Source organism: Mycobacterium alsense (genome assembly GCF_002086635.1).
In the GTDB taxonomy this organism is placed as follows: Bacteria; Actinomycetota; Actinomycetes; order Mycobacteriales; family Mycobacteriaceae; genus Mycobacterium; species Mycobacterium alsense.
In genome coordinates this window covers 1-57671 of record NZ_MVHD01000020.1, presented here as the reverse complement: position 1 = coordinate 57671, position 57671 = coordinate 1, and the positions used below count along the sequence as shown (strand labels likewise).

Annotated in this window: 45 protein-coding genes (1 of these 45 running past the window's edge); 22 read left to right on the top strand and 23 right to left on the bottom strand. The window is 69.5% G+C overall.

Annotation, left to right across the window (positions count from 1 at the left end):
• The 4 genes in view from dprE1 to BST11_RS13590 are tightly spaced (at most 11 nt apart) and all read left to right on the top strand, a layout consistent with a single transcriptional unit that may run on beyond the window.
• Window positions 1-787, top strand: partial view of a decaprenylphosphoryl-beta-D-ribose oxidase gene (dprE1, locus tag BST11_RS13605; RefSeq protein WP_083138482.1) — the 3' portion only. 569 nt of this gene lie to the left of the window's left edge; only the last 787 of its 1356 coding nucleotides appear in the window; its start codon lies off the left edge, out of view; the stop codon is at window positions 785-787.
• Between the two features lie 11 nt (window positions 788-798).
• A complete protein-coding gene (dprE2, locus tag BST11_RS13600) occupies window positions 799-1563 on the top strand; it encodes a decaprenylphospho-beta-D-erythro-pentofuranosid-2-ulose 2-reductase (RefSeq protein WP_083138481.1) in 765 nt (254 codons plus the stop codon).
• A 2-nt stretch (window positions 1564-1565) separates the two neighbouring features.
• On the top strand, window positions 1566-3458 hold the full coding sequence (locus BST11_RS13595; RefSeq protein WP_083138480.1) for a galactan 5-O-arabinofuranosyltransferase: 1893 nt from the start codon (window positions 1566-1568) through the stop codon (window positions 3456-3458).
• Between the two features lie 10 nt (window positions 3459-3468).
• Window positions 3469-6735, top strand: coding sequence for an arabinosyltransferase domain-containing protein (locus tag BST11_RS13590; protein ID WP_083138479.1), 3267 nt, complete (start codon window positions 3469-3471; stop codon window positions 6733-6735).
• Between the two features lie 60 nt (window positions 6736-6795).
• Here the strand turns inward: BST11_RS13590 and BST11_RS13585 are convergent, their stop codons facing one another.
• A complete protein-coding gene (locus tag BST11_RS13585; RefSeq protein ID WP_083138478.1) occupies window positions 6796-7131 on the bottom strand; it encodes a hypothetical protein in 336 nt (111 codons plus the stop codon).
• Window positions 7132-7170: 39 nt separating this feature from the next.
• Window positions 7171-7461 (bottom strand): hypothetical protein, encoded by a 291-nt coding sequence (locus BST11_RS13580; protein ID WP_083138477.1) that lies wholly within the window; start codon window positions 7459-7461, stop codon window positions 7171-7173.
• 100 nt (window positions 7462-7561) lie between these two features.
• Between BST11_RS13580 and BST11_RS13575 the strand changes: the two genes are divergently transcribed.
• The 3 genes from BST11_RS13575 to BST11_RS13565 are packed head-to-tail and all read left to right on the top strand — an operon-like array spanning window position 7562 to window position 9011.
• The gene (locus BST11_RS13575; protein ID WP_083138476.1) at window positions 7562-7912 is read left to right on the top strand and encodes an ArsR/SmtB family transcription factor; all 351 of its coding nucleotides are present in this window, start codon (window positions 7562-7564) and stop codon (window positions 7910-7912) included.
• Window positions 7909-8391, top strand: a complete 483-nt coding sequence (locus tag BST11_RS13570) for an SRPBCC family protein (protein ID WP_083138475.1) — start codon at window positions 7909-7911, stop codon at window positions 8389-8391. The genes BST11_RS13575 and BST11_RS13570 overlap by 4 nt, the downstream gene beginning before the upstream one ends.
• Window positions 8388-9011 (top strand): maleylpyruvate isomerase family mycothiol-dependent enzyme, encoded by a 624-nt coding sequence (locus BST11_RS13565; protein ID WP_083138474.1) that lies wholly within the window; start codon window positions 8388-8390, stop codon window positions 9009-9011. The genes BST11_RS13570 and BST11_RS13565 overlap by 4 nt, the downstream gene beginning before the upstream one ends.
• Window positions 9012-9016: 5 nt before the next feature.
• Here BST11_RS13565 and BST11_RS13560 read toward each other — a convergent pair whose 3' ends face one another.
• Window positions 9017-10162, bottom strand: coding sequence for a BTAD domain-containing putative transcriptional regulator (locus BST11_RS13560; protein WP_083138473.1), 1146 nt, complete (start codon window positions 10160-10162; stop codon window positions 9017-9019).
• 277 nt (window positions 10163-10439) lie between these two features.
• On the opposite strand from BST11_RS13560, the gene BST11_RS13555 reads away from it, so the two are divergent.
• The 3 genes from BST11_RS13555 (at window position 10440) to BST11_RS13545 (ending at window position 17658) form a co-directional block, all read left to right on the top strand.
• A complete protein-coding gene (locus BST11_RS13555; RefSeq protein WP_083138472.1) occupies window positions 10440-13739 on the top strand; it encodes an arabinosyltransferase domain-containing protein in 3300 nt (1099 codons plus the stop codon).
• Complete coding sequence (locus BST11_RS13550; protein ID WP_083138471.1) at window positions 13736-16981, top strand: arabinosyltransferase domain-containing protein; 3246 nt, start codon at window positions 13736-13738, stop codon at window positions 16979-16981. The genes BST11_RS13555 and BST11_RS13550 overlap by 4 nt, the downstream gene beginning before the upstream one ends.
• Window positions 16982-17151: 170 nt before the next feature.
• Window positions 17152-17658: a hypothetical protein gene (locus tag BST11_RS13545; protein WP_083138470.1), complete on the top strand. Its 507-nt coding sequence runs from the start codon at window positions 17152-17154 to the stop codon at window positions 17656-17658.
• 6 nt (window positions 17659-17664) lie between these two features.
• On the opposite strand, the gene BST11_RS13540 is transcribed toward BST11_RS13545, so the two are convergent.
• The gene (locus tag BST11_RS13540; RefSeq protein WP_083138497.1) at window positions 17665-17898 is read right to left on the bottom strand and encodes a DUF1918 domain-containing protein; all 234 of its coding nucleotides are present in this window, start codon (window positions 17896-17898) and stop codon (window positions 17665-17667) included.
• A gap of 163 nt (window positions 17899-18061) precedes the next feature.
• On the opposite strand from BST11_RS13540, the gene BST11_RS13535 reads away from it, so the two are divergent.
• The 3 genes from BST11_RS13535 to BST11_RS13525 all read left to right on the top strand — a co-directional run bounded on the left by BST11_RS13535 (window position 18062) and on the right by BST11_RS13525 (window position 21346).
• Window positions 18062-18529, top strand: a complete 468-nt coding sequence (locus tag BST11_RS13535) for a hypothetical protein (protein ID WP_083138469.1) — start codon at window positions 18062-18064, stop codon at window positions 18527-18529.
• A gap of 61 nt (window positions 18530-18590) precedes the next feature.
• Entirely contained in the window at window positions 18591-20345 is a 1755-nt protein-coding gene (locus BST11_RS13530) for an acyl-CoA dehydrogenase family protein (RefSeq protein WP_083138468.1), read from the top strand.
• A gap of 134 nt (window positions 20346-20479) precedes the next feature.
• Complete coding sequence (locus BST11_RS13525; protein WP_083138467.1) at window positions 20480-21346, top strand: cyclopropane mycolic acid synthase family methyltransferase; 867 nt, start codon at window positions 20480-20482, stop codon at window positions 21344-21346.
• Window positions 21347-21382: 36 nt separating this feature from the next.
• Here BST11_RS13525 and BST11_RS13520 read toward each other — a convergent pair whose 3' ends face one another.
• The 11 genes from BST11_RS13520 to glf all read right to left on the bottom strand — a co-directional run bounded on the left by BST11_RS13520 (window position 21383) and on the right by glf (window position 40639).
• The gene (locus BST11_RS13520) at window positions 21383-22957 is read right to left on the bottom strand and encodes an acyl-CoA carboxylase subunit beta (protein ID WP_142276340.1); all 1575 of its coding nucleotides are present in this window, start codon (window positions 22955-22957) and stop codon (window positions 21383-21385) included.
• Window positions 22958-22976: 19 nt separating this feature from the next.
• Window positions 22977-28349 carry a polyketide synthase Pks13 gene (pks13, locus tag BST11_RS13515; RefSeq protein WP_083138465.1) on the bottom strand — a complete coding sequence of 1791 codons (5373 nt, stop codon included), beginning with the start codon at window positions 28347-28349 and terminating at the stop codon, window positions 22977-22979.
• Between the two features lie 10 nt (window positions 28350-28359).
• Window positions 28360-30258 (bottom strand): long-chain-fatty-acid--AMP ligase FadD32, encoded by a 1899-nt coding sequence (gene fadD32 / locus BST11_RS13510; protein WP_083138464.1) that lies wholly within the window; start codon window positions 30256-30258, stop codon window positions 28360-28362.
• Between the two features lie 285 nt (window positions 30259-30543).
• A complete protein-coding gene (gene culp6 / locus BST11_RS13505; protein WP_083138463.1) occupies window positions 30544-31554 on the bottom strand; it encodes a carboxylesterase Culp6 in 1011 nt (336 codons plus the stop codon).
• Between the two features lie 120 nt (window positions 31555-31674).
• Window positions 31675-32583, bottom strand: coding sequence for an esterase family protein (locus tag BST11_RS13500; protein WP_083138462.1), 909 nt, complete (start codon window positions 32581-32583; stop codon window positions 31675-31677).
• A gap of 131 nt (window positions 32584-32714) precedes the next feature.
• A complete protein-coding gene (ag85A, locus tag BST11_RS13495) occupies window positions 32715-33752 on the bottom strand; it encodes a diacylglycerol acyltransferase/mycolyltransferase Ag85A (protein WP_083138461.1) in 1038 nt (345 codons plus the stop codon).
• Window positions 33753-34091: 339 nt separating this feature from the next.
• The gene (aftB, locus tag BST11_RS13490; protein WP_276032551.1) at window positions 34092-36077 is read right to left on the bottom strand and encodes a terminal beta-(1->2)-arabinofuranosyltransferase; all 1986 of its coding nucleotides are present in this window, start codon (window positions 36075-36077) and stop codon (window positions 34092-34094) included.
• Complete coding sequence (locus BST11_RS13485) at window positions 36064-36978, bottom strand: decaprenyl-phosphate phosphoribosyltransferase (RefSeq protein WP_083138459.1); 915 nt, start codon at window positions 36976-36978, stop codon at window positions 36064-36066. Before BST11_RS13485 ends, aftB begins: the two co-directional genes overlap by 14 nt.
• Window positions 36971-37516: a phosphatase PAP2 family protein gene (locus tag BST11_RS13480; protein WP_083138458.1), complete on the bottom strand. Its 546-nt coding sequence runs from the start codon at window positions 37514-37516 to the stop codon at window positions 36971-36973. The genes BST11_RS13485 and BST11_RS13480 overlap by 8 nt, the downstream gene beginning before the upstream one ends.
• Window positions 37509-39404 (bottom strand): glycosyltransferase, encoded by a 1896-nt coding sequence (locus BST11_RS13475; protein WP_083138457.1) that lies wholly within the window; start codon window positions 39402-39404, stop codon window positions 37509-37511. Before BST11_RS13475 ends, BST11_RS13480 begins: the two co-directional genes overlap by 8 nt.
• The gene (gene glf / locus BST11_RS13470; protein ID WP_083138456.1) at window positions 39401-40639 is read right to left on the bottom strand and encodes a UDP-galactopyranose mutase; all 1239 of its coding nucleotides are present in this window, start codon (window positions 40637-40639) and stop codon (window positions 39401-39403) included. Before glf ends, BST11_RS13475 begins: the two co-directional genes overlap by 4 nt.
• A gap of 289 nt (window positions 40640-40928) precedes the next feature.
• Here glf and BST11_RS13465 point away from each other — a divergent pair, with 289 nt between their 5' ends.
• The 4 genes from BST11_RS13465 (at window position 40929) to BST11_RS27150 (ending at window position 45572) form a co-directional block, all read left to right on the top strand.
• Window positions 40929-42026, top strand: coding sequence for a PirG (locus BST11_RS13465; protein WP_211284710.1), 1098 nt, complete (start codon window positions 40929-40931; stop codon window positions 42024-42026).
• A gap of 167 nt (window positions 42027-42193) precedes the next feature.
• Complete coding sequence (locus tag BST11_RS13460; protein WP_211284709.1) at window positions 42194-43846, top strand: LGFP repeat-containing protein; 1653 nt, start codon at window positions 42194-42196, stop codon at window positions 43844-43846.
• Between the two features lie 98 nt (window positions 43847-43944).
• On the top strand, window positions 43945-44790 hold the full coding sequence (locus BST11_RS29285; protein WP_142276338.1) for a PE domain-containing protein: 846 nt from the start codon (window positions 43945-43947) through the stop codon (window positions 44788-44790).
• A complete protein-coding gene (locus tag BST11_RS27150) occupies window positions 44709-45572 on the top strand; it encodes a hypothetical protein (protein WP_158086790.1) in 864 nt (287 codons plus the stop codon). Before BST11_RS29285 ends, BST11_RS27150 begins: the two co-directional genes overlap by 82 nt.
• Here the strand turns inward: BST11_RS27150 and BST11_RS13450 are convergent.
• The 4 genes from BST11_RS13450 to BST11_RS13435 are packed head-to-tail and all read right to left on the bottom strand — an operon-like array spanning window position 45556 to window position 48766.
• Window positions 45556-46392, bottom strand: coding sequence for a Cof-type HAD-IIB family hydrolase (locus tag BST11_RS13450; RefSeq protein WP_083138453.1), 837 nt, complete (start codon window positions 46390-46392; stop codon window positions 45556-45558). The genes BST11_RS27150 and BST11_RS13450 overlap by 17 nt on opposite strands.
• Before the next feature lie 32 nt (window positions 46393-46424).
• Window positions 46425-47210, bottom strand: a complete 786-nt coding sequence (locus tag BST11_RS13445; protein WP_083138452.1) for a lysophospholipid acyltransferase family protein — start codon at window positions 47208-47210, stop codon at window positions 46425-46427.
• 14 nt (window positions 47211-47224) lie between these two features.
• A complete protein-coding gene (locus BST11_RS13440; RefSeq protein ID WP_083138451.1) occupies window positions 47225-47992 on the bottom strand; it encodes a lysophospholipid acyltransferase family protein in 768 nt (255 codons plus the stop codon).
• 3 nt (window positions 47993-47995) lie between these two features.
• Window positions 47996-48766 (bottom strand): lysophospholipid acyltransferase family protein, encoded by a 771-nt coding sequence (locus BST11_RS13435; protein ID WP_083138450.1) that lies wholly within the window; start codon window positions 48764-48766, stop codon window positions 47996-47998.
• Between the two features lie 145 nt (window positions 48767-48911).
• On the opposite strand from BST11_RS13435, the gene BST11_RS13430 reads away from it, so the two are divergent.
• Together BST11_RS13430 and BST11_RS13425 are read left to right on the top strand one after the other, a co-directional pair.
• Window positions 48912-50462 carry an MBL fold metallo-hydrolase gene (locus BST11_RS13430; RefSeq protein ID WP_083138449.1) on the top strand — a complete coding sequence of 517 codons (1551 nt, stop codon included), beginning with the start codon at window positions 48912-48914 and terminating at the stop codon, window positions 50460-50462.
• The gene (locus BST11_RS13425) at window positions 50459-50791 is read left to right on the top strand and encodes a hypothetical protein (RefSeq protein ID WP_083138448.1); all 333 of its coding nucleotides are present in this window, start codon (window positions 50459-50461) and stop codon (window positions 50789-50791) included. Before BST11_RS13430 ends, BST11_RS13425 begins: the two co-directional genes overlap by 4 nt.
• Here BST11_RS13425 and BST11_RS13420 read toward each other — a convergent pair.
• Window positions 50788-52377, bottom strand: coding sequence for a phytoene desaturase family protein (locus BST11_RS13420; RefSeq protein WP_083138447.1), 1590 nt, complete (start codon window positions 52375-52377; stop codon window positions 50788-50790). The two genes, BST11_RS13425 and BST11_RS13420, sit on opposite strands and share 4 nt — an antisense overlap.
• A gap of 46 nt (window positions 52378-52423) precedes the next feature.
• A complete protein-coding gene (locus tag BST11_RS13415; protein ID WP_083138446.1) occupies window positions 52424-53059 on the bottom strand; it encodes a TetR/AcrR family transcriptional regulator in 636 nt (211 codons plus the stop codon).
• Window positions 53060-53129: 70 nt separating this feature from the next.
• On the opposite strand from BST11_RS13415, the gene BST11_RS13410 reads away from it, so the two are divergent.
• Complete coding sequence (locus tag BST11_RS13410; protein WP_083138445.1) at window positions 53130-53621, top strand: DUF2834 domain-containing protein; 492 nt, start codon at window positions 53130-53132, stop codon at window positions 53619-53621.
• Here BST11_RS13410 and BST11_RS13405 read toward each other — a convergent pair.
• Complete coding sequence (locus tag BST11_RS13405) at window positions 53618-54184, bottom strand: class I SAM-dependent methyltransferase (RefSeq protein WP_083138444.1); 567 nt, start codon at window positions 54182-54184, stop codon at window positions 53618-53620. The genes BST11_RS13410 and BST11_RS13405 overlap by 4 nt on opposite strands.
• 56 nt (window positions 54185-54240) lie before the next feature.
• On the opposite strand from BST11_RS13405, the gene BST11_RS13400 reads away from it, so the two are divergent.
• Window positions 54241-55038 (top strand): AraC family transcriptional regulator, encoded by a 798-nt coding sequence (locus tag BST11_RS13400; protein WP_083138443.1) that lies wholly within the window; start codon window positions 54241-54243, stop codon window positions 55036-55038.
• Here the strand turns inward: BST11_RS13400 and serS are convergent.
• Complete coding sequence (serS, locus tag BST11_RS13395) at window positions 54977-56236, bottom strand: serine--tRNA ligase (protein WP_083138442.1); 1260 nt, start codon at window positions 56234-56236, stop codon at window positions 54977-54979. The two genes, BST11_RS13400 and serS, sit on opposite strands and share 62 nt — an antisense overlap.
• A gap of 110 nt (window positions 56237-56346) precedes the next feature.
• Between serS and BST11_RS13390 the strand changes: the two genes are divergently transcribed.
• On the top strand, window positions 56347-57671 hold a 1325-nt coding region (locus BST11_RS13390), incomplete at its 3' end, for a septum formation family protein (RefSeq protein ID WP_083138441.1).

The following is a 57671-nucleotide window of genomic DNA, read 5'->3' as shown; positions in this document are numbered from 1 at the left end:
CGCCGACGGCGACGTCACCGCCGGCCTGGACGAAACCATCGCCTTGCACAGCGACGGCAGTGAAGCCAACTACACGTATTCCAGCGCCTGGTTCGACGCGATCAGCGCCCCGCCCAAGCTGGGGCGCGCGGCGATCTCGCGCGGCCGGCTGGCCACGGTCGACGAGCTACCGGCCAAGCTGCGCCGCAGTCCGTTGAAATTCGATGCGCCACAACTACTTACCTTCCCCGATATCTTCCCCAACGGGTTGGCCAACAAGTACACGTTCGTGCCCATCGGGGAATTGTGGTACCGCAAATCCGGCACTTACCGCGGCAAGATCCAGAATCTGACGCAGTTCTACCACCCGCTGGACATGTTCGGTGAGTGGAACCGCGCGTTTGGGTCCGCCGGTTTCGGCCAGTACCAGTTCGTGGTGCCCACCACCGCCGTCGACGAATTCAAGGGCATCATCCGCGACATCCAGAAATCGGGGCACTACTCGTTTCTCAATGTGTTCAAACTTTTCGGCCCGGGCAACCGTGCGCCGCTGAGCTTTCCGATCCCGGGCTGGAACGTCTGTGTCGACTTCCCGATCAAGCCCGGGCTCAACGAGTTTCTCAACGAACTCGACCGCCGGGTGCTCGAATTCGGGGGGCGGGTCTATACCGCCAAGGATTCTCGCACCACCCCCGACACCTTTCACGCCATGTATCCGCGGATCGACGAGTGGATCGCGGTGCGCCGCAAGGTCGACCCGTCGCGGGTGTTCGCCTCCGACATGGCCCGACGTTTGGAGCTGTTGTAGATGGTGCGCCAATGGTTTTAGATGCCGTGGGAAACCCTCAGACCATCCTGCTGCTCGGGGGCACCTCCGAGATCGGGTTGGCCATCTGCGAGCGGTACCTGCAAAATGCCCGCGCCCGGATCATCCTGGCGGCCATGCCCGACGACCCGGGCCGCGACGGCGCGGTGGCCCAGATGAGGGCCGCGGGCGCCCGATCGGTGGAATTGATCGACTTCGAAGCCACCGACACCGACAGCCATCCGAAGATGATCGAGCAGGCCTTTGGAAACGGCGACGTCGACGTGGCGATCGTGGCGTTCGGTTTGCTCGGGGACGCCGAGGAGCTGTGGCAAGACCAGCGCAAGGCCGTGCGGATCGCCGAAATCAACTACACCGCAGCGGTTTCGGTGGGCGTGTTGCTCGGCGAGAAGATGCGCGCGCAGGGGTTTGGTCAGATCATCGCGATGAGCACGGTGGCCGGCGAACGGGTGCGACGGTCCAACTTCGTCTACGGCTCCACCAAGGCCGGCCTGGACGGTTTCTACCTGGGCTTGTCGGAGGCGTTGCGCGACCACGGGGTCCGCGTCCTGGTGATCCGGCCCGGCCAGGTGCGGACCCGGATGAGCGCGCACATCAAGGAAGCCCCGCTGACTGTCGACAAGGAGTACGTTGCCAACCTCGCGGTGACCGCGGCCGCAAAAGGTAAGGAATTGGTTTGGGCGCCAGCAGCATTCCGTTACGTGATGATGGTGTTGCGACACATCCCGCGGAGCATCTTCCGCAAGCTGCCAATCTGAGTATGCGTAACGCGCTGGCCACCCTGGGCCAGATGGCTTTGGCGGTCCTCGTCGCCGTCGTCGTCGCCGTGGTGTCGCTGATCGCGATCTCGCGCGTGCAGTGGCCGGCCTTCCCGTCCTCCAACCAGCTGCACGCGCTGACCACCGTCGGGCAGGTCGGCTGCCTGGCCGGGCTGGTCGCCGTCGGCTGGTTGTGGCGGCGCGGCTATCGGGTGCCGGCCCAGGTGGGCGGGCTCGCGTTCGTCTCCGCCTTCACCGTCGTGACGCTGGGCATGCCGTTGGGGGCGACCCGGCTGTACCTGTTCGGGATCTCCGTCGACCAGCAGTTCCGCACCGAATACCTCACCCGCCTCGCCGACAGCCCGGCGCTGCAGGACATGACCTACCTCGGGCTGCCGCCGTTCTACCCGCCGGGCTGGTTCTGGATCGGCGGCCGCGCCGCGGCGTTGACGGGGGCGCCGGCCTGGGAGATCTACAAGCCGTGGGCGATCACCTCGATCACCATCGCGGTCGCCGCCGCGCTCGTGCTGTGGTGGCGGCTGATCCGCTTCGAGTACGCGCTGGTCGTCACGGCCGCGACCGCCGCGGTGACGCTGGCCTACGGCTCGCCGGAGCCCTACTCCGCGATGATCACCGTGCTGCTGCCACCGGTGCTGGTGCTGGCGTGGTCGGGGCTGCGCGCGGGCGCCGCGCCGCGGCCGAGGGCCGGCTGGGCGGCGGTGATCGGCGCCGGGCTGTTCCTCGGCTGGACGGCCACCTGGTACACGCTGCTGTGCGCGTTCAGCGCGTTCACCGTGGTGCTGATGGCGCTGCTGGTGGCCGCCGCCCGGTGGCGGCGACGCGGCGCCAGGGCCGCGCTGGACCCGCTGCGCCGGCTGGCGGTCGCCGGCGTCATCGCGGTGGCTGTCGCGGCCGTCACCTGGCTGCCGTTCCTGCTGCGCGTGGCCGGCAACCCGGTCAGCAACAGCGGCAGCGCCCAGCACTACCTGCCGGCCGACGGCGCCGTGCTGACCTTCCCGATGCTGCAGTTCTCGCTGCTGGGAGCGATCTGCCTGCTGGGCACGCTGTGGCTCGTGGTGCGCGCGGGGTCGTCCGTGCGCGCGGGCGCCCTTGCCATCGGGGTGCTGTCCATCTACCTGTGGTCACTGCTGTCGATGCTGGCCACGCTGGCGCGCGTGACGCTGCTGTCGTTCCGGCTGCAGCCGACGCTGAGCGTGCTGCTGGTCGCCGCGGGCGCGTTCGGCTTCCTCGAGGGCCTGCAGGCGTTGGCGCGCAAAAACTGGGGTGGCAGCCGCGCGGTCCCGCCGGTGGCCGCGGCGATCGGCCTGGCCGCCGCGATCGCGTTCAGCCAGGACATCCCCGACGTGCTGCGGCCGGACCTGACCATCGCCTACACCGACACCGACGGCTACGGCCAGCGCGGCGACCGCCGGCCGCCGAGTTCGGAGAAGTTCTACTCCGACATCGACGCCGCCATCCGCAAGACCACCGGCAAGCCGCGGGACGAGATCGTGGTGATGACCGCCGACTACAGCTTCCTGTCCTATTACCCCTACTGGGGATTCCAGGGCCTGACGTCGCACTACGCCAACCCGCTGGCGCAGTTCGACCTGCGGGCCGCGCAGATCGAGAAGTGGTCCAAGCTCAAGACCGCCGACGAGTTCATCCGCGCGCTGGACGCCTCGCCGTGGCCGCCGCCGACGGTGTTCCTCATGCGCCGCGGCGCCAACGGTAACTACACGCTGCGGCTGGCCCAGGACGTGTACCCCAACCAGCCCAACGTCCGCCGCTACACGGTCGACCTGCCGGCGGCCCTGTTCGCCGACCCGCGCTTCGTCGTCGACAGCGTCGGCCCGTTCGTGCTGGCCATCCGCAAGCCGGCGGCCCAGCGGTGACGGGCGGCTGATGGCCACCGAAACCTCGGCTGACTTGGTCGAAGAACTACCATCTACCCCCGTGGACGACGCGGGAGGAAACCACCGGATCGCACGGGTGGTTGCCACCGTCGCCGGTCTCCTGGGGGCGCTGCTGGCGATCGCCACCCCCCTGCTGCCGGTCGATCAGACCACCGCCCAGCTGAACTGGCCGCAAAACGGCACGTTCGGGAGCGTTGAGGCGCCGCTCATCGGCTACGTCGCCACCGACTTGAACGTCACCGTGCCCTGTCAGGCCGCCGCCGGGCTGGCGGGCCCGGGCAACGCCGGCAAGACGGTGCTGCTCTCGACGGTGCCCAAGCAGGCGCCCAAGGCCGTCGACCGGGGGCTGCTCATCCAGCGCGCCAACGACGACCTGGTGCTGGTGGTCCGCAACGTCCCGGTGGTCACCGCCCCGTTGAGCCAGGTGCTCGGCCCGGCCTGCCAGCGGTTGACCTTCACCGCGCACGCCGACCGCATCGTCGCCGAATTCGTCGGCCTGACCCAGGGCCCCAACGCCGAGCATCCCGGCTCGCCGCTGCGCGGGGAGAAGAGCGGCTACGACTTCCGGCCGCAGATCGTCGGCGTCTTCACCGATCTGGCCGGGCCGGCCCCGCCGGGCCTGAGCTTTTCGGCGACCGTGGACACCCGCTACAGCAGCAGCCCCAGCCAGCTGAAGATGGCCGCGATGATCCTCGGGGTGGCGCTAACCATCACTGGCCTGGTCGCCCTTCACATTCTCGACACCGCCGACGGCACCCGGCACCGCCGCTTCCTGCCCGCGCGGTGGTGGTCGATCGGCGGCCTGGATGCCCTGGTCATCGCCGTCCTGGTGTGGTGGCACTTCGTCGGCGCCAACACCTCCGACGACGGCTACATCCTGACCATGGCCCGGGTGTCCGAGCACGCCGGCTACATGGCCAACTACTACCGGTGGCTGGGCACCCCCGAGGCGCCATTCGGCTGGTATTACGACCTGCTGGCGTTGTGGGCCCACGTCAGCACCACCAGCATCTGGATGCGGTTGCCCACCCTGGCCATGGCCCTGACGTGCTGGTGGGTGATCAGCCGCGAAGTCATGCCCCGCCTGGGTAATGCCGTCAAGAAGAACAGGGCCGCGGCGTGGACCGCGGCGGGCACGTTCCTGGCCGTGTGGCTGCCGCTCGACAACGGCCTGCGACCCGAGCCGATCATCGCCCTGGGCATCCTGCTCACCTGGTGCTCGGTGGAACGCGCGGTGGCCACCAACCGCCTGCTGCCGGTGGCGATCGCGTGCATCATCGGCGCGTTGACGCTGTTCTCCGGGCCGACCGGCATCGCCTCGATCGGCGCGCTGCTGGTCGCGATCGGGCCGCTGCGCACGATCCTGCACCGGCGTTCCACCCGCTTCGGCGCGCTGCCGCTGGTGGCGCCCCTGGTGGCCGCGGTCACCGTCGCGGTGATCCTGATCTTCCGCGACCAGACCCTGGCCGGTGAAATGCAGGCGACCGCGCTCAAGCGGGCGCTCGGGCCCAGCCTGAGCTGGTTCGACGAGCACATCCGCTACGAGCGGCTGTTCATGGCCAGCCCCGACGGGTCCGTCGCGCGGCGCTTCGCCGTGCTGGCGGTGCTCCTCGCGCTCGGCATCACGGTGGCAATGTCGTTGCGCAAGGGCCGAATTCCGGGCACGGCGGCCGGGCCGAGCCGCCGCATCGTCGGGATCACCATCATCTCGTTTCTCGCGATGATGTTCACCCCCACCAAGTGGACCCATCACTTCGGCGTCTTCGCCGGGCTGGCCGGTTCGCTGGGCGCGCTGGCCGCGGTCGCGGTGACCTCCGTGGCGATGCGGTCGCGGCGCAACCGAACGGTGTTCGCCGCGGTCGTGCTGTTCCTGGTGGCTATGTCGTTCGCCAGCGTCAACGGCTGGTGGTACGTGTCCAATTTTGGTGTGCCGTGGTCGAATTCGTTCCCCAAGTGGCATTACGCCTTTGCCACCGCGCTGCTGGCGCTGACCCTGCTGGTGCTGCTGGTGGCGGCGTGGTTCCACTTCGTCGCCCCGGAGAGCGGGCCGCCGAAAACCCGCTACGGGGCACGGGTGGCCCGAATCGTGCAGTCACCGTTGGCATTTGCGACCTGGGCGCTGGTGCTGTTCGAGGTCGCGTCGCTGACACTGGCGATGACCGCCCAATACCCCGCCTGGTCGGTGGGCCGGTCCAACCTGGAGGCCCTGACCGGCAAGTCCTGCGGGCTGGCCGAGGACGTCATGGTGGAGCAGGATCCCAACCCCGGGATGCTGGCGCCGGTGTCGGTCCCGGTGCGCGACGCGTTGGGAGCGGGCCTGTCGGAAGCCTTCACGCCCAACGGCATTCCCGCCGACGTCCGCGCCGACCCGGTGATGGAACGCCCGGGTGACCGCAGCTTCGTCAACGACGACAGGCTGGTCACCGGCGCCGAGGCCGGCACCGAGGGCGGCACGACCCCGGCGCCGGGGATCAACGGCTCGGCGGCCCAGCTGCCCTACAACCTCGATCCGGCCCGCACCCCGGTGCTGGGCAGCTGGCGATCGGGCATCCAGGTGCCCGCCCGGCTGAGGTCGGGCTGGTACCGGCTGCCGGCGCGGGACCGGACCCGCCCCCTGCTGGTAGTCAGCGCGGCCGGCCGCTTCGACCCGCGAGAGGTCCAAGTGCAGTGGGCCACCGACGAGCAGGCGGCCGGCGGGCACCCCGGCGGTTCCTTCCAATTCGCCGACGTCGGCGCCTCCCCGGCCTGGCGCAACCTGAGGCTGCCGCTGTCGGCCATCCCGCGCGACGCCACCCAGGTGCGCCTCGTCGCCGACGACGAAGACCTGGCGCCGCAGCACTGGATCGCGCTGACCCCGCCGCGGATTCCGCAGCTGCGCACGCTGCAGGACGTGGTGGGCTCCGCCGACCCGGTGTTCCTGGACTGGCTGGTGGGCCTCGCGTTCCCCTGCCAGCGCCCGTTCGGCCACCAAAACGGCGTCGACGAGACCCCGAAATGGCGCATCCTGCCCGACCGGTTCGGCGCCGAGGCCAACTCACCGGTGATGGACAACAACGGCGGCGGGCCGCTGGGCGTCACCGAGTTGCTGGTGAAGGCGACCACGATGGCCACCTATCTGAAAGACGACTGGTCGCGCGACTGGGGTTCGCTGCAACGGTTGACGCCGTACTACCCCAACGCGCAGCCCGCCCGGCTGCAACTGGGCACGACCATGCGCAGCGGCCTGTGGGGTCCGGCCCCGCTGCGCAAGACCTAGCACCTAGCGCCCCCCAGCGCCCCTGCGCAAGCCTGGCGCCGCGAAAGCGCCGATGTGCCGTCAGCTTCCGGGCGGCTCCGGGCAGAAGAACAGGCCGCAATTTCCGGGCGGCTTACGGATTGGCGCGGGCGGATTGGGGCCGTCCCAGATCGTGTTCCACCGGCCACCGACGTTGCCCTTCGGGCCGCCCACGAGCAGGTACCAGGTGTGGCAGGCTCCCATGTCCCACTGAATGTCGGCCTGGGGCAGGGGCTGCCCCGGGCACCATTGGTGCGGGCCCTCCGCCCAGGCGTCCGCGTGCGCAGTTCCGGTGGCCGCGCCGAAGCCCGCCATCGTCACGCCGGCCGACAGCACCGCGCCGGCGAGCATCCGCTTCAACGTTCGAGGGGTGTTCATGGCTGATTCCTTTATTAATTCCTTCGTGATCGATGGTCGTCACAGCCCGGGCAGGCACAGCCCGGGGATACAGCCTAGATTCGGCGGCGGGCTTTCACCCTCGTAAACGAACTGGCCGCGGTTGGCCTGGAATCCGTAGTCGACCCAATACCAGGTGTGGCAGGCGTTCATGTCCCACACCACGTCGGGCTCGGGCAGGTGCTGCCCCGGACACCACTGGTATGGGCCACGGGGGTTGGCCTGGGCGGGGCCCGCGGCCAACCCGAACCCGGCGGCCGCGACGGTGCCCGACAGCAGCGCCCCGGCGAGGATCCGTTTGATGCTGTTCATGGTCGAAGCGTGGCGCCGAGCGCTTGCCGGGTCCCAGTGGAATCCTTGCGAAATTCTTGTCCGTTGATCCGGCGCATTGGTAAGCGTACGCTTACGGTTCGTGGTCACTTACCAAACGGCCCGCGCCGACGCATGGGTGGCGCTGGCCGACGGGACGCGGCGCGCCATCGTGGAGCGGCTCGTGCACGGCCCGGCGGCCGTCGGCGAACTGGCTCGCGACCTGCCCGTCAGCCGGCCGGCCGTTTCGCAGCACCTCAAGGTCCTCAAATCGGCGGGCCTGGTCCGCGACCGGGCCGCGGGAACTCGTCGCCTCTATCAGCTCGACCCGACCGGGCTGGAGGCGCTGCGCGCCGAGCTCGACCGGTTCTGGGCCCAGGCGCTGGCGAACTACGCCCGGGCCCTCGACGAGGGGGACGAACGGGAAGTCGAGAGCAAAGGAGAACCGTCATGACCCGAACCCCGAACGTCGCGCACAGCGTCGTCGTCAACGCCCCGATCGAGCGCGCGTTCGCCGTCTTCACCGGCCGGTTCGGCGACTTCAAGCCCCGCGAGCACAACCTGCTCGCCGTCCCGATCGCCGAGACGGTCCTCGAGCCGCGCGTGGGCGGGCACCTCTACGACCGCGGCGTCGACGGCAGCGTGTGCCGCTGGGGGCGCATCCTCGTCTACGAGCCGCCCCACCGCGTGACCTTCACCTGGGACATCGGCCCCACCTGGCAGCTGGAGGCCGACCCGGCCAAGGCCAGCGAGGTCGAGGTGCGCTTCACCGCCGAGTCGGGCGGGCGCACGCGCGTGGAGCTCGAACACCGGCACCTGGACCGCCATGGTCCGGGCTGGGAGTCCGTCGCGCAGGGCATCGACGGCGACGCGGGCTGGCCGCTGTATCTGGACCGCTACGCAAGCCTGCTCGGCACCGGGGTCCACCGATGACGGCCCCGCTGATGACGATGGCCCGAGCCGAGCGGGCCGACCTCGCGGATTTTCTGGCCACGCTGTCTCCGCGGGACTGGGAGGCACCCAGCCTGTGCTCCAAATGGACCGTCAAAGATGTTGTGGCGCATGTGATCAGCTACGAGGAGCTCGGTGCCGTAGGGCTGTTCGGGCGGTTCGCCAAGGGCTGGATCGTGCGGGCCAACCAGGTGGGCGTCGACGAGTTCGCGAAGCTGAATCCCCAACAGCTGCTGGAATTCCTCCGCAACCACCTCGAACCCCGGGGGCTGACAGCGGGATTCGGCGGCATGATCGCGCTCGTCGACGGCACGATCCACCACCAGGACATCCGCCGGGCGCTGGGCCGGCCGCGCAGCGTCCCGGCCGAGCGCCTCGAGCGGGTGCTCGGCCTGGTGCCGGGCAACCCGAGGCTGGGAGCCGGGCGCCGGATCAGGGGACTTCGCCTGCGCGCCAACGACATCGACTGGTCACACGGCAGCGGGCCCGAGGTCACCGGACCCGGGGAGGCGCTGTTGATGGCGATGTCCGGGCGCCCCGCGGCCCTCGCCGACCTCGACGGGCCGGGCCTGGGCACGCTGGCCGCGCGGCTGGGCGGGTAGCGCCGTCAGGCGGGGTCGATCTCGAAGGTGAAGTCCAGTCCGCCGATGCGGATGTGGTCGCCGTCGGCCAGGGTGGCGCTGCCCCGGATGCGCTGGCCCTGGACCTCCACGCCGTTGGTCGACCGCAGGTCGGTCATCATGAAACCCGTTCCGGTGTCGGTGATCACGGCGTGGTGGCGGCTGACGTCGGTGTCGTCGAGCACGATGTCGTTGTCGGTGAAACGCCCGATCCGGGTGATCGCGCCCGTCAGCCGGTACAGCCGGCCCCGCGCGCCGCGCAGCCCGGCCGGCGTCGTCGCGGACTCCGCGAGTGGAAGCGACGAGGTCGTCGGCTCGAAGCTGAAGCTGCCGCGTCGGTGCGTGGTCAGGTCGCTCGCCTTGGCGCCCAACGGCTCTTGGCGCAGGATCCGCTCGTGCAGGGCGCTGACCGTCGGGCCGGGGTCGATGCCGAGCCCCTCGGCCAGCGCCGTCTTCAGCCGCCGGTAGGCGCCCAGCGCATCGGACTGACGTTCGGTCACGTAGTAGGCGATGATCAGCTGCGCCCACAGCGGTTCGCGGTAGGGATGTTCGGCGGTGAGCGCCTCGAGTTCCCCGATGACCCCGTCGGCCCGGCCGCACGCGATCTCCGCTTCCGCGCGGGCGGTGTGAGCCGCCACTTTTTCTTCGGTCAGCGCGGTGGCGAACGCGTCGACGAAGGCGAAGCCGCGCAGGTCGTCGAGCACCGGCCCGCGCCACTCGCCCAGCGCCAACGACAGGTTCCGGCTGGCGTCTTCGTAGTGTCCCGCCGCGGCGGCCTGGGTCCCGGCCACCTTCGCCGCGGTGAAGCGCCCCAGGTCGCAATCGGCGTCGGCGACGCTGAGCTGGTACCCGGGCGGGGCGCTGGCCAGCACCTGGTAGGGGTCGGCGCCCGCGGAGCGGAGCAGCCGGCGCAGGTTGGAGATGTGGGCCTGGATGCTGGTGCGCGCGGCCGGCACCGGATCCTCGTCCCAGACCGCGTTGATCAACGAGTCGACGGACACCGGGCGGTTGCGGTTGATCAGCAGCATGGCCAGCACCGCCCGCTGCTTCGGGGCACCCACCGGCACCCGCACGCCGTGGCTGGTCATCAGCAACGGTCCCAAGGCGCCGAACCCGAGACCAATGTTCGTCATCGCGCTGCCAGCCTCCCGAATGATCGGGGCCGTTCTTGAGGCCCTCGGGTCCCCATTTTGAACGCAAGTGTCGCGACGAGAGTTTATTTCGTCCATCGGGCGCGGCAAACCGCCCGAATTCCCCCCGGCGGCGCGCGACGCACCGAGGCTGCGCACAGATCGCGGTTGACCCCCCACCAAGCGCGCTGAACGCGGGCTCGGCGAGAACCCGCAGGTGCCCCGCTTCGCGGCCCTGCATCCTCATGCCGGAACGCGGCGTCGCTTACCATCGAGCCTCGTGCGCCACGACGGTAATGAGCGACCGCAACGCATCGCGTTGATCGCCACCGTCGCGGGACTGCTCGGCCTGCTGTTGTGCCTGATCGTTCCGTTGCTGCCGGCGAAGCAGACGACCGCGACCGTCCTGTGGCCCCAGGGCACCGGCGCCGACGGGCATGTCACCCAGGTCACCGCCCCGTTGGTGTCCGGGGCGCCGCGCTCGCTGGACATCTCCGTCCCCTGCTCGGCCATGGCGACCCTGCCCGCGGACGGCGGCCTGGTCGTCTCGACCCTGCCGGCCGGCGGGGTGGACACCGGCAAGAACGGCCTCTTCGTGCGCGCCGACAAGAACGTGATCGTCGTGGCGTTCCGCGACACCGTGGCCGCCGTGGCACAGCGCTCGGCCGTCGCCGCCGGGGCCTGCAGCGTGCTGCACATCTGGGCCGACGTGGGGGCGGCCGGCGCGGATTTCGTCGGCATACCCGGCGCCTCCGGGGTGCTGCCGGCCGAGAAGAAGCCACAGGTCGGCGGGATCTTCACCGACCTGAAAGTGCCCCCGCAGCCCGGCTTGTCGGCCCGCGTCGACGTCGACACCCGGTTCATCCTGGCGCCCACCGCGATCAAGCAGGTCGTGCTCGTCGTGGGTGCGCTGGCGGTCCTCGTCGCCATCCTCGCGATGGCGAGCCTGGATCGGCGCGGCCGCGGCGCCGTGCGGGTCGACTGGCGGGCGCCCATCGCGCGGCTGGCCCGGGTGCACTGGGCGGCCTGGCTCGCCGACGCCGGGGTGATCGCGACGCTGCTGCTCTGGCACGTCGTCGGCGCCACCTCCTCGGACGACGGCTACAACCTGACCATCGCCCGCGTCGCGCCCAAGGCCGGCTACGTCGTCAACTACTACCGGTACTTCGGCACCACCGAGGCGCCGTTCGACTGGTATCTGGCGGTGCTGTCCAAACTGGCGACGGTCAGCACCGCCGGCGTGTGGATGCGGCTGCCGGCCACGCTCGCCGGGATCGCGTGCTGGCTGATCATCGGCCACTGGCTGCTGCGCCGGCTCGGCCCCGCGCGCGGCGGCCTGGCCGCCAACCGGGTGGCGGTGTTCACCGCGGGCGCGGTGTTTCTGGCCGCGTGGCTGCCGTTCAACAACGGCCTGCGGCCCGAGCCACTGATCGCGCTCGGCGTGCTGGTCACCTGGGTGCTTGTCGAACGCGCCATCGCGCTGGGACGGCTGGCCCCCGCCGCGGTGGCCATCGTGGTCGCGATGCTGACCGTGACCCTGGCGCCGCAGGGGCTGATCGCCGTCGCCGCGCTGCTGACCGGCGCGCGCGCGATCGCGCAGGTGATCCGCCGCCGCCGCACCACCGACGGGCTATTGGCCCCGCTGGCGGTGCTGGCGGCGTCGCTGTCGCTGATCACGGTGGTGGTCTTCCGCAGCCAGACGCTGGCCACCGTCGCCGAGGCGGCGCGGATCAAGTACAAGGTCGGGCCGACGATCGCCTGGTACCAGGAGTGGCTGCGCTACTACTTCCTCACCGTGGAAAGCAACGCCGAGGGCTCGATGGCGCGGCGGTTCGCCGTGCTGGTGATGTTGCTGTGCCTGTTCGGGATGCTGGTGGTGCTGCTGCGCCGCGGCTCGGTGCCGGGCCTTGCCAGCGGCCCGGCGTGGCGGTTGATCGGCACCACCGCGATCGGCCTGCTGCTGCTGACGTTCACGCCGACGAAGTGGGCCGTGCAGTTCGGCGCGTTCGCCGGGCTGGCCGGCGCGCTGGGCGCGGTCACCGCCTTCACGCTCGCGCGCATCGGCCTGCACAGCCGGCGCAACCTGACGCTGTATGTGACCGCGCTGCTGTTCGTGCTCGCGGTGGCGACCTCCGGCATCAACGGCTGGTTCGGCGTCTCCAACTACGGGGTGCCGTGGTACGACATCCAGCCGGTCGTCGCCAGCCACCCGGTGACGTCGATGTTCTTGACGTTGTCGATCATCACCGGCCTGCTGGCCGCCTGGCAGCACTTCCGCATGGACTACGCGGGCCACACCGAGGTCAAGGACAACCGGCGCAACCGCGTCCTGGCGTCCACCCCCCTGCTGGTCGTCGCGATGATCATGGTCGTCGGCGAGGTCGCCTCGCTGACCAAGGGCGCGGTCTTCCGCTACCCGCTCTACACCACCGGCAAGGCCAATCTCGCCGCGCTCAGGTCGGGTCTCTCGCCCACCAGCTGCGCCATGGCCGACGACGTGCTGACCGAGCCCGACCCCAATGCCGGCATGCTGCAGCCGGCGCCCGGGCAGGCGTTCGGCCCCGCCGGTCCCCTCGGCGGCGCCAGTCCGGTCGGCTTCACCCCCGACGGAGTGGGCGACGACCTGAGGTCCTACCCGGTGGTCACCAAACCGGGGGTGGTGAATTCCGACGCGTCACCCAACAAGCCCAACGCGGCCATGAGCGATTCCGCGGGCACGGCCGGCGGCAAGGGCCCGGCCGGTGTCAACGGTTCGCACGCGGCGCTGCCGTTCGGCCTCGACCCGGCGCGCACCCCGGTGATGGGCAGCTACGGGGAAAACTCGCTGGCCGCCACCGCCACCTCGGCCTGGTACCAGCTGCCTCCCGATTGGAAAGTGCGCGCGGGCGACCGGCCGATCGTCGTGGTGTCGGCGTCCGGCGCGATCTGGTCGCACAAGGAGGACGGCACCTTCACCTACGGGCAGCCGCTGAAACTGCAATGGGGCGTCACCCGCCCCGACGGCACCACCCAGCCGCTCGCCGAGGTGGAGCCGATCGACATCGGGCCGGAGCCGGCGTGGCGCAACCTGCGGTTCCCGTTGACGTGGGCGCCGCCGGAGGCCAATGTGGCACGCATCGTCGCCTACGACCCGAACCTGAGCTCCGAGCAGTGGTTTGCGTTCACCCCCCCGCGGGTTCCGGTGCTGCAGACCCTGCAGCAGCTCATCGGATCGCGGACACCGGTGCTGATGGACATCGCCACCGCCGCCAACTTCCCGTGCCAGCGGCCATTCTCCGAACACCTTGGCGTTGCCGAACTTCCGCGCTACCGCATATTGCCCGACCACAAGCAGACGGCGTCGTCGTCGAACGGGTGGCAGGCCAGCGAGACCGGCGGGCCGTTCCTGTTCACCCAGGCGCTGCTGCGCACCTCGACGATCTCGACGTACCTGCGCGGCGACTGGCACCGCGACTGGGGATCGGTCGAGCAGTACTTCCCGCTGGTGGCGAGCGATCGGGCGCCGGACGCCGCCGTCGAGCGGGGCGTGATCACCGTGCACGGCTGGACCCGGCAAGGACCGATCAGGGCCCTCCCATGAGCATGATCGACGAACAGGCGGCCACCGCGCGGCCCCAGACCCGCGACGGCGTGCGGATGACCCGCTGGGTGGCGACGATCGCCGGGCTCCTCGGCTTCGTCCTGTCGGTGGCCACCCCGCTGCTGCCCGTCGTGCAGACCACCGCCACCCTGAACTGGCCGCAAAGCGGTCAACTGAACAACGTTACGGCGCCGCTGATCTCGCTGACGCCCGTCGACCTCAAGGCGAGCGTGCCGTGCTCGGTGGTGCGCAGCCTGCCGCCCGAGGGCGGGGTGGTGCTGAGTACCGCGCCCAAGAAGGGCAAGGACGCCGCGCTCAACGCGCTGTTCGTCGTCGTCAACGGCAAGCGCGTCGACGTCACCGACCGCAACGTGGTGATCGCGAGCGCGCCACGGGATCAGGTGGCCGGCGCCGCGGGTGTCCCCGGATGCTCCAGCATCGAGATCACGTCGACCAAAACCGGCGCCTACGCCACCTTCGTCGGGCTGAGCGATTCGACGGGCAAACCGATCACGGGCGGCTTCCCCGACCCGAACCTGCGGCCGCAGATCGTTGGGGTGTTCACCGACCTGAGCGGGCCGGCCCCGCCGGGCTTGACGTTGTCGGCGACGATCGACACCCGATTCTCCACCACCCCGACGACGCTGAAGCTGTCCGCGATGGTGCTGGCGATCGTGGCCACCATCGTCGCGCTGATCGCGCTGTGGCGCCTCGACCAGCTGGACGGTCACCGGATGCGCCGGCTGATCCCGGCGAACTGGCGCACGTTCACCCTGGCCGACGCCACCGTGCTCTTCGGGTTCGTGCTCTGGCATGTGATCGGGGCGAATTCGTCGGACGACGGCTACATCCTGGGCATGGCCCGGGTCGCCGACCGGGCCGGCTACATGTCGAACTACTTCCGCTGGTTCGGCAGCCCGGAGGACCCCTTCGGCTGGTACTACAACCTGCTGGCGCTGATGACCCACGTCACCGACGCCAGCCTGTGGATGCGGTTGCCGGACCTGATCGCCGGGATCGTGTGCTGGCTGCTGTTGTCGCGCGAGGTGCTCCCCCGGCTGGGACCCGCGGTCGCCTCCAGCAAGGCCGCCAACTGGGCGGCGGGGATGGTGCTGCTGACGGCCTGGATGCCGTTCAACAACGGCCTGCGTCCCGAGCCGATCATCGCCGTCGGTTCGCTGATCACCTACGTGCTGATCGAACGTTCCATGCGGTACAGCCGGCTGACACCCGCGGCGCTGGCGGTCATCACCGCCGCCTTCACGCTCGGCGTCCAGCCCACCGGGCTGATCGCGGTCGCCGCGCTGATCGCCGGCGGGCGCCCGATCCTGCGCATCCTGGTGCGGCGCCACCGGCTGGTCGGCACGTGGCCCCTGGTGGCACCCATGCTGGCCGCGGGCGCGGTCATCCTGACCGTGGTGTTCGCCGACCAGACGCTGTCAACGGTGTTGGAAGCCACCAGGATTCGCACCGCGATCGGGCCCAGCCAGGCCTGGTACACCGAGAACCTGCGCTACTACTACCTGATCCTGCCCACCGTCGACGGCTCGCTGTCGCGCCGGTTCGGCTTCCTGATCACCGCGCTAAGCCTGTTCACGGCCGTCTTCATCATGTTGCGGCGCAAGCGGGTTCCCGGTGTGGCGCGCGGGCCGGCGTGGCGGCTGATGGGTGTCATCTTCGGCACCATGTTCTTTTTGATGTTCACCCCCACCAAGTGGGTGCACCACTTCGGGCTGTTCGCCGCGGTGGGGGCGGCGATGGCCGCGCTGACGACGGTGCTGGTGTCGCATGAGATCCTGCGCTGGTCGCGCAACCGCATGGCGTTCCTGGCGGCGCTGCTCTTCATGCTGGCGCTGTGTTTCGCCACCACCAACGGCTGGTGGTACGTCTCCAGCTACGGCGTCCCGTTCAACAGCTCGATGCCGAAGATCGTCGGAATCACCATCAGCACAATATTTTTCGCACTATTCGCGATCGCCGCGCTGTGGGCGGTCTACCTGCACTTCGCATCCAGGAGCCGCGGCGAAGGACGGCTGGCGCGAGCGCTGACGGCTGCGCCCATCCCCATCGCGGCCGGCTTCATGGCGCTGGTGTTCATCGCCTCGATGGTGGCCGGCATCGTTCGCCAGTACCCCACCTATTCCAATGCCTGGGACAACCTGCGCGAGTTCAGCGGGGGCTGCGGCCTGGCCGACGACGTGCTCGTCGAGCCCGACAGCAACGTCGGCTTCATGGCGCCCCTGCCCGGCGACTACGGCCCGCTGGGCGCCCTGGGCGGTGTCAACCCGACGGGGTTCACCCCCAACGGCGTCCCGGAACGCACGCTGGCCGAGTCGATCAAGGAGACGACGGTGCCGCAGCCCGGCACCGACTACGACTGGGATGCGCCGACCAAGCTCGACGCGCCGGGCGTCAACGGTTCGCTGGTGCCGCTGCCGTACGGCCTCGACCCCGACCGGGTGCCGGTGGCGGGCAGCTACACCACGGGTCCGCAACAGCAGAGCAGGTTGACGTCGGCCTGGTACCGGCTGCCCAAACCGGACGACGGCCACCCGCTGGTGGTGGTGACCGCCGCCGGAAAGATCACCGGCAACAGCGTCCTGCACCACCGCACCACCGGCCAGACCGTGGTGCTGGAGTACGGCAGGCCCGGCCCCGGCGGCGCCGACGACGTGCGGCCGGCCGGCAGGGTGGTGCCCTTCGATCTGTACGGGGAGCAGCCGAAGGCCTGGCGCAACCTGCGCTTCGCCCGCTCCGAGATGCCCGCGGATGCCGTCGCCGTGCGGGTGGTCGCCGAGGACCTGTCGCTGACGCCGGAGGACTGGATCGCGGTGACCCCGCCGCGCGTGCCGGAGCTGCGCTCCCTGCAGGAGTACGTCGGTTCCACGCAGCCCGTGCTGATGGACTGGGCGGTCGGGCTGGCGTTCCCGTGCCAGCGGCCCATGTTGCACGTCAACGGTGTCACCGAGATCCCGAAATTCCGTATCACGCCGGACTATTCGGCCAAGAAGATGGACACCGACACCTGGGAGGACGGCACCAACGGCGGGCTGCTCGGCATCACCGACCTGCTGCTGCGCGCCCACGTGATGTCCACCTACCTGTCCCGCGACTGGGGCCGTGATTGGGGTTCGCTGCGCAAGTTCGACACCCTCGTGGATGCGGTGCCCGCGCAGCTGGAATTGGGCCGCGCGACCCGCAGCGGGTTGTGGTCGCCGGGACCGATCCGCATCAAAGCCTGATAACCCGAACGGTTTTATTGGACCGGCGCCAATTAATCCGGCACAAAATCGACTGACCGCCGGAATTGACGCACGAGTAATTGCCGCCCGAATGTTTAGTGCGGCGAACCGCCGGTCAATAACTACTTTCCGTTGTGGCACAGCTAACAGGAAAGTGTGAAAGTGACCCAATGCACACGCAGGCACGGTTAGGCATTTGTAGTGCGGCGATCGCCGCGATGACCTGCCCGGCGGCGACGCTGGGGATTGTCACCGCGGCCGCCGACGGCGGCACCACCGTCGTTTTGGACAGCACTTTGCGCCGGTGCGATTTCAGCCGGGTGACCGAGGCCGCATTGGTGCCCCGGCCGGCGCTGGGCACCGGCTCCGCGCTCATCAACACCTCCGGATCGCGCGCGGTCGCGCAGGTGCACGTGACGATCCCCAATCGGCCGGGCACCCATTACGACGTCGGCCTGATCCAGGAGCCCCTTCCCTCGACGGCCACCTGTGGTCCCGGCGATCCCGCCACCGCCTTCACCGGCATGGACACGGACGCGGCCGGCAACGCGACGGTGACCGTCTCGGACAGCCTTCGCCAGGGCACGACGGGCGTCTGGGTGATCGTCGAGCGCGGCGACCCGCACTCCCAGAACCCGGCCGAGTTCTACACGTCCGAATTTGTGGTGCCGGCGTAACCCGCCTCAGTGCCCGACCCGGTGTTGCGCGCGTTCGTCGAACCGTTGTTGTTCGGCCGCGGTGACCACCAGCGCGTCGGTGCCCGGAAAGACCGTCGCCACATGGCCGCTGGACAGCCAGCGCACCACATACGGCGGCGCGCCGTCGGCGCCGCGCACCTCGGTGATCTCGCCGCGCTGATCCGCCAGCTCCGTCGTCGTGCCCTTGACCACGAGCCAATCGCCTACATCGGCTTTCATCATCGACCCCCTTTGATCGTTGGCCGCTGAGCCGATCATGCGCCGCCGCTGGCCCGGGCGGAAGGGGTGTGGGGTCCAAGGCCCCGAACGGACGGGACTTGGGTCCCTACCCGGCGCTTCCGCAGAGTGGTCGGCTGGAGGGGTACGGATCGGAGGTACAGCGATGAGCGGTTCACCAGAGTCTCAGGCGCGCACGCGCATGCTCGCCCGGGCACTCGGTCCCTTCCTCGTCATCGTCGACGCCACGGCTGTGGCCCGGGCCTCGGACATGCAGGCGCTGCTGTCGCAGTTCGAGGCGAATTCGCTGTGGACGTGGGTGGCCGGCGCCTTCATCCTGCTGTTCGGCCTCTTCATCGTCGCCGCACACCAAATTTGGCGCGGCGCCGCGGCGATCATCGTGTCGCTGCTCGGCTGGCTGATCACGCTGCGCGGGCTGCTTCTGTTCGCCTTTCCCCAGGCCTTGGTCTCGTTGGCCCACAACATGATCGGCGCGCAGGGCTGGTGGATCTCGGCCTGCGTCGCCTTCGCGTTGATCGGGCTGTACCTGACCTATGTCGGCTGGTCTGGACTCCCGGCCCAGCCGAGGTCGCATGCGGCAGAGTCGACTCCGGGTCTTCGCCCGGCCGCGTGATCGAGCGAACCCACGGGTCGACGTCTACCGCGTGGTGTTTCGCCTGTAATACCGTCGCCGTATGAGTCGGTTTTCTCCATTCTCCGGGCCGGACAAGGCGCAGCGCTACGACACCGACAGGTACCGCGGCGCCGTGGGTCTCAACTGGTACCTCACCGACCCCACCCTGCGGTTCACCATGGCCTACTACCTCAGCCCCGACGAGTTGGCCGTGGTCGAGCCCCATCTGACGCGCATGGGCGAGCTGATGGGCGGCCCCGTCGCCCGGTGGGCCGAGGAGACCGACCGCAACCCGCCCCGGCTGGAGCGCTACGACAAGTGGGGGCACGACGTCAGCCGGGTCGTCATGCCGGCGTCGTTCACGCAGTCCAAGCGCGCGGTGCTGGATGCCCAGCAGGCGCTGCGCGACGACGCGCGCGCCGCCCGGGTGAGTTCGGGGCTGGGCCTGTTCGCGTCCAACTATCTGCTCAACCAGGCCGACATCGGGATGGGCTGCGCGCTGGGGACGGGCGGCGGCATGGTCCAGTCGCTGGTGGCCGCCTACGCCCCGCCCGACGTGCGCGAGCACGTGCTGGCCAAGTTCGCCTCCGGGGAGTGGGCGGGCGAGACGGCGCAGCTGCTGACCGAACGCACCGGCGGGTCCGACCTCGGCGCGCTGGAGACGACCGCGACGCGCGCCGGTGACGCCTGGATGCTCAACGGCGTCAAGTGGTTTGCGTCCAACTGCGCCGGCGAGGCGTTCGTCGTGCTGGCCAAGCCCGAGGGTGCACCGGACTCGAGCCGCGGCGTCGCCAACTTCCTGGTGCTGCGCACCCGGCGCGACGGTTCCCGCAACGGGGTGCGAGTGCGCCGGCTCAAGGACAAGCTCGGCACCCGCTCGGTGGCCTCCGGCGAGGTGGAATTCGTTGACGCCGAGGCGTTTCTGTTGTCCGGCGAATCCGGCGCCGCCGACGCCGGCCCGTCCGACGGCAAGGGGCTCGGCCGCATGATGGAGCTGACCAACGCCGCGCGCCTTGGCATCGCGCTGTTCGGGCTGGGCAACGCGCGCCGCGCCCTGGTCGAGTCGCTGTGCTACGCCCGGCAGCGCCACGCGTTCGGCGGCGCCCTGATCGACAAGCCGCTGATGCGGCGCAAGCTCGCCGAGATGATCGTCGACGTCGAGGCGGCGCAGGCGCTGGTGTTCGACGGAACCGGCGCGGCCAACCATCGCCAGCCCCGCGCCGTGCGGCAACGCATCGCGGTGCCCGTCACCAAGCTCAAGGTGTGCCGGCTCGGGATCACCGCGGCCTCGGACGCGATCGAAATCCACGGCGGTAACGGCTACATCGAAAACTGGCCGGTGGCAAGGCTTTTGCGCGACGCGCAGGTGAACACGATCTGGGAGGGCCCGGACAACATCCTGTGCCTCGACGTGCGCCGCGGCATCGAGCGGGCCGCCGCGCACGAGCCGCTGCTGGCGCGGCTGCGCGACGCGGTGTCGGTGTCCGGCGACGACAAGACCACGCAATTGGTGGCCGGCCGCGTCGAGGACCTCGACGCGGCGCTCACCGCGTGGAGCAAGCTCGACAGCGAGCTGGCGGAAGCCCGGCTGTTTCCGCTGGCCCAGTTCATGGGCGACGTCTACGCCGGCGCGCTGCTCACCGAGCAGGCCGCCTGGGAGCGGGAGACCCGCGGCGGTGACCGCAAGGCGCTCGTCGCCCGGCTGTACGCGCAGCGCTATCTCGACGACCGGGGCCCGCTGCGCGGCATCGACGCCGAAACCGACGAGGCGCTGGAGCGTTTCGACGAGCTGGTCGACGGGGCGCTGGCGCTGTAGAGAACAAGCGCTCCAACCGAGTTCGCCTTAGAGTGATGCACGACCTACGAACCCCCTGAGCCGCACAGCGACTGGACCATCCGGCGGCCTACCGGGCAACAACACGCCAGGGTCCAGGGAAAGGCACCCCGAGGATGACCGACGAGTTGACGCCGCATTTCGAGGACGTGCAGTCGCACTACGACCTCTCCGACGACTTCTTCCGCCTGTTCCTCGACCGCACCCAGATGTACACGTGCGCCTACTGGCTGGGAGGCGACGACATGACCCTGGAACAGGCGCAGGTCGCCAAAATCGACCTCTCGCTTAGCAAACTGGCCTTGCAGCCGGGCATGACCCTGCTGGACCTCGGCTGCGGCTGGGGCGCGGCCATGCTGCGAGCCATCGAGAAATACGACGTCAACGTCGTCGGCCTCACGCTGTCCAAAAACCAGGTCGCCCACGTCGAGCAGCTGTTCGCCGCATCGGACAGCCCGCGTTCCAAGCGGGTCTTACTCGAGGGCTGGGAGCGGTTTTACGAGCCGGTGGATCGGATCGTCTCGATCGGCGCGCTCGAACACGTCGGCTACGACCGCTTCGAGCCCTTCTTCGAAAGAACTTATAAGCTGTTGCCGAGTGGCGGCACGATGCTGCTGCACACGATCACCGTGCTGTCGGAGCAGGAGATCATCGAGTCCGGCTTGCCGCTCACTCCGGCGATAGTCGAATTCAGCGACTTCATGAAAACCGAAATCTTCCCCGGCGGCTTCCTGCCGACCATCGGCATGGTCAAGGCGTTCTCGGCGAAGGCCGGCTTCAAGCTGAAGCGTCTTCAGTCGCTGCAGCGGCACTATGCCAAGACCCTCGACGTGTGGGCCGCGGCCCTCGAGGCGCACAAAGCCGAGGCCATCGCGATTCAGTCCGAAGAGGTCTACGCGATGTACATGAAGTACCTGACCGGCTGCGCGAACCTTTTCCGCAAGGGCTACATCGACCTCAACCAATTCACCCTGCGCAAGTAGCGATAGTGCCGCGCGTTCACTGGCGAGCAGGGGGAACTAGACCGGGATCAGGCCGTGCTTGCGCGCGACGCGGAACCACAGCTGCTTGTCGCGCAACAGGTGCATCGACTTGCGCAGCAGCAGCCGGGTCTGGTGCGGGTCGATCACCGCGTCGATGAAGCCCCGCTCGGCGGCCGTCCACGGGATCGCCATGTTGAGGTTGTAGCCCTCGATGAAGTCCTTCTTGATCTGCTGCGCCTCGGGCGTCGTCGGGTCGGGGAACCGCTTCATCAGCAACTGCGCGGCACCCTCGGCCCCGATCACCGCGATGCGCGCGGTGGGCCAGGCGAAGTTGAAGTCGGCGGTGAGCTGCCGCGAGCCCATCACCGCGTAGGCGCCGCCGTAGGACTTGCGGACCGTGATGGTCACCTTCGGCACGTCGGCCTCCACGACGGCGTAGAGGAACCGCCCGCCACGCTTGATGATGCCCCGCTTCTCCTCCTCGGCCCCCGGCAGGAATCCGGGCGTGTCCACCACGAACACCAGCGGGATGTTGAAGGCGTCGCAGAACCGGATGAACCGGGCCGCCTTGTCGGAGGCCTCGTTGTCGATCGAGCCGGACATGTGCATGGGCTGGTTGGCGATCACGCCCACGGGATGGCCGTCGACGCGGGCGTATCCGGTGATGATGGCCGGTCCGTGCTGCGCGGCGACCTCGAGGAAGTCGCCGTCGTCGAAGATCCGCAGCAGGATCTCGTGCATGTCGTAGGCCATGTTGTCGGAGTCCGGCACGATCGCGTCCAGCTCCAGATCCGTCGGCGTGATCTCGGGCTCCAGCCCGGGGTTGACGATCGGCGGCTTGTCGAAGCAGTTCGACGGCAGGAACGACAGGAACTCGCGCACGTACTGGAACGCCGCCGCCTCGGAGTCGACGACCTGGTGGATGTTGCCGTAACGGGCCTGCGCGTCGGAGCCGCCCAGCTCGTCGAGGGTGACCTCTTCGCCGGTGACCTCGCGAATGACGTCGGGCCCGGTGACGAAGAAATAGCCCTGGTCGCGCACCGAGACCAGCAGGTCGTCCTGGATCGGCGAATACACCGCTCCCCCAGCGCATTTGCCGAAGATGAGAGAGATCTGCGGCACCAGCCCGGACAGGGCCTCGTGCCGGCGGCCGAGCTCGGCGTACCACGCCAGCGAGGTGACCGCGTCCTGGATCCGGGCGCCACCCGAGTCCTGGATGCCGATGATCGGGCAGCCCACCATCGCGCACCACTCCATCAGCCGGGCCACCTTGCGGCCGAACATCTCGCCGACCGTGCCCTGGAACACGGTCTGGTCGTGGGAGAACACCCCGACCGGTCGGCCGTCGATCATGCCGTGGCCGGTCACGCACCCGTCCCCGTAGAGCGCGTTCGGGTCGTTCGGGGTCTTGGCCAGGGCGCCGACCTCGAAGAACGTGCCCGGGTCGAGCAGCGCATGAACACGGGCCCGCGCGCTCGGGATGCCCTTCTTGTCCCGCTTGGCGGCGGCCTTCTCCCCGCCGGGCTCCTTGGCCAGCTCGAGGCGGGCGTGCAGTTCGGCCAGCTTTTCCGCGGTGGTGTGCTGAACGGGGGCTGCCCCCGGAGCCGGCACGGTCTCCGTCACTACTGGCCTACCTAACGTGTTCTGACTTGTCCGACTGTTGCCTTGCCCCGATCCCGTTCAGCGCCTGGGTCATGTGCGCGCCCACCTTGGCGATGATGGGCTCGTCGATGACCTGGATGTGCTCGCCACCGACGGGCACGACCTCGAGGTCGGTCACGTACTCCCCCCAGCCGCCGTCCGGCCTGCGGGTGGCGTAGCGCGGCTCGAACATGATCGCGTCGTCATGGTAGCGATCGGCCATGTAGAGGGTGACGTGACCGTCGTACGGCTGGATCTCGGCGGTGTCGATCGCCCGGTTGTCCAGGTAGGACGTGCGCTGGTGCTCGATGATGCCGGCCGGGATCTGCACCCCGCTCTGTTTGACCGCCTCCAGCACGAACCGGATCTGCCCCTCGTCGTCGAGCTCCTCGAGCTGCTCGTAGGGGATCTCCGGGATGGTGACCTGGAAGGTCTTCTCGGCGAACCGGGCGTACCGGTCCCAGCGCTTGCGGATCTCCTCCTTGGTCTGCGGGACCTCCTCGCCGGCGCGGACCGCGTCGATCAGGCCGACCCACGCGACGTCCTTGCCCAGCCGCTTCAGCCCGATCGCGCACGCGTAGGCCAGCACCCCGCCCAGCGACCAGCCGGCCAGGATGTAGGGCCCGTCGCCCTGCATCTCGATCAGCTTCGGAACGTATTGCGCCGCACGCTCTTCGATGGTGCCCTCGACCCGCTCGAAGCCGTACATCGGGGTGTCGGAGGGCAACCGGTTGAGCAGCGGCTCGTAGACCACCGTCGACCCCCCGGCCGGGTGGAACACGAACACCGGCGGCTTGGTGCCGCCCTCCGGCCGCGCCCGCAGCGTGCGGACGAACCCGTCGACCACGCCGGCCTCCAGGTACTCGCGCACCTTCTCGGCCAGCGCCTCGATGTTGGGCGACCCCAGCACGTCCTCGGCGGTGATCGGCCCCTCGGCGCGCTCCGAAAGCCGTTGCGCCATCTTGGTTGCGGCGTCGGCGTCGAGCTTGGGCAGCGGGTTGAAGATGCCGCCCGGGGACTTGCCCGTGACGATCGCCCACGTGGCGAAGGTGACCCGTTCGGCCGCGTCGCGCGGCGGCACGTCGGAGTTCAGCGCCTTGGCCACCGCCTCGGAGTTGAGCGCGTCGGCGGCCCCGGCGAGGTTCGGCTTGGCCGCGCCGTTGGCCCCGTTGGCCGAGGGGCCCGACGGATCCGTCGGCGGCGGCGGGACGGGAACGTCCGACGCCGTCGGCGCTTGCGCCTCGGGCGCCGGCTGTGTCTCCGGCTCGGCTTGCGGGTCGGGGGCCGGCGCCACCACCGAAGCGGCCGACGCGCCGCTGAGCAGCTCGGCCTGCGCCCGGGCGATCTCCTCGGCCGTCTGCGTCTTCTGGTGCTCGTGCAGCTGCTCGACCTCGTCGCGGTGCTCGACCGCGTACTCGATCAGCTTCTCGACGGCGTAGAGGTTGGCGTCCCGCACGGCCGTCAGCTGGATCGGCGGCAGGTCGAAGTCGTACTCGACGCGGTTCTTGATCCGCACCGCCATCAGCGAGTCCAGGCCCAGCTCGATCAGCGGCACCTCCCACGGCAGGTCCTCGGGCTCGTAGCCCATGGCCGCGCCGACGATCGCACCGAGCCGATCGGCGATGGTCTCACCCGAGTCGGGCGACCACTTGGTGAAACCGGCCGGCATGTACCGGTTGGTCAAGCTGTCGCCGAGCGCCTCTTCCTCCGGACCATCGGCGGGAGCCTCCGCGACGGCCCCGTCGGCCGGGGCGGCCGCGATCGCCGTGCCCGCGCCCACCGCCGCCGGCAGCACCGACTCGGAACCGCCGCGCGTCACCAGCGCGTCGTAGACCAGCGTGAAGGACTCGTCGACGCGCGCGTGCACCTGCACCGACGCGCCGCCGGGGTGCCGCGTCAGCGTCGTCACCAGCCGCGAGCCCTCCCCGGGGTTCGCGCGCTGCTCCGCCGCCGTCAAACGCGCGTCCGGAAGCACTTCGGTCGCAGCGGCTTTCACCAACGCGGCCAGGTCGGTCAGGCCGCGGGGCGCGTACTCCCAGACGTGGCGGCCGTCCGGCAGCGCGACATGACTGCCCGGCATGATCGCCGAGCCGCTGCCGGTGGCGAGGTGCACGTCCAGCCAGTGCTCTTTGCGCTTGAACCGGGTCGGCGGGATGTTGGCAAAGTCTTCGGGGCCTGCGGGCCCCGAATCGGCCCGCGTGAACAACGTGCGCACGTCCAGGTCGTGGCCGTAGACGTACAGCTGCGCCATGGTCGAGATCATCGACTCGACCTCGTCCTGCTTGCGGGCAAGCGTCGGGATCAGCTGCGCGTCGTGCAGCCCCGCCGACGCCGTCGTCAGCCCCACCTGCATCAGCGCCACCGGGTTGGGCGCCAGCTCCAAAAAGGTGGTGTGCCCGCTGTCGACGGCGTTGCGGATCCCCTGGGTGAAGTAGACGGAATGCCGCAGGCCCTTCTTCCAGTAGTCGACGTCGTGGATCGGGTCGGCGCCGGGCTTGATGTAGCTGCCCTCGTGCACCGTCGAGTAGATGCCGCACGTCGGGCTCATCGGCTTGATGCCCTGCAGCTCGGCGGCGAGCTCGCCGAGCAGCGGATCCATCTGCTGGGTGTGGCTGGCGCCCTTGGTCTGGAACTTGCGGGCGAACTTGCCCTCGGCCTCGGCGCGGGCGATGATCGCGTCGACCTGCTCGGGCGGGCCGCCGATGACGGTCTGGGTGGGGGCGGCGTAGACGCACACCTCCAGGTCCGGGTAGTCGGAGAACACCGTCTTGATCTCGTCGGCGGAGTATTCCACCAGCGCCATCAGGCGGATGTACTCGCCGAACAGCATCGCCTCGCCCTCACCCATGAGGTGGGAACGCGAGCAGATGGCCCGGGTGGCGTCGCGCAGCGACAGGCCGCCCGCGAAGTACGCCGACGCGGCCTCGCCCAGCGACTGCCCGACGACCGCGGCGGGCTTGGCGCCGTGGTGGCGGAGCAGCTCACCCAGCGCGATCTGGATCGCGAAGATGGTGACCTGCGTGGTCTCGATGCCGTAGTCCTGCGAGTCGTCGAGGATCAGCTCGAGCACCGAGTAGCCCAGCTCGTCCTGGACCAGCGCGTCGACCTTCTCGATCCATTCGGCGAAGACCTCGTTGCGCAGGTACAGGCTCTTGCCCATCTTGCGGTGCTGCGCGCCGAAACCGGCCAGCACCCACACCGGGCCGTTGGTCACCGGCCCGTCGGTGCTGAACACTCCCGGCCGCTGCTTGCCCTCGGCGACCGCCCGCAGGCCCTTGACGGCCTCCTCGTGGTCGTGCGCCAGCACCACCGCCCGGGACCGCCCGTGGTTGCGCCGGGACAGCGACCGGCCGATCGACTCCAGCGACGACGCCTGGCCCTCGGGACTTTCCATCCAGTCCGCCAGCTCGGCGGCGGCGGCCTTCTTGCGCGACGTCAGGAACGCCGACACCACGAGCGGGATCAGCGGGGCCGTGGCCTCTTGCGCCGCAAGCTCTTCCAGCGCGGCCTCCTTGAGGCGCAGCGCCTCTTCGGTCACGCCCGGCAGCTCGGGCTCGTCCTCCTCGGCCCCGGGCGCATCGGTGATGATGTTGCCGAAGTCGTCGAACCGCAGCGAATGGGCCTCGAACGTGGGCGCCTCGGCCGCGTCGGCGGGCGCCTTCACCTCGGGTTCCGGCTGGGGCTCGGGCTCCCTTTCGACCACGTCGCGGGGGAGCACCTCGCGCACCACCACGTGCGCGTTGGCGCCGCCGAAGCCGAAGCTCGACACCCCGGCCAGCGCGTACCCGCCATAGCGCGGCCAGTCGGTCACCTGGTCGACGACCTTCAGGCGCATCGCGTCGAAGTCGATGTACGGGCTGGGGCCGGCGAAGTTGATGTTGGGCGGCAGCTTGTCGTGGTGCAGCGCCAGCACCACCTTGGCCATGCTGGCCGCGCCGGCGGCCGACTCCAGGTGTCCCACATTGGTTTTCACCGCGCCCAGCAGCGCCGGCCGGTCGGCGGGGCGCCCCCGGCCGACGATGCGGCCCAGCGCCTCGGCCTCGATCGGGTCGCCGAGGACGGTGCCGGTGCCGTGCGCCTCGATGTAGTCGACGGTGCGCGGATCGATGCCGGCGTCCTTGTACGCCCGGCGCAGCACGTCGGCCTGCGCGTCCTGGTTGGGCGCGATCAGGCCGTTGGACCGGCCGTCGTGGTTGACCGCGCTGCCGGCGATCACGGCCAGGATCTGGTCGCCGTCGCGGCGGGCGTCGTCGACCCGCTTGAGCACCAGCATGCCGCCGCCCTCGGACCGGGTGTAGCCGTCGGCGTCGGAGGAGAACGACTTGATCCGGCCGTCGGGGGCGAGCACCGCGCCGATCTCGTCGAAACCGAGCGTCACCGCGGGGGTGATCAGCGCGTTGACACCGCCGGCCACGGCGACGTCGGCCTCGCCGTTGCGCAGCGCCTGCACGGCCTGGTGGATCGCCACCAGCGAGCTCGAGCAGGCGGTGTCGACGGCGACGGACGGCCCGCGGAAGTCGTAGAAGTACGACACGCGGTTGGCGATGATCGAGGTCGCGGTGCCGGTGATCGCGTAGGGGTGGGCGGCGGTCGGGTCGGACACCGCCAGGATGCTGTAGTCGTTGTTGGAGACGCCGACGTACACGCCGACGGGCCGGCCGCGCAGGCTGGACGCGGGGATGCGGGCGTGCTCGAGGGCCTCCCAGGTCAGCTCCAGCGCCATCCGCTGTTGCGGATCGATGTTGTCGGCCTCGGTCTTGGCCACGGCGAAGAACTCGGAGTCGAAGCCCTTGATGTCCTTCAGGTAGCCGCCGCGGGTGCGGGCTCGCGCGACCCGCTCGGCCAGCCGCGGCTCTTCGAGGAACTCCTCCCAGCGGCCCTCCGGCAGGTCGGTGATGGCGTCGCGGCCCTCGAGCAGCGCCTGCCAGGTCTCGTCGGGGGTGTTCATGTCGCCGGGCAGCCGCGTCGACAAGCCCACGATCGCGATGTCGACGCGCTCGGCCGGGCCGGTGCGCGACCAGTCGGTGTTGTCGTCACCCGTCGTGTCCGGTTCCGGCTCGCCCTCGATGATCCGGGTCGCGAGCGATTCGATGGTCGGGTGCTGGAACGCCACCGCAACGGACAGCGTGACCCCGGTCATGTCCTCGATGTCGGCGGCCATCGACACCGCGTCCCGCGAGGACAGGCCCAACTCGACCATCGGCACCGACTCGTCGATCGAATCGGGAGACTGCCCGGTGGCCTTGGCCACGTAGTTGCGCAGCCACTGCCGCATCTCGGGGACGGTCATCTCGGTCTTCTTGGCGGGCGGATTCCCGTCGGTCGCGGGGGCCGGGGTGGTGTCAGGTTCTGTATCAGTCATGGTGTCGTGTTCAGTCCGTTGAGCTGGCGAACGCCGTCGGCGAACCGACGCCGCTGCGCAAGCTTCCGTCGAGGTAGGCGGCGCGGCACGCGCGGCGCCCGATTTTGCCGCTCGAGGTGCGCGGAATCGTCCCGGCCTGCACCAGCAGCAGGTCGCGCACGGTCACCCCGTGGCGCACCGCGATGGCGGCCCGGATGTCGTCGGCGATGGGCTGGTATTCGAGCTTGTGCGTGCCGGCGGCGCGCTCGGCGACGATCACCAACTGCTCGGAGGTGTCCTCGGGGTCGTACTTGATGCCGGCGTGCGGGTTGTCGAACACCACCTGCGGCAGCTGGTTGGCCGGGACGGAGAACGCGGCGACGTAGCCGGTCCGCAAGGCGCGGCTGGCCTCCTGCGCCGAGTACTCCAGGTCCTGCGGGTAGTGGTTGCGGCCGTCGATGATCACCAGGTCCTTGATGCGGCCCGCTATGTAGAGGTGGCCCTTGAAGTAGGTGCCGTAGTCGCCGGTGCGCACCCACATGCCGTCGTCGGGCGCGCCCTCGGCGTGGGACTGGCTGACGCGCGACTTGAGGATGTTCTTGAAGGTCTCGGTGGTCTCGGCCTCCTTGCCCCAGTAGCCGATACCGAGGTTGTTGCCGTGCAACCAGATCTCGCCGATGTGACCGTCGGGCAGCTCGCTGGCGGTGTCCGGGTCGACGATGACCGCCCATTCGTCGACGCCGATGACGCCCGCGGAGACCTGCGCGACGGCGTTGGGCGCGTCGGCGGGGACCTCGACGAAGCGCTGTTTGTTCAGTTCGTCGCGGTCGACGTGGATGACGGTGGGCGCCTCGTCCATCGGGGTGGTCGAGACGAACAGCGTCGCCTCTGCCAGGCCGTAGGAGGGCTTGATCGCCGTCTCGCGCAGGCCGTAGGGCGCGAACGCCTCGTAGAACTTGCGCATCGACGCCGGTGACACCGGCTCGCTGCCGTTGAGGATCCCCTTGACGTTGCTCAGGTCCAGCGGCGGCTCGCCCTCCTTGGGCACCCCGCGCACGGCGGCGTGCTCGAAGGCGAAGTTGGGCGCCACGGTGAACACCTCGCAGTCCGGCGCGTCGTCGGGCTTGCGCGCCATCTCCCGGATCCAGCGCCCGGGCCGGCGCACGAACGCGGCCGGGGTCATGAAGGTGAAGTTGTGGCCGAGCACCGGTGACAGCAGCGCCGTGATGAGGCCCATGTCGTGGAAGAACGGCAGCCAGCTCAGCCCGCGGTCGCCCTCCTTGCCTTCCAGCCCGTTGAGCACCTGCAGCACGTTGGTGGGCAGGTTGAGGTGGGTGATCTCCACCCCGGTCGGGGTGCGGGTGGAGCCGGACGTGTACTGCAGGTAGGCGATGGTGTTGTAGTCGGCCTCGGGCTCCTGCCAGGTCGCGGCCACCTCGTCGGGCACCGCGTCGACGGCGATGACGCGGGGGCGTTCCTTGGCCGCGCGGGCGCGGATGAACTTGCGGACACCCTCGGCGGCGTCGGTGGTGGTCAGGATCGTCGAGGGGGTGCAGTCGTCGAGCACGGCGTGCAGGCGCCCGACGTGACCGGGCTCGCTGGGGTCGAACAAGGGCACCGCGATCCGCCCGGCGTACAGGGCGCCGAAGAAGGCGATCAAGTAGTTGAGGTTCTGCGGGCACAGGATGGCGATGCGGTCGCCCGGCTGGGTGACCTGCTGCAGACGGGCACCCACCGCCCGGTTGCGGGCGCTGAAGTCGCGCCAGACGATGTCGCGGTAGACACCGTCGCGTTCCGTGGAGAAGTCCACGAACCGGTAGGCGAGCCTGTCGCCGCGAACCTTCGCCCACTTCTCAACGTGACGAACCAGGTTCGTGTTGTCCGGGAACCTGATCTTTCCATTCACGATGAACGGGTTGTGGTACGCCATGCCGCCTCTCCTGTCACAACCATCGGGTGTCGGGCTTCGCCGACCTAAAATCTTGTGCCGGCTGCGCCGACGGGTCCTCTATACACGAACCAGCAGGGACCCGCTTGAAGGCGCCGGTCCGTGCTGGCGTGGGCCCCGATCGGGGCCGCGACGACGTTCTTATTGCTCTTAGTTTTCTCTTAATGTTAAGGGTCGCCTCGCGGCTGGCCAAATCACAAGGTACCGCCGATCACGCTTGGTAAGCGGCTAGGTAACGGCTGTGTCCGGTGCCTGTCCAATGCCCGATCACCCGTGCTTGGGATGCGGCGCGTTTTCGATCAACCCCCGGGCCCAATTGAGCGTCCAATCGGTCGCCGGCACCCCGTCGAGGTTCCAGAACTGCGTCGTGGCATACAGCGCGTGGACCGGTTGGCCGGCGCCGCCGGCCAGGGTGTTGAGGGTGCCGGGCAGGTTGGCGATGCTGAAGGCCTCGTTGGGTGCGGAGCAGATGAGGTCACCGGGCGCGCAGATCTCGTTGGTCTTGCCGTTGAGCGCGCCGAACCCGCCCGGCCGCTCGCCGGTCATGGTCAGGCCGAGCCCGGACAGCATCGGCACCTCGTGCAGGGTGATCTCGGCGCCCTGGCCCGGCGGGTTGGGCCCGACGTCGTTGCCCACCCCCTCCTGGCGGCGCCCGTCGGCGATCAATGTCACACCGAGGACCAGGTCGTCGTCGACGGGACCCCGGCCGTTGCCGATGTCGCTGGCGATGTCGCCGGCGATCACCGCGCCCTGGGAGAAGCCCATCAGCACATAGCTGGTCAACGGGCACTTGTTGTTCATGTCGGTCATCGCCTGAACGGTCGCGCGGGTGCCTTCCGCGCGGCTGTCGTTGTAGGACATCTGCGGGTCACCGCCCAACGGATTGTGGAATTGCGCCGTGTAGGGGACGGTGAACGGCTGCACCCGCGACGCAGGGAATTGCTGCGCAATCTCCGCGGTCACCTTGTGCAGCAACGCGTTTGGAAACTGCATCGGGTTGAGCGGGTCGTCCTGCACCGACGACTCCCACGTGCCCGGAACGTTGACCAGCTGCACGTCGGGGCAGGACGCGTCCTGGAACGCCGGCCGCGGCTTGTGCGGGTGGCTGGTCGCCGACGACGGCGGCAGGATCCCGGGCGGCACCGCGCTGGGCGGGGTGTCGTGGCCGCGCAGCAGCACCACCACGGCCACCACCACCAGCAACACGACGCCGGCCACCGCCAGGGCGGCAGTCCAGGCCAGGATCCGGTGGCGTCTCCGCCGCGCGCTCGTCGTCATGTTCTCCCGCTAGCAGGGTCGGTAGATCGCAGCTGATTTCCAGGCGAGCGGCCATCCGCCCGCTGCTGGACTCCCTACACGGTACCGGCGTTTTCGCCGGGCCTACGCGGGGCGGCCGGGCTACCGGATGGCGCCGACGATGTCGCCCGACATGGCTCCCAGCTGGCCCGACCACGAGCCCCAGCCGTTGTCGCCGCCGCCGGGGAAGTCGAAGTGGCCGTTGTGCCCGCCCACGCTGCGGTACTGCTGGTAGAACATCCGGCTGTTGCCCATCGCCTCGCCCGCCTGCCCGATCATCGCGGCGTCGTCGCCGCCCATGTTCGTCGGGCTGTAGACCCACACGCGGGTGTTGTTCTGCGCCAGCAGCGCGGCGTGCACGTAGGGGTCGTGCCACTTCCACCGGCCCAGCTGCGGGGCGCCCCACATTCCGTTGCCGTCGACGCCGCCGAATTGCTGCAGGCCGGCCAGGATCGCGCCGTTGGTCGTGGTGTTCGACGGATAGAGGAACCCGGACAGCGAGCCGGCGAAGCCGAAGCGGTCGGGGTGGAAGGCGGCCAGCGCCATGGCGCCGTAGCCGCCCTGGGAGGCGCCGACGGCGGCGTGGCCGCCGGGCGCGAGGCCCTTGTTGGCCGCCAGCCAGTTGGGCAGTTCGTTGGACAGGAAGGTGTCCCACTGCTTGCTGCCGTCCTGCTCCCAGTTGGTGTACATACTCCAGGCCCCGCCCGCGGGCGCCACCACCGAGATCCCCTTGCCGGCCAGGGTGTTCATCGCGTTGCCGGCGGTGACCCAGTTGCTGACGTCCGGCGCGGCGTTGAAGGCGTCCAGCAGATAAACGGCGTGCGGGCCGCCGCCCAGGAAGGCCACCGGGATGTCGCGGCCCATCGCCGCCGACGGCACCATCAGGCTCTCGTAACCCGCGGCGCGCGCCTTTCCGGCAGGGCCGGTGGTCACGACTACGCCCACCCCCACCGACAGTGCGGCGACGCAGAACACCCGCAGCAGCGCTGACAGACCCCGAACGACCCTCATCTCCACCCTCCATCGTCTAGTCGCTGTGAGCACAGTAACCGCAGGGCAGTGAAATAGACCACACCCGGCGATCGATAAACCAACGGCGGCGACCCCGAGGGATCGCCGCCGTCAGTCGCGTTGCTTATCTCTTAGGTGCCCTGCCCGTTACCGGCGGCCGCGGCGGTGGCCGGACCGGCGCCCGGCGTGGCGCCCAGCGTCGCCTGCAGGTCACCCTTCATGGCGTTGAGCTGTGCGCCCCAGTACGGCCAGTCGTGGGTGCCGTTGGCGTCGAAGTTGAAGATCGCGTTGTGGCCACCGGCCTGGTTGTACGCGTCCTGGAACTTCAGGTTGGAAGTCCGCACGAAGCCCTCGAGGAACTTCGCGGGCAGGTTGTCGCCGCCGAGGTCCGACGGCTTGCCGTTACCGCAGTAGATCCAGATCCGGGTGTTGTTGGCGACCAGCTTGCCGACCTGCAGCGACGGGTCGTTGCGCTGCCACGCCGGGTCCTCCTTCGGCCCCCACATGTCGGCGGCCTTGTACCCACCGGCGTCACCCATGGCCAGGCCGATCAGCGACGGGCCCATGCCCTGCGACGGGTCAAGCAGCGCCGACAGCGAGCCCGCGTAGACGAACTGGTTCGGGTGGAAGGCCGCCAGGATCAGCGCCGACGACCCGGCCATCGACAGGCCGACCGCCGCGCTGCCGGTCGGCTTGACCTGCTTGCTGCTCTGCAGGTACGCCGGCAGCTCACTGGTCAGGAAGGTCTCCCACTTGTATGTGGTGCAGCCGGCCTTGCCGCAGGCGGGCTTGTACCAGTCGGAGTAGAAGCTGGACTGGCCACCGACCGGCATCACGACCGAAATGCCCGACTGGTTGTACCACTCGAACGCGGGAGTGTTGATGTCCCAGCCGTTGTAGTCGTCCTGCGCGCGCATGCCGTCGAGCAGGTACAGCGCCGGCGAGTTCGCGCCGCCGCTCTGGAACTGAACCTTGATGTCGCGGCCCATGGCGGCCGAGGGAACCTGCAGGTACTCCACCGGCAGACCGGGGCGCGAGAACGCCCCCGCGGTCGCCGAGCCCCCCACGGCGCCAATCAGACCCGACAGCAGGGCCGCGCCAACGGCACCCACCATGAGCCGGCGCGGCATGCCAGCCGCGGCGCCCCGAAACCTGTCGACAAGCCTCATCCTTGCTTCCTCATCCTTCCGGCCTTACGGCGCACTCATCCGATCGGCGCATCCTCGAAATAGTTCGCACTGCATGCGTGTGACGCAGCAGTGCCCGGAGTAGTCAACCACACCTTCGGTCGTCGGCCCGCATCGAGTGACTGAGGCAAACCGTCAACCGCCGCCCCCGCCCAGCGGTTTTCACGCCGAACAATCCGGCCCCCTACCGCGTTTCCGCATGTGCCTGGCGCGCGCCGGGCACTGGTGAGCCCATAGATGTGAAGTTGCTGGCAATGTCGGGGCCGGGACGCCCGGTCGGGTGTGAGATTTCGCCGAAAAAATTTTTCGGCCCCACCGCCCTCACTCCCGGGGAGGCGGCGGTATCGCCTCCGGAACCGGCAGGCCGCACCTGGCGAGCTCGTACAGCGGGACGCGGTCGATGCGGTACCGGGTGAACTCGAACGAGTGCACGGCGTTGGAAACGAAGCGGTGCAACGTCATTGGGGCCCGCACCGAGCTGAGCACCGCTTGTGTCTCGGGGCACTTCAGCGCCGCCACCGCTTGGGCGACCCAGTTCGCGTCCAGATAGCCCGGAATGCCCGGATAGACCTTGACCCATGGGCCGTCGGCGATCACCCAGTCCGGGAAGAGGTTTTTGTCGTGCCCGATCCGACCGTGTTTCAGGCGCTCGGTGTGCTGCGCGAGCGGGTTTGCCAGACCGATCTGGTCGATCACCCGTACGTCGAGCCCGACGTTCATGCCCAGCATGCCCAGATTGGTGAAAAAAACCGTGTGCTGGGGCTTTTGCGGCACGGTGTCGTTCGGGTTGCTCCCCGGCGCCGGCTGCGCCATCGGCACCAGGTCCCATTGGATGTAGTTGCCAGACGGCAGCAGCAGCGCCCCCTCGGGGGTGTTGTCGAGCGCCGTGAGAACGGCCGCCATCCGGGGGTAGTCGAGGTAGTCGGCGGCCGTCAGCGGGTGGGCGCGCCCGGTGGCCTGGGCATAGAAGCGGCGCTCGTCGACGATCCCGGAGTAGGTGACGTGGGTGGCGTCGTAACCCATCCCCGGTGAGTTTGCTGCCCACAGCGACCAGCCGGCCAGACCGAGCCACAACGCGCTGGCGGCGCCCGCCACCCAGTAGCCCGTTTCCCGTGAGTAGTCCTGCCCGTCCGGAACGGCCACCGGGACGACGGCCACCGGCGCCAGCAAACAAAACAGCGGCGCCAGGAGCACCCGTGCGTGCATGAAGTCGCCGCCCTGCCGAATCCAGTAGAACCCCTGCAGCAGCCCGCTGAACAGGACGAAAGCCACCACCGCCGACGGGCTCTGCACCGCCCGCGCGAAGCGGCCGTAGTCGGGCGACAGGACCGGACGAAGGAACGACGGGCGGCGGCGCGCCGCCGCCATCAGCGCGCCCAACGGGAGCAGCAATACCGCCGGCACCCACAGCGCGTAGGGCGCGTTGAAGTTCGAGAGATAGACCATCCCCTGGGACCACTTGTCGCCGGCCGCGTCCTTGGCCAGCGCCGTCCCCGGCACCAGCAGCCCGTAATAGCCCATCCGGAAGATCTCGTAGGCGACCGGCAGGAATCCGCCGGCCACCACGACCAGCGCGCGTCGGCGCCAGGTGCGGGCCGCGACCAGCATCATGATCAGCGCGAGCCCGCCCATCAGCGCCAGCTCGGGCCGGACCAGAACGCTGAACCCGGCGACGAACGCCAGCGCGCCGATGAATACCGGGCCGTCCGGCCGGCCCCGGACCGGCTGCGCCCAGCACACCATCATCCACCACAGCAACCCCAGGTAGGCCAGCGTCAGCCCGCTTTCCAGGCCGGAGGTGGCGAAGTCACGTGCCGGGGGTAACGCGATGTAGGCCAGCGCCCCGGCGGGCACCATGATCGCCCTTCGGCCCCGCAGGCTGGGCGCGTACAACCGGCCCGCGCCCAGCATCAACAGGCCCACACCGAGCAGCGACAGCGTCAGGGCCAGCGCCAATGCCACGTATTCCATGCGCATCGGCCCGCCGACCCAGCTCCCGAGGTACATCAGGTAGGTCCACGCGGTGGACGTATTGGCCTCGACCCGCTCGCCCTGGTTGAACACCGGCCCGTTGCCGGCCAGCAAATTGCGCACCGTGCGCAGCACGATGAGCCCGTCGTCGGCGATCCAGCGCCGCTGCCAGGCCCCCCAGCCGAACAGGACGGTCACCACCGCCACGCTGATCCACAGGCTGACCCGGACCCAGACGTGGTAGCGGAACAGCGGCCGGCCGGGCCGCCGCACCGCCGGCCGTCGGCGCATCACACCCAGCGCCAGGGCCTTCAGGTCGGGACTAGCCGAAGGCAACGGCGGCCCCGACCGTCGCGATCCACGCCAGCGCCAGCAGCTGCAACACCCGGTCGCGCAGCGCGATGTCCTCGGGCTCGCCGGCCAGGCCGCCGTCGACGTCGACCGCGTAGCGCAGGATCGCGATGGTGAACGGGACCATCGACACCGCGAACCAGGACCCGGAATGGCGGTCGCGCTCGAAGGCCCACAGCCCGTAGCACACCACCACCGCCGTGGCCGACATCGTCCAGACGAACCGCAGATAGGTGCTGGTGTAGCTCTCCAGCGCCTTGCGGATGACCGCGCCGGTGCGCTCGGCGACCTGCAGCTCGGCGTAGCGCTTGCCGGCCACCATGAACAGCGACCCGAACGCGACGAAGAGCAAAAACCACTGCGACAACGGGATATCGGTGGCGGCGCCGCCGGCGATGGCCCGGAGCAGATAGGCCGACGAGACGATGCAGATGTCCATCACCGCTTGGTGTTTGAGGCCGAAGCAGTAGCCGAGCTGCATCCCCAGGTAGACGGCCATCACCAACGCCAGGTTCGGCGTCAGCCACCAGGCAATCGCGAGGGACGCCACGCCCAGCACCACCGCCAGGACGTAGGCCAGCCACTCGGGCACGACGCCGGCCGCGATCGGCCGGAAGCGCTTGGTCGGATGCTCGCGGTCGGCCGCGACGTCGCGCACGTCGTTGACCAGGTATATCGCCGACGCCGCCAGGCTGAAGACCACGAACGCCACCGCCACCTTGGTCAGGACCTCGGTGTAGTCGTAGCGGACGGGGCCGCCCAGCGCCGCCAGCGGCGCGGCCAGCACGATGACGTTCTTCACCCATTGGCGCGGGCGGATGGCCTTGACCACCCCGGTGAGCAGGTTCGCGGGGGGGCCGACCACTGGAATTACGTCGTCACTCACGGAGCCAAACCTTTCGCGCTCGCCCCGCGACCCCCGCAACCGCGGCGCCGAGGGCTATGCCGCAGGCCACGTCGCTGGGATAGTGCACGCCCAGCAGTATCCGCGACAGCGCCATCGGCGGAACCAGCACCGCGGCGCTGATCGCGGCGGGCAGCCCGCCGGCCCGGCCCATCAGGATGGCCGCCGCCGTCGTCGAGGTGGCGTGCGCCGACGGGAAGCTGAGCTTACTGGGCGTGCCGACGTTGACCGCGACGGCCGGATGATGCGGCCGTTGGCGCCGCACCAGCCGCTTGACCAGCACCGCCGCGGCATGCGCGACGAACGCCCCGGCCCCGGCCACCAACCAGTCCTGGCGCCGGGCGGGCATCAGCATCGCACCGAAGGACGCCACCGCGAGCCAGCCGAGGCTGTGCTCGCCGAAGTGGGACAGCCCGCGCGCCGCGGACAGGACGCCGGGCCGGTCGGCCAGCGCCGACTGGACGGCCACCAGCGCGGCCACTTCGCCGCGCGGAGCGTCCACGGGAGGGGCTTCAGCCATGTTTCGAGTCGTCCTGCGCGGGGGACAGGGCCGTCTCCCACTTCTGCTTGCTGGACAGCACCGGCAGCGCATCCCGGTACACCCGCCGCATCTCGTCGAAGCGGCCCACCAACTGACGCTGCCGGCGCAGCGACTGCAGCAGCAGCGAGAACATCTTGCGCCGGTCACGCTGGCGGTAGACCACCCCGCATCCGTCGGCGGTCGTGACGGTGGCCCCGTCGAGCGTGCACAGCCGGAACCAGCGCGCGTCCTGGGTCGCGACGTTGAACTCCGGGCGCCGGTGGGCTTCCGGGTCCGCTTTGGTCATGTTGTGCAATATGCCGCGCGCCAGCCGGTAACCGATGGACACGGGGTGCACCGGCGGCTTCATCGCCTTGCTCTGGTGCAGGGGCGGCGGCAGCTCGCTGGCGGCCGGCAGCGCGACGGCGTCCGGGTATTCCTTGCGCATGCGGTGCACGTCCGGCAGCGCGGTGCCCAGGATCGAGAAGATGTGTTCGGGGCCGGCCAGGAAGTCGTCGATGGCCTTGTTCTGGATTGCCACGGTCGAATATTCAAGGCAGGCAAGGTGTTTCAGCGTCGCCTTCAAGTGGCTGCGGACCAGTCCCGTGACGTCACCGTCCCAGTGCATCGCCGCGACCACCAGCCGGTTGCGCAGGTGGAAATAGGCCTGCCAGTCGATGGCGTCGTCCTTGTCGCTCCAGGCCATGTGCCAGATGGCCGCGCCGGGCAGGGTCACCGTCGGATACCCGTGCTCGGCGGCCCGCAGGCCGTAGTCGGCGTCGTCCCACTTGATGAACAGCGGCAGCGGCTGCCCGAGCTCTTCGGCGACCTGCCGCGGGATCATGCACGTCCACCAGCCGTTGTAGTCGGCGTCGATGCGGCGGTGCAGCAGCTTGCTGCGGGGGTTGTCGTCGTTCAACGGGTACTGGGCGAAGTCGTGGTCGTACTCGGCGTGTGGCGCGGCGGTCCACATGAAGTTCGACGGGTTGACGACCTCGCCCATGATGTGCAGGTGCGACGGCTCCTGCAGGTTGAGCATCTGCCCGCCCACCAGCATCGGGGTCTTGGCGAAGCGGTGCATCGCCAACACCCGCAGGATCGAGTCGGGCTCGATGCGGATGTCATCGTCCATGAACAGGATCTGTTGGCAATCCGTGTTTTTCAGCGCCTCGTACATCACCCGGCTGTAGCCACCGGAGCCGCCGAGGTTGGGCTGGTCGTGGATGGAGAGCCGGTTGCCCAGCCTGGCGGCCGCGGCGGGGAAGTCGGGGTGGTCGCGCACCTTGCGCGTGCCCTGGTCCGGCACGATCACCGCGCCGATCACCTGGTCCACCAACGGGTCCGCGGTGAGCTCGGCCAGCGCGTTGGCGCAGTCGGCGGGGCGGTTGAACGTCGGGATGCCGACCGCAATGTTGGCCTCACCTGGGGCGGGCTCGGTCGCATACCAGCCACCGGCCAGCAGGGCGACGTCGGTGTCGGTGTTGACGTCGAACCAGATCCAGCCGCCGTCCTCGAACGGCCGCAGCGACACCTCGATCTCGACGACGGCGGGTGCGCTGTCGTCGCCGGAGAATTGGCGCCCCTCCACGAAGATGCGCGCCCCGGTGGCCTTGGTGCGGTAGACGTCGACGCGGCCCGTCCCGGTCATCTCGACGCGCAGCACCACCGACTTGCATATCGACCAGCGGCGCCAGTAGCTGGCCGGGAACGCGTTGAAGTACGTGGCGAACGACACCTCGGATTCCGCGCCGATCTGCAGCGAGGTACGCGACGTCGCGTGCGCGCGCCGCGCGTTGGTGGTCGACTCCTCCAGGTACAGCTTGCGCACGTCGAGGGGTTCCCCGGGGCGCGGCAGGATGATCCGGGCCAGTGGGCTCACTGCGCTCATGCGCGCACCTCGGTGCTTGCTGCGTCCTTTTCGTCTTTTGCGTCCTTTTCGACGAGCGGGGCACCGTCGCGCAGGTGTGGCGCGAGGGTGTTGTCGTACATGTTCAGGGCGCTGGCGATCGCCATGTGCATATCCAGGTATTGATAGGTGCCCAACCGGCCGCCGAACAGCACCCGCGACGACGCGGTCTCGGCCTTCGCCCGGGTTCGGTAGGCGGCCAGCAGGGCGCGGTCGGCCTCGGTGTTGATGGGGTAGTAAGGCTCGTCGTCGTCTTCGGCGAACCGGGAGTACTCGCGCATGATCACCGTCTTGTCGGTCGGATAGTCGCGCTCGGCGTGGAAGTGCCGGAACTCGTGGATGCGGGTGTACGGCACGTCGGGATCGTTGTAGTTCATCACCGACGTCCCCTGGAAATCGCCGGTGGGCAGCACCTCCACCTCGAAATCGAGGGTGCGCCAGCCGAGTCGGCCCTCGGCGTAGCCGAAGTAGCGGTCCAACGGCCCGGTGTATACGACCGGGGCCGACGGGGACTCGGCGCGCAGCTGATCGCGCACGTCGAACCAATCGGTGTTGCGCCGGACCTCGATGCGGTCGTCGGCCGCCATCCTTTCCAGCCAGGCCGTGTAGCCGTCGACCGGGAGGCCCTCGTATTTGTCGCTGAAGTACCGGTTGTCGAAGGTGTAGCGCACGGGCAGCCGGGTGATGTTCGACGCGGGCAGTTCCTTCGGGTCGGTCTGCCACTGCTTGGCGGTGTAACCCTTGACGAACGCCTCGTAGAGGGGCCGGCCGATCAGCGAGATCGCCTTCTCCTCCAGGTTTTTCGCGGCGGCGGTGTCGATCTCGGCGGCCTGCTCGGCGATCAGCCGCCGCGCTTCGTCCGGGGTGAAGTAGCGGCCGAAGAACTGCGACACCAGCCCCAGCCCCATCGGGAACTGGTAGGCCTGCCCGTTGTGCATCGCGAACACCCGGTGGCGGTAGTCGGTGAAGTCGGTGAACTGCCGCACGTAGTCCCAGACCCGCTTGTTGGAGGTGTGGAACAGGTGGGCGCCGTACTTGTGCACCTCGATGCCGGTCTCCGGCTCGGGCTCCGAGTACGCGTTGCCGCCGATGTGCGGGCGCCGTTCGACGACGAGCACGCGCTTCCCGAGTTGGGTAGCCACACGCTCGGCAATGGTCAGGCCGAAGAATCCGGAGCCGACGACAAAGAGGTCAAAGCGACGAGCAGGAGAAGTCATCGGTTGCTTAGGGTATCCGACCGCGCGGGCCTAACCCATTTGGCGAGGCCAGGGAGTCGGAATCAGGCCAGGTGCCAACCATTTTCGGAGCCGTTCTGGGGGCCGTTTCGGAGGGCTGCTTGCGCGATCACGGTCGGGGTCGCAATTACCTCACGATTCCATATCAGCACTCCAGTCACAGAAATCCCACTCGTACCATCGATTCTGTGTGCTTCACGCCAGCTAGGACGGCCAGGGCACGCCGACACAAGAAGCAGTGCAATTAGTTGCCCAGATTGAGGAGACTTCCGTGCCGAACCGACGCCGACGCAAGCTTTCGACAGCCATGAGCGCGGTCGCCGCCGTGGCAGTGGCGAGTCCTTGCGCATACTTCCTCGTTTACGAGTCGACCGCCGACGGCAAGCCGGCCGAGCACCACGAGTTCAAGCAGGCCGCGGTCATGTCCGACCTGCCCGGCGAGCTGATGGGCGCCCTGTCGCAGGGCCTGTCGCAGTTCGGGATCAACCTGCCGCCCGTGCCCGCCCTGAGCGGCACCGGCACCGGCGCCGCGACGACGGGCCTGGGCAGCCCCGGCCTGACCAGCCCCGGCCTGACCAGCCCTGGCCTGACGAGCCCTGGCCTGACCAGTCCCGGCCTGACCAGTCCCGGCTTGACCAGCCCGGGCCTGACGAGCCCGGCCCTGGCGAACCCCGGGCTGCCGCCGACGACGCCGGGCGTCACCACGCCGGGCGCGGCGACGGTCCCCACGATGCCCACAGTGCCGGGCGCCGGCCTCAACCCGGCGCTGGCCAACCCCGCGCTGACCAGCCCGGCGGGCCTCACCCCGGGCATCGGCAGCCCCACGCTGTCGCCCAGCGAGGTGCCGATCGACTCGATGACCGGCCTGGACCCCGGGGTCGGGGGCACTTACCCGATCCTCGGTGACCCCTCGACGCTGGGCGGCGGTTCGCCGATCGCGTCCGGCGGTACCGGGGGCGGGTCCGGCGGTGGCGGCGGGCTGGTCAACGACTTGATGCAAGCCGCCAACCAGCTGGGCGCCAGCCAGGCCATCGACCTGCTCAAGGGGCTGGTGATGCCGGCCATCACGCAGGGCATCCAGCAGGGCGCCGCGGGTGGCGCACCGGGTGCCGCGTTGCCGGCCGCCGCCGCGAACGCGCTGCCGGGTGCCGCGGCCGCCGCGCCGGGTGCCGCGTTGCCGGCCGCCGCCGGCGCCGCAAACGCGCTGCCGGGGGCCGCGGCCGCCGCGCCGGGTGCCGCCGCCGCCTTGCCGGGTGCCGCCGCGGGTGCGCTTCCGGCCGCCGCGGGCGCCCTGCCGGGTGCTGCCGCCGCCGCGCCGGGCGCCACCGGGGCGCTGACCGGCGCCGCCGCACCGGCCCTGCCCCACTGACGGCTGACTAGCGGCCCCTAAGGCCGCGGAACCGGGAGGAACCTGTCCCCCGACGGCACCGCAGAGCGCCCCTCTGCGGTGCCGTCGAACAGGCTTTCGGGCAGTTTTCGCACCCGCACCTCGTGTCGCCTCAGTAATAACAGCAGAAACACACGTAACATCGGCTGGTGTCGTCCCGTAGCCGCGCGCCAACGATGCTGCTCACCGCCGTCGCGGCGACGGTCCTCATCGTTTCGTGGGTCGGCGACGCCGCGCGCGACCGCGGGGCCCCCGAGCCGGCGCGGGCCCACGACACCCAGCTCGCCGAGCAACCGTTGGTCGGGCTCGGTGGCGGGGTCACGGTTCGCGAGCTCAGCCAGGACACCCCGTTTTCGTTGGTCGCGCTGACCGGCGACCTCGCCGGCACGTCCACCCGGGTCCGCGCTAAGCGCCCCGACGGATCGTGGGGGCCCTGGTACCAGACCGAGTACGAAACCGCCGCCCCCGACGCCGGACCCACGGGAGGCGCAGGAGCCGGCGAACCCAGCGAGGGCCCGCGCAGCACCGATCCGGTATTCGTCGGCACTACCCGGACGGTTCAGATCGCGGTCACCCGGCCGATCGACGCCCCGGCGACCAGGGGGCCACTGCCGCCCGCGACCGACAACGCGTTGGGGTACAGGCCGGTGTCGAAGGAACAGCCCTACGCGCAGAACATCTCCGCGATCCTCATCTCGCCGCCGCAGGCGCCGGCCAGGACCCACTGGACCCCGCCGTCCGGGGTCATGATGCCCGGCCAGCCGCCCAGCATCATCAGCCGGGCGGAGTGGGGCGCCGACGAGGCGCTGCGATGCGGTAGCCCGCAGTACGACAACGGGATTCGCGCCGCGGTCGTCCACCACACCGCGGGCAGCAACGACTACTCCCCGCTGGAATCGGCCGGCATCGTCAAGGCGATCTACACCTACCACAGCAAGACGCTGGGCTGGTGCGACATCGCCTACAACGCGCTGGTCGACAAGTACGGCCAGGTGTTCGAGGGCAGCGCGGGGGGCCTGACCAAGGCCGTCGAGGCGTTTCACACCGGCGGGTTCAACCGCAACACCTGGGGCGTGGCGATGATCGGCAATTTCGACGACGTGCCGCCCACGCCGATCCAGCTGCGGACGGTGGGCCGGCTGCTGGGCTGGCGGCTGGGCATGGACAGCGTGGACCCCAAGGGCGCGGTGACGCTGGAATCGGCGGGCAGCCACTACACGACCTTCCCGGCCGGCGCCGTCGCGAACCTGCCCACCATCTTCACCCACCGCGACGTCGGAAACACCGACTGCCCCGGCAATGCAGCCTACGCGCTGATGGACGAGATCCGCGATATCGCATCGCATTTCAACGACCCGCCCGAGGAGCTGATCAACGCGCTGAAGGGCGGGGCGATCTACGAGCACTGGCTGGCGATCGGCGGCATGAGCAGCGTCCTGGGCGCGCCGACCTCCCCGGAAGACGACGCGGCGGGTGGCGCCCGCTTCGCCACGTTCGCCAAGGGCGCGATGTACTGGTCACCCGAGATCGGCGCGCAGCCGGTGACCGGCGCCATCTACGACGCCTGGGCCTCGCTGAGCTATGAACGGGGCCCCCTCGGGTTGCCGACCAGCGCGGAAATACAAGAGCCCCTGCGAATTACGCAGAACTTCCAACACGGCACGCTGAACTTCGAGCGACTGACCGGAAACCTCACCGAGGTCGTCGACGGGATCACGACGCCACTGTCGACGCAGCCGCCGAGCGGCCCGGAGGTGCCGCCCGAACACTTCTCGCTGCCATCCCACCCGAACGCGACCTAAGAGTTGGCGCATTCCGGACCGGATGTGCGCCGCGTCACATACTCTCGAATCACCCTGCGCGGCACGGTTCGCGGGGAGCGAGTCGAGGGGAGGCAGCGGTGTCGTTCGTGGTCACGGAACCGGAGCTGGTGACGGTCGCGGCCGAGAATTTGGCGGGCATCCGTTCGAGCCTGGGCGAGGCGACCGCCGCGGCGGCGGCACCCACGACCGGGGTCGCGGCCGCGGCCGCCGACGAGGTGTCCGCGGCGATCTCGCAGCTGTTCGGCACCTACGGCCGCGAATTCCAGGCCGCCGCCGCCCGGGCGGCGGCGTTCCATGACGAGTTCGTGAGCCTGTTGAACGGTGGTGCGGCGGCCTACCTCGGCACCGAGATCGCCAACGCCCAGCAGGGCCTGCTGAACGCCGTCACCGCTCCGGCCCGGACGCTGGGGCAGATGTCGGGCCAGATCGCGACCGGCAGCGCCGCCTCGCTGCTGACACCCAACGCGGCCGCCGCGTTCGTTCCCGGCGGCGCGTATGGGCAACTGATCGCCAATACGTCGGCGAACCTGCAGTCCCTGTTCGGCGCGTGGCGCGCCGACCCCTTCCCCATCCTGCGCCAGGTCCTGGTCAACCAGCTGGGTTACTGGCAGCAGATCGCCGCCGCACTGACCACGACGATCGAGAACTTCCCCGCCGTGGTGGCCAACCTGCCCGCGGCCATTCAGGCCGGCATCCAGCAGCTCCTGAACTTCCCGGCGGCCTATTCATCCAGCAGTTCGTCGCCACGCAGATCGGCTTCACCCAGGAGTTCTTCACCAACCTGCACGCCGCGACCACCGGCATCGTCGCCGGCCTGCCCACTTTTGCGGACGGGCTGCAGGTGGCCTGGCAGGCCGTCCGGGCGGGCAACTACTTCGGCGCGGTCCAGGACGTGGCGCAGGCCTTCGCGAATCTATTGGTGACGGGGGTGAATCCCGGGACCCCGGCGATCAGTTTGGTGAACCTCGACATTCCCAATGTCACTGCCACCTTTGCTGCCACGGTCAATCCCACCCTGCTGGGCCCGCTGGGGAATCTGTTCGCCCTCGGGAACATTCCGGGCCAGGAGGCGCAGTACCTCACCAACCTGATGCCGCCCTCGATCCTGAGGCAGATGTCCCAGAACCTCACCAACGCGCTCAACGTGCTGACGGTCCCCAGCATTTCGGCGACCGCGCTCTTGGTTGTGCCTTTCCTGGGTCCCCAGTTGACCACCGGATCGCTCAGCGCCTACTTCGGGTTGCCGCTGGTCATAACCTACGCGCTGGCGGGCGCGCCGCTTGCGACGCTGGAGGGCCTCGCCACCTCCGCGACGGCGATTCAGCAGGCGCTGCTGGCCGGCAACCCCGTGGGGGCACTCGGTGCGCTCGTGGACGCGCCGGCCGTCGTCGCCAATGGCTTCCTCAATGGCGAGACCGTCGTGGACATGACGATCCCGGTGTCAGGGAGTGTCCCGCTGAACCCACCCCCTCCTCCCCCTTTTCCTTCTTCCATCGTCGTTGCCGCGCAGATCGTTCTGCACCTGCCGTTCGACGGCATTCTCGTTCCGCCCCACTCCCTTACGGGGACGGTGAATGTCACCAGCCCCGTCATGGCTGGCCCCTTCCCCGTGACCATCTTCGGCACGCCGTTCATGGGGCTCGGCCCGCTGTTCGTCAACTACATACCCCAGCAGATCGCGGCGGCGATCACCCCGACCGGGTAGCGGCCTCGTGCCACCAGCGTTCCAGCACCCGGCCCACCCCGTCGTCGGTGTTGGGCGCGGTGACCTCGTCGGCGGCGGCCAGCACTTCGGGATGCGCGTTGCCCATCGCCACGCCGTGGCCCGCCCACCGCAGCATCGGTAGGTCGTTGGGCATGTCGCCGAACGCGATCACCTCGTCGGCGGTGATCCCCCGGGGTTTGGCGATCTCCTCCACGCCGCTGGCCTTGCTGATCCCCAGCGGCACGATCTCCACCAACCCGTTGTCGGTGGAGTAGGTGATATCGCCTTGAATGCCAACATGTTTGGCGAGTTCGGCCGCCATGTCCGCGCTGCGGGCACCGGCCTTGCGGATCAGCAGCTTGATCGCCGGCGCGCTGAGCAGGTCCTCGATCGACACCTCGGTGTTGTCCGGGTTGAGCCACGCGTGCTCGTAGCCCGGCGAGCTGATGAACTGCGGCGTGGCCGTGTCGTGGGCGCGCTCACCGATCCGCTCGACGGCCAGCCCGGCGCCCGGGATGGCCCGGCTCGCCAGCTCGGCCAGCTCGGCCAGGGTGTCGACGGCCAGCGTCCGCGCCGACAGCACCCGGTCGGTCGCGGGGTCGTACAGGACGGCGCCGTTGGCGCACACCGTCGTCGGCGCGAAGCCCAGCGCATCCACGACGGGCCGTATCCAGCGCGGCGGGCGACCGGTCGCCACGACGAACTGCGTCCCGGCCGCCACCGCGGCGCGCACGGCGTCGCGGGTGCGCGGGGAGATGGTTTCGCTTTCATCGAGCAACGTGCCGTCGACGTCGCACGCGATCAGCGCCGGCTTCGTCACGAGGTCGACGAGAGGGTCCGTCTTTGCCACTCTCAGTGCAATCCGCTTTGGGATTGCCCCGGCCGGGTCACGCCGTCGGTCCCGTACCTCTTCATGCGCTCCTGCAGTTCGGCCAACCGGATGGCGCGGGAATCGTCCTGGTTCGGGGCGCCACCACCGAGGCGCCGCGGCACCCAGAACTCGCCGCCGGGATGGGGATACTCCTCCTGCACCCGATACAGCAACGTGTTCATCGCCTGGCGCAGCGCCGTGTTGAGTTGCTCGGCGGTGCCCTCCGGCCGCAGCGGCCGTCCCACGGCCACCGTGATCGGAACCTTGTTGCGGAACACCTTCTTCGGGTGATCCTTGGGCCAGATCCGGTGGGCGCCCCATACGATCACCGGGATCAGCGGGACCTGCGCCGCCAGCGCCATGCGCGCGGCCCCGGTCTTGAATTCCCTCAGCTCGTAGCTGCGGCTGATCGTGGCCTCGGGATGCATCCCGATGAGCTCGCCCTCGCGCAGGCGCCGCACGGCCACCTCGAATGCGTCATGTCCCGAGCGGCGGTCCACCGGAATGAGCCTGGCATGCTTGATCACGTAGTCGACCGCCTTCACGTCGGCCATCTCGGCCTTGATCATGAAGTACATCCGGCGGCCCCGCTCCCTGACGGCGAACAACGACGGGAGCCAGTCGAGGTAGCTGGTGTGGTTCTGGGCGAGCAGGGCGCCGCCCTGCGTCGGGATGTTCTCCAGGCCGTGAAACGTGAACTTCGTCCCCTGCATGGCCACGAGCGGCGGAACGACCCACTCGCACAACCGGTAGAACGGCTCTGCCATGTCGCTGTCCTCCCCTATCGCGGCCGGGGCGGGGTACGGTTGGCGGCCCTGCCCGCCGATCGGGCCGCGGCCTCGTCGGCCTCGATCTGGGCCGCCTCGGCCATCGTCGGGGCGCCGCCGCCGAGCCGGCGGGGGACCCAGTAGGCGCCGGCCGGGTGCGGATACCCGTCCTGCGCCTGGTGCAGCAACGCCGTCATCGATGCGCGCAGGGCGTCGGTGGTGGACGCGATGTCGTTGCCGGCGCGCAACGGCGCGCCCACCGCGACGGTGATCGGCATCTTGCTGCGGCCGAGGTGCCGGGGGTGGTCCTTGGTCCAGATGCGCTGCGCGCCCCAGACGATCACCGGGACGATCGGCACCTCCGCATCCGTGGCCATCCGGGCCGCACCCGTCTTGAATTCCTTGAGCTCGAAGCTGCGGCTGATGGTGGCCTCCGGATACACGCCCACCAGCTCACCCTCGCGCAGCCGGCGCACGGCGACGGCGTACGCGTCGGCCCCGGCGCCGCGGTCCACCGGAATGGTGCGGGTCCGCTTGATCAGGAAATTCACCACCTTCACCTGCTGCATCTCGGCCTTGATCATGAATCTAAGCCGACGGTGCCGACGGTGCACGGCCAACGCCGCAGGCAGGAAGTCGACGTAGCTGGTGTGGTTGATCGCGATCACGGCCCCGCCGCGGTCGGGGATGTTCTCCTCGCCGGTGTAGGTGATGCGGGTGCGTGTGGCCAAGACGACAAGCCGGGCCAGGATCTCAAGAGTGCGAAAGGTGGGCTCCGCCATCGGCTACTGCTCCGGCGCCCCGGCGGCCTTGGCGCGGTGGGCCGCCCGGGCGGCGGCCTCCTCGGCATCCAGGCGCGCCGCCTCTGCTAACGACGGCGCGCCGCCGCCGAGCCGACGCGGCACCCAGAACTCCCCGGCCGGATGGGGCCCGTACCGCTCCTGTGCCCGCTCCAGCAGATGCTGCATCCGCGAATGCAGCAGCGCCCGCAATTCGTCGACGGCCAGCGTGGGTTGGATGGGTTCGCCCACCAGCACCACGACCGGCACCTTGGGGCGCACCAGCTTCTTGGGGTGGCCCTTGGTCCAGATCCGCTGCGCGCCCCAGACAATATGAGGAACGATCGGCACCCCGGCCTCGACCGCCATCCGCGCGGCCCCCGATTTGAACTCCTTGATTTCGAAGCTGCGGCTGATCGTCGCCTCCGGGTAAACCCCGACGAGCTCGCCGTCCTTGAGATTTCTGACGGCGGCCTCGTAGGACGAGGCGCCGTCGCCGCGATCCACGGGGATATGCCGCAGGCTGCGCATGATCGGCCCGGTGATCTTGTGGTCGAAGACCTCCCGTTTGGCCATGAACCGCACCTTGCGCCCGAGGCCCTGCTTGTAGGCGGGCAGGCCCGCGAAGGTGAAGTCCAGGTAGCCGGTGTGGTTGATCGCGATGACCGCGCCGCCGCTTTTCGGCAGGTGCTCGACGCCCTCGACGGCGATATTGAGACCCTGGACGCGCCAGATCAACCGGGCAAGCCGTATGACAGTCCCGTATACCGGTTCCACAGGCCTTAGCCTAGTGCCACCGACCAGGGGCCGCCCGACCCGGAAATCGGCGGCCGCCGCCGGCCGCACGCTAAGCTCGGGGGCTGACACCCCGTCAACCGTCTGCCCCCGAAAAGCGTCCCCGGAAAGGCCCCGGAAAGGCATTGTGCAGGTCACGAGCGTAGGCCACGCCGGATTCCTGATTCAGACCCACGCGGGCAGCGTCCTGTGTGACCCCTGGGTCAATCCCGCCTACTTCGGGTCCTGGTTCCCCTTCCCGGACAACAGCGCCCTGGACTGGGACCGCCTGGGCGACTGCGACTACCTCTACGTCTCGCACCTCCATCGCGACCACTTCGACGCGAAGAACCTGCGCGAGCACGTCAACAAGGACGCGGTGGTGCTGCTGCCCGACTTCCCGGTGCCCGACCTGCGAAACGAGTTGCAAAAGCTGGGGTTTCACCGGTTCGTCGAGACCACCGACTCGACCAAACACCGGATCGGCGGACCCAAGGGCGAACTCGACATCATGATCATCGCGCTGCGGGCCCCGGCCGACGGCCCGATCGGCGACTCGGCCCTGGTCGTTTCCGACGGCACGACAACGGTTTTCAACATGAACGACGCCCGGCCGGTGGACCTGGACGTGCTGGGCGCCGAATTCGGCCGCGTCGACGTGCACCTGCTGCAGTACTCCGGCGCGATCTGGTACCCGATGGTCTACGACATGCCGGCCCGCGCCAAGGAATCGTTCGGCACCCAGAAGCGGCAGCGGCAGATGGACCGCGCCCGCCAGTACATCGCCCAGGTGGGCGCCACCTGGGTCGTGCCGTCGGCGGGGCCACCGTGCTTTTTGGACCCCGAGTTGCGCCACCTCAACGACGACCGCGGGGATCCGGCCAACATCTTCCCCGACCAGATGGTCTTCCTGGAGCAGATGCGCGCGCACGGCCACGACGGCGGCCTGCTGATGGTGCCCGGGTCGACCGCGGACTTCGCCGGCGCGACCCTGAATTCGCTTCGCCATCCCTTGCCGGCCGACGAAGTCGAGGCCATCTTCACCACCGGCAAGTCGGCCTACATCGCCGACTACGCCGAGCGGATGGCCCCCGTGCTGGCCGCGGAGCGCGCGAGCTGGGCCCCCGCCACCGGCGAGCCGCTGCTTGACCGACTGCGCGCGTTGTTCGAGCCGGTCATGTCGCAAAGCGACGAGGTCTGCGACGGCATCGGCTACCCGGTCGAGCTCGTCATCGGACCCGAGACCGTGATCCTGGACTTCCCGAAACGGACCGTGCGCGAACGGATTCCCGACGAGCGGGTGCGCTACGGCTTCGCCATCGCGCCGGAGCTGGTGCGCACCGTGCTGCGCGACAGCGAACCCGACTGGGTGAACACCATCTTCTTGTCGACCCGCTTCCGCGCCTGGCGCGTCGGCGGCTACAACGAATACCTGTACACCTTCTTCAAGTGCCTGACCGACGAACGGATCGCCTACGCCGACGGGTGGTTCGCCGAGACCCACGACGACTCCGCGTCGGTCACGCTGGACGGCTGGGAGATTCAGCGCCGCTGCCCCCACCTCAAGGCCGACCTGTCGAAATTCGGTGTGGTGGAAGGCAACACCTTGACCTGCAACCTGCACGGCTGGCAGTGGCGGCTCGATGACGGGCGCTGCCTGACCGCGCGCGGACACCAACTGCGGAGCTCGAAGAAATGAACGCGAACTACGATGACGGGCTGGTCCAGCTGGACCGCGCGGCGATCACGTTGCGCCGCTACCACTTTCCATCCGGCACCTCGAAGATCATCGCGCTGGACACGATCCGCGGGTACAGGGCCGAGCCGCTGGGCACCTTCGTCCACCGGTTTCGCATCTGGGGCAGCTCCGACTTCCGCCGCTGGCTGCCCCTGGACGTGCAACGGCCGTTCAAGTCGACGTTGATCACCCTCGACGTGCCGGGAGCCTGGCCCAGCCCCGCGTTCACGCCGGCGCGCCCCGACGAGTTCACCGCGCTGCTGGACGAACTGCTGGGCGATCGCGGCTAGCGACCCAGGTCGGCCAGCGCCGCGCGACCGGCGTTGTAGCCCGGGATGAAGGTGATCCCCGGACCGCCGTGGCAGCCGGCGCTGCCCAGGTACAGCCCCTCGATCGGAATCGGCTGTCCGAGGAAGCCTTTCGGGCCGGGGCGGTTGGGCCCGATCTGGTTCGCGTTGAGCAGACCGTGGCAGTAGTCACCACCGGGCGCGCCGAACATCACCCCCATGTGCCGGGGCGTGAACGTGGTGTGCCGGATGATGCTGGCCTCGAAATTCGGGGCGAGCCGGGTGATCTTGTCGATCACCCGCTGGCCCATCTCGACCTTCGCCTGGCCATAGCCGCCCGGGCCCGAGTCCATGCCCCCCTCGATCGGGAACCACAGCGCGAACGCCGACGCGGCGTGCTTGCCCGGGGGCGCCAGGTCCGGGTCGTTTTGCGACGGGATCTGCAGCACCACCGTCGGGTCGGCCGGAACGATCCCGCGCCGGCAGTCCTCCCACTGCTGCTGGACTTCCTCCGGCGTGCAGAAGATGCCGATCGATGCCTGCATGGCCGGCTCGTTGAGCGCCTCGTAGGGCGGCGCGAACCGCGGCGCCTCGTCCAGCGCAAAATGCATCTGCAGGTAGCTGCCGCGGTGGTCGATGCGCGCGTAGCGCTCGCGGATGTCGGCCGGCAGCGCGGCGGGATCGATCATCTCGTTCAGCGTGACGTCGGGCGCGACGCCGGAGACGACGACCGGCGCGCCGAGCGTCTCGCCCGCCTCGGTGCGCACCCCGGTCACCCGGCCCCTGGAACCGGAATGGTCGACCAGGATTTCGGTCACCTTGCTGCGCAGCCGCACCTCGCCGCCGTGGCTTTCCAGAAGCTCACACAGGTGGGAGGTGAGCGCGCCGATGCCGCCGCGCAGCTTCTTCATCTGCATGGTGTCCCCGTCGGGGACGCCCAGCCCGAAGGCGAGCGCCGCCGCGCTGCCCGGGGTGGCCGGCCCGCGATAGAGGGTGTTGACGGCCAGCACGGTCATCGAGCCGCGCAGCGCGGCGTGCTTCTCGCGGTCGGGAAGGTAGCGGTCCAGCACGTCGGTGACCGAGCCGAACAGCATGTCGTCGATCGCCGAGCGCTCGAATTCGTTGGTGGCACAGGCATACATCTCGTCCAGGGTCTTGGGCGGCATGCCGGCCTCGAACCGACCCAGGGCCCGCGTCGGCGCCTGGCTCCAGGCCATCAGCCCCGCCATCCCGTTGACGGCGTCGGCCCCGTGCACCTCGTTGAGGTGGGTGAACAACCTGACCGGGTCGCTGTATTGCACCAGCGGGTCGTCGCCGACGCCGCGCAGCGCGACCGACATCACCTCCAGGTCGATCGTGGGCAGGGTGTCCAGGCCCAGCGCCTCGACGACCACGGACGAGGTGGGGAACTGCACCGAGCCGGCGATCTCGAAGCGGTACCCGTCGAAAAGCTCCACCGTGGAGGCCATCCCGCCGGCGTACAGCTTGGCGTCCAGGCACGCGGTCCGCAGTCCGGCCTTCTGCAGCAGCACCGCCGCGGCCAGCCCGTTGTGCCCGGCGCCGATGACTATCGCGTCATAGTGAGACATCTGACCTCCCGACCTGCAGGCTGACACGCGGCCCAAGTTTTGTCAATTATGACGAAAGTTGCCCCGCGGCCCAGGCGGCCCAGGTGTCAGTGATGCCCGCGCGGAGCGATTCGAGCGCCGTGTGCGACATCCGCGCGAGCTCGCCGAGCGAGCGGTCTTCGCCGACCATCCAGGCCTCCATCGCGCCGAAGACCGCGGCCGCGATGCAGCGCGCCGTCACCGTCATCCGCAGTCGGGCGTCGGGGGTGAGCTCCTTGGCGCAGCTACGCTTGTGCAGTTGCGTGTCGATGGCGTCGGCGAAGTCGGCCTGGACGTCCCTGATGTGCCGGACGATGCGACCCTGGTCGAGGTCGCCGCCGCGCAGCGCGGCGATTTTCGTAACCGCCTCAACGTCATAGGGAAACGCGAAGATGGCCGCCTGAACGGAGTCGATCACCGGTTCGTCGTCGGGTCTCGCGTCCAGCGCGGCGCGGAACCAGTTGAGGCCGGTGTAGTCGGCAAACAACAGGTCGTGCTTCGAGCCGAAGTGGCGGTAGAAGGTGCGCAGCGACACCCCGGCGTCCGCGGCGATCTGCTCGGCCGAGGTGTCCTCGACGCCTTGGGCCAAAAATCGCACCACGGCGGCCTGGCGCAGCGCCTCCCGAGTGCGTTCGCTGCGCGCCGTCTGCGCCCGCCGGGCCATGGCAGTAAGGTACCTCAAGTTTCGTTGTGTCAATATTGACAAAACTCGCGGGCGAGGTGAGACTGCGCCCATGGTCTCGCTTCTCGTGCACGCGGTTCTCGGGCTCTCGGTCATCGGCTGGATCGTGGCCTCCAACTCGACGGTGTTCTCCCGGCCGGCCGGCGGGCCGTTGTTCTCGCCGCTGGAATGTGTGTACTACGTCGTCGGCATCGCGTCGGTCGTGCTGGGCTGGTGGTTCAACATCCATTTCGTCCAGCAGTACGCGCAGGGCTCGACGAACCCCATCTGGGGCCCCGGCAGCTGGTCCGACTACATCCGGCTGATGTTCACCAATCCGGCCGCGAGCTCCGCCAGCCAGGACTACACGATCGCGAACGTGATCCTGCTGCCGCTGTTTACCATCGTCGACGGCTATCGCCGGGGCCTGCGGCGCCCGTGGCTGTACTTCGTGTCCAGCCTGTTCACCAGCTTCGCCTTCGCGTTCGCCTTCTACTTCGCGACCATGGAGCGCCAGCGCCGGCACGAACGGTCCGCCGCCGCGCGCACGCCCGTCGACGCCTAGGCCTTCGTCGCGCGCCACCGCTGCCGGGCGCCCGACACGTCGACGCGGACGTCGGCGAACCCGGCGCCCCGCAGCCGCGCGGGCAGGTCTTCGGGCGCGACGGGGTTGTAGGTGTCGGCGATGTGGATGAGCCGGAAGGACAGGGACGGCACGCCGTCGCTGCCGGCAAAGACGCCGCCGGGCCGCAACACCCGGAGCGCCTCGCCGAACAGCCGGTCCTGCGTTCGCGCGTCGGGGACGTGATGCAGCATCGTGAAGCACACCACCGAGCTGAAGTGGTCGCCGGGCAGGCCCGTGCCGGTGCCGTCGCCGTGGATGATGTGGGCTCGATCGCCGTAGCGGCGTTCGAGGCGGTCGGCCATCGCGCGATCGACCTCGACGGCGGTCAGCGACTCGGCCCTGTCCAGCAGCGCGCGCGTCGTCGCACCGTAGCCGGGGCCGATTTCCAGTGTGCGAGGGCCCAATTCCACCTCGCCGAGCACCCAGGGAAGCAGCCGATCGGCAACCGTCTTTTCCCAGTCCGCCGAGCTGCACCGCCATCGGTGCAGAAGATTCATCGCCATAAGAGACAACGCTATCCCCGCACGCGGCGTGCGGGCTTCCGATATTCTGCCGTGATATGTCCGAAATCAGCCAGACCGGCCTGGTGACCTCGGCGCAGACGCTGCCGCCGGGGGCGCGCATCGAACGCCACCGCCACCCACAGCACCAGATCGTGTATCCGTCCTCGGGGGCGGTGTCGGTCACGACGCCCGCGGGAACCTGGATCACGCCCGCCAACCGGGCCATCTGGATACCGGCGGGGCACTGGCACGAGCACAAGTTCCATGGCCACACCCAATTCCACGGCGTCGCAATGGATCCCGGCCGCTACCGGCGCGTCCCGAAGGCGCCGGCCGTGCTGGCCGTCAATGCGCTGATGCGCGAGCTCATCATCGCCTGCTCACGAGCCGACGCAACCGACACCCCCGAGCACCACCGGATGCTGGCCGTGCTGCACGACCAACTGCGGGCAACGAGCCTTCGCGAGCCGCTGTGGATTCCGACCCCGGTCGATCGCCGGCTGCGGAAGGCGTGCGCGTTGATCGCCGACGACCTGCGCGCCCCGCTGACGTTGCAGCAGGTCGGCAGCCGGATCGGCGTCGGCGAGCGCACCCTGAGCCGGCTATTCCGCGACGAGCTGGCGATGACTTTCCCCCAATGGCGCACGCAGCTGCGCCTGCAACATGCGCTGGTGCTGCTCGCCGAGCGTCACGACATCACTTACGTTGCGTCCCAATGTGGTTGGGCCACGCCGAGCGCCTTCATCGGCACCTACCGGCGCGCCTTCGGGCATACCCCCGGCCGGGCCGCGGTCAGCTCGCCGGCTCGAGCACCTCGGTCCCGACGAACGGAACCAGCGCGCCCGGCACCCTGACGCTGCCGTCCGGCTGCTGATGGTTCTCCAGGATCGCAACCAGCCAGCGGGTGGTGCCCAGCGTGCCGTTGAGCGTGGCCGCGGTCTGCGGCTTGCCGTTGTCGTCGCGGTAGCGCGTCGCCAACCGGCGCGCCTGAAAGGTGGTGCAGTTCGACGTCGAGGTCAGCTCGCGGTAGGTCCCCTGCGTGGGAACCCATGCCTCGCAATCGAATTTGCGCGCGGCCGACGAGCCGAGGTCACCCGCGGCCACGTCGATCACCCGGTACGGCACCTCGATGCGGGCCAGCATCTCTCGCTGCCAGCCCAGCAGCCTTTGATGTTCGGCCTCGGCGTCGGCCGGCACGCAGTAGACGAACCCCTCCACCTTGTCGAACTGGTGCACCCGGATGATGCCGCGCGTGTCCTTGCCGTGGCTGCCGGCCTCGCGGCGGAAACACGACGACCAGCCCGCGTAGCGCAGCGGGCCGCCGGACAGGTCCAGGATCTCCCCGGCGTGGTAGCCGGCCAGCGGCACCTCGGACGTCCCGACCAGGTACAGGTCGTCGGCCTCCAGCCGGTACACCTCCTCGGCGTGCGCGCCCAGGAACCCGGTGCCGGCCATCACCTCCGGGCGCACCAGGACCGGCGGGATCATCGGGATGAAGCCGTTGTCGACGGCCGTGCGCAGGGCCAGTTGCAGCAGGCCCAGCTGCAGCAGCGCGCCCCGGCCGGTGAGGAAATAGAACCGCGAGCCCGAGACCTTGGCGCCGCGCTGCATGTCGATGAGACCCAGCGACTCGCCGAGTTCCAAGTGATCCCTTGGGTTTTCGATCGCCGACGGCTCACCGAACACGTCGAGGACCCGGTAGTCGTCCTCCCCGCCGGCGGGCACGCCGTCGATGATGACGTTCGAGATCGCCAGGTGCGCCGCGGTGAACGCGGCTTCGGCGTCGGCCTGGGCGGTCTCGGCGGCCTTCACCCGCTCCGCGAGGTCCTTGGCGCGCTGCAACAGCGCCGGGCGTTCCTCGGCCGACGCCGCGCCCACCCTCTTGCTGGCGGCCTTCTGCTCGGCGCGCAGGTCGTCGGCGGCCGAGATCGCCGCGCGGCGCTCGGAGTCGGCGGCCAGCAGGGCGTCCACCAGTGCGGGGTCTTCCCCGCGGCTGGCTTGCGAACGGCGCACGGCATCGGGGTCTTCCCGGAGCAGCTTCAGGTCGATCACGGCCCCGACACTACTTTTGCCGTACCGCAGAGCCGCCAGAGCACCCCGTCGGCCGCCCCAGTAATTATCATCAGCCACTTTCGTCACGCCACTCAGTGGCTCCTGTCAGAATGGAACGGATGTCGCAAGCGCCCGAAAAGGAAGTTTCGGATGCCCCGGGGGTGGCCGAAGTGGATGCCGCCGCCGGGTCTCCCGACGCCGCCGCGCAACGGCCGCCGGGCGGGTTCCGGTGGCCGCGCGGGTTGCAGGCGACCGCGACCAGGCGGGCGCTGTTGCTCACCGCGCTCGGCGGCCTGTTGATCGCCGGGGTGGCCACCGCCATCCCGGTGGGCACCGGGCCGGGGCGGCTGGCCGGCTATATCAACCCGGTGCCGAGCACCGGAGCCAAGAGCGACGCCGCATTCAACCGGGCCAAGAGCGGCGATTGCCTGATGTGGCCGGACGCCACCCCGGAGTCGGCCGGCATCGTCAACTGCACCGAGGACCACAAGTTCGAGGTGGCCGAATCGGTGGACATGCGGACCTTCCCGGGCTCGGAGTACGGGCCCGACGCCGCGCCCCCGTCGCCGGCCCGGATCCAGCAGATGACCCAAGAGCAGTGCGAACCCGCCGTCCACAACTACCTGGGGCCCAAGTTCGATCCCAACAGCAAGTTCATGGTCAGCCTGCTGTGGGCCGGTGACCGCGCCTGGCGCCAGTCCGGCGACCGCCGCATGCTGTGTGGCCTGCAGTTGCCGGGCCCGAACAACCAGCAGGAGATCTTCAAAGGCAAGGTCGCCGACGTCGACCAGTCCAAGGTCTGGCCGGCCGGCACCTGCCTGGGCATCGACTCGGCGACCAACCAGCCGATCGATGTCCCCGTCGACTGCGCCGCGCCGCACGCGATGGAGGTCACCGGCCGGGTCAACCTGGCCGAGAAGTTCCCCGACACCCTGCCCGCCGAGCCCGACCAGGACGGGTTCATCAAGGACTCGTGCACGAAGATGACGGACGCCTACCTCGCGCCCACCAAGCTCCGCACCACCACGCTCACGCTGATCTACCCCACCGTGTCGCTGCAGAGTTGGGCGGCCGGCAGCCGATCGGTCGCCTGCAGCATCGGCGCAACGCTGGGCAACGGGGGCTGGGCCACGCTGGTCAACAGCGCCAAGGGTCAACTGCTGATCAATGGCCAGCCGCCGGTCGCCCCACCCGACATCCCCGAGGAGCGGCTCGCGATGCCGCCGATCCCGGTCCAGGCGCCCAGCCAGCCGACCAGCACCGTTCCGGACGCCATACCGCCCAACAATCAGCACCTGCCGCAGCAGCCGGTGGTGACCCCGCCGCGCGCGCCGGCCTCGCCGGCCCCACAGCAGGGGCCGGGCACCCAAGGGCCGCAGGACGTCCCGCCCCCGGCCGACGCCGGGGCGCCGCCGCCACCCCCGGCGCCGGAGGC

Bases quoted from the DNA above. Each gene is read 5' to 3' on its own strand.
- dprE2 (WP_083138481.1), top strand. From the start codon at position 799: ATGGTTTTAGATGCCGTGGGAAACCCTCAGACCATCCTGCTGCTCGGG.
- BST11_RS13595 (WP_083138480.1), top strand. From the start codon at position 1,566: ATGCGTAACGCGCTGGCCACCCTGGGCCAGATGGCTTTGGCGGTCCTC.
- BST11_RS13590 (WP_083138479.1), top strand. From the start codon at position 3,469: ATGGCCACCGAAACCTCGGCTGACTTGGTCGAAGAACTACCATCTACC.
- BST11_RS13585 (WP_083138478.1), bottom strand. From the start codon at position 7,131: ATGAACACCCCTCGAACGTTGAAGCGGATGCTCGCCGGCGCGGTGCTG.
- BST11_RS13580 (WP_083138477.1), bottom strand. From the start codon at position 7,461: ATGAACAGCATCAAACGGATCCTCGCCGGGGCGCTGCTGTCGGGCACC.
- BST11_RS13570 (WP_083138475.1), top strand. From the start codon at position 7,909: ATGACCCGAACCCCGAACGTCGCGCACAGCGTCGTCGTCAACGCCCCG.
- BST11_RS13565 (WP_083138474.1), top strand. From the start codon at position 8,388: ATGACGGCCCCGCTGATGACGATGGCCCGAGCCGAGCGGGCCGACCTC.
- BST11_RS13560 (WP_083138473.1), bottom strand. From the start codon at position 10,162: ATGACGAACATTGGTCTCGGGTTCGGCGCCTTGGGACCGTTGCTGATG.
- BST11_RS13550 (WP_083138471.1), top strand. From the start codon at position 13,736: ATGAGCATGATCGACGAACAGGCGGCCACCGCGCGGCCCCAGACCCGC.
- BST11_RS13545 (WP_083138470.1), top strand. From the start codon at position 17,152: ATGCACACGCAGGCACGGTTAGGCATTTGTAGTGCGGCGATCGCCGCG.
- BST11_RS13540 (WP_083138497.1), bottom strand. From the start codon at position 17,898: ATGAAAGCCGATGTAGGCGATTGGCTCGTGGTCAAGGGCACGACGACG.
- BST11_RS13535 (WP_083138469.1), top strand. From the start codon at position 18,062: ATGAGCGGTTCACCAGAGTCTCAGGCGCGCACGCGCATGCTCGCCCGG.
- BST11_RS13530 (WP_083138468.1), top strand. From the start codon at position 18,591: ATGAGTCGGTTTTCTCCATTCTCCGGGCCGGACAAGGCGCAGCGCTAC.
- BST11_RS13525 (WP_083138467.1), top strand. From the start codon at position 20,480: ATGACCGACGAGTTGACGCCGCATTTCGAGGACGTGCAGTCGCACTAC.
- pks13 (WP_083138465.1), bottom strand. From the start codon at position 28,349: ATGACTGATACAGAACCTGACACCACCCCGGCCCCCGCGACCGACGGG.
- fadD32 (WP_083138464.1), bottom strand. From the start codon at position 30,258: ATGGCGTACCACAACCCGTTCATCGTGAATGGAAAGATCAGGTTCCCG.
- culp6 (WP_083138463.1), bottom strand. From the start codon at position 31,554: ATGACGACGAGCGCGCGGCGGAGACGCCACCGGATCCTGGCCTGGACT.
- BST11_RS13500 (WP_083138462.1), bottom strand. From the start codon at position 32,583: ATGAGGGTCGTTCGGGGTCTGTCAGCGCTGCTGCGGGTGTTCTGCGTC.
- ag85A (WP_083138461.1), bottom strand. From the start codon at position 33,752: ATGAGGCTTGTCGACAGGTTTCGGGGCGCCGCGGCTGGCATGCCGCGC.
- BST11_RS13480 (WP_083138458.1), bottom strand. From the start codon at position 37,516: ATGGCTGAAGCCCCTCCCGTGGACGCTCCGCGCGGCGAAGTGGCCGCG.
- BST11_RS13475 (WP_083138457.1), bottom strand. From the start codon at position 39,404: ATGAGCGCAGTGAGCCCACTGGCCCGGATCATCCTGCCGCGCCCCGGG.
- glf (WP_083138456.1), bottom strand. From the start codon at position 40,639: ATGACTTCTCCTGCTCGTCGCTTTGACCTCTTTGTCGTCGGCTCCGGA.
- BST11_RS13445 (WP_083138452.1), bottom strand. From the start codon at position 47,210: ATGGCAGAGCCGTTCTACCGGTTGTGCGAGTGGGTCGTTCCGCCGCTC.
- BST11_RS13440 (WP_083138451.1), bottom strand. From the start codon at position 47,992: ATGGCGGAGCCCACCTTTCGCACTCTTGAGATCCTGGCCCGGCTTGTC.
- BST11_RS13425 (WP_083138448.1), top strand. From the start codon at position 50,459: ATGAACGCGAACTACGATGACGGGCTGGTCCAGCTGGACCGCGCGGCG.
- BST11_RS13420 (WP_083138447.1), bottom strand. From the start codon at position 52,377: ATGTCTCACTATGACGCGATAGTCATCGGCGCCGGGCACAACGGGCTG.
- BST11_RS13415 (WP_083138446.1), bottom strand. From the start codon at position 53,059: ATGGCCCGGCGGGCGCAGACGGCGCGCAGCGAACGCACTCGGGAGGCG.
- BST11_RS13410 (WP_083138445.1), top strand. From the start codon at position 53,130: ATGGTCTCGCTTCTCGTGCACGCGGTTCTCGGGCTCTCGGTCATCGGC.
- BST11_RS13405 (WP_083138444.1), bottom strand. From the start codon at position 54,184: ATGGCGATGAATCTTCTGCACCGATGGCGGTGCAGCTCGGCGGACTGG.
- BST11_RS13400 (WP_083138443.1), top strand. From the start codon at position 54,241: ATGTCCGAAATCAGCCAGACCGGCCTGGTGACCTCGGCGCAGACGCTG.